This window comes from Sorangium sp. So ce363 (genome assembly GCF_051520435.1).
Lineage (GTDB): Bacteria > Myxococcota_A > Polyangia > Polyangiales > Polyangiaceae > Sorangium > Sorangium cellulosum_B.
The window spans coordinates 10365172-10422842 of record NZ_CP150333.1 but is presented as its reverse complement, the minus strand read 5'-3'; the positions used below and the strand labels follow the sequence as shown (position 1 = coordinate 10422842).

Here is a 57671-nt window from a genome sequence, read left to right as displayed (position 1 = left end):
CAGCGTCATCATGACGAACCGTGTGTGACGGAGCGGGCCGAGGAGGCGGTCTGGGAGAGATCGTGCCTTACGTGATCCGCTTCACATGGAAAGCAACGTTATCTCAGGTCCATCCTCCACGTAGGGAAGCGGCTTCCGTCACACCACAGCCCCCTGCGCCCCCCATGGTCCGCCGCTCGTCGCCCCTCCACGCCCGGCGCCGAGTGCGTGGCCGTGGCGGAGCGGCCTACCGAGGCGGCCTGCGACGCGGCCGAGAGCGCTGCGTTCTGCGATATCTCCTGCAGCGGCGACGCCGACTGCGAGCCGCTCGGCGCGCCGTTCCGCTGTCAGGGCGGCTTCTGCCGGACGCCCGGCGATGGCGAGACGGCGACCGCCTGCCCGGCGACCACGCTTTCGCCCGGCGACAACGACCGCACGGTGACGGTCGGGGACACCACCCGAAGCTACGTCGTTCGCCTCCCCGCGAGCTACGCGGGCGCGAGCCCCATGCCGCTGGTGCTCGATTACCATACGCTGGGCGGGACCCCGGCGGAGGAGGCCGAGGCCTCGGGGTACCGCGAGCTCGCCGAGGCCGAGGGGTTCATCGTCGCGTGGCCGCACGGCATCGACGGCGCGTGGAACATCGGTCCGTGTTGCACGACGTCGCGCGACGTCGATGACGTGGGGTTCGCGCGCGCCCTGGTCCAGGAGGTCCAGGAGGAGGCGTGTGTCGACCTGAAGCGGGTCTATGCCGTCGGCGTCGCGAACGGCGGCGGGATGGCATATCATCTGGCCTGCAACGCCGCGGACGTCTTTGCCGCGGTCGCTCCCAGCGCGTTCGACCTTCTGGCGGAGTCGGAGCAGCCCTGCCAGCCGTCGCGGCCTGTGACCGAGATCTCGTTCCGGGGTACCGCGGACTTGCTTGTACCTTACGAAGGCGGGGCTCAGCAGGCGCCGAACGGCGCGAGCATCACCTTCCTCGGCGCCGTGAGGACCTTCGAGAGGTGGGCCGAGCTGAACCGGTGCACGGGATCACCGAGCGCGGCGGGCAGCGACGGTTGCTCGACGTACTCGAGCTGCGCAAACGGCGCAGAGGTGACGCTGTGCACCACGGAGGGCGGCGGCATGACCTGGGGGAGCCCCGAGATCGGGTGGGCCACGCTGAAGCGGCATTCGCTTCCTTGAGACGGAGGCGGCCACCGACTCCGACGCCGGCCGGCCACCCCGCGTCGGCGCTCACCACCAGCCGATGTCCTGGATGACGGTGCCGGCGTCGCCGTACCGCACGATCGCGCGGTTCTGACGGATCTCATAGGACTTCGGCGAGCTGTCGACGATGTCCTGATCGAAGGTGTGGCACTCGAGCTTGTAGGTGCCCTCGCCCTGCATCAGCGCGCCCTTCAGCTTGATGTACGTCTCGTTGTGGCGGCTCCTGAGCCGCAGGATCGCCTCCTGGGTGGCGTCGATGAGCAGCTCGAGGTGGACCGTCTTCTCCCGCTTCGGGTGCGACGCGTCGAACGCGAGGTTGACGATGACGCCGGCGTCGAGCAGCGCCTCGATATCCGACTTGGAGAACATCTCGAAGACCATGAGCTTTGCCATCGCGCGCTCCTTCCAGGGATGTGCTCGTGGCTATGTACTACGGCGCGCACCCGGGGCCGAGGATCGTCGCGCGGCGTGACGCCGGGGCCCCGCGATCGCCCTCGGGCAACGGGGGCAGACCGCCGCGCCCCGCGGCCGATCGGCAGAAAATCCCTCCAGATCGCGGTCGAAATGCTGCTCCCGCAGGTCGCCTCGTGCGATGAAAATAAAAATCAATTGCATCTGCGCCAGCGCGTATGCTAGGAGGGAGCAAGCACGCTGGAGAGGGAGGAGCAGGGGCGCGGTGTGCCCTGGGGCTGCCTGTCGGATCGCGTTCGTCCGAGGAGGTGGCTTCGCGGGCACCCTGGCGCCTGCGGACGCTCACGTCTGCGCTCTCGATGTGGGGACGTCATGAAAACAGATTTCTTCCAGCTGCGTTGTCGTCGCGCGCGTGGAGGGCGGCGCGATTTCGGCCGTGTGGAGTCGATGAGACCGAATCGACGGAGATCTGTGCCATGAACGATAGAGACACGCAGAAGCAGTTCATCCTCGAGGGGAAGCTGACGCGAGTGATGTGGGAGCTCTCGTGGCCGGCGGTGCTGGCCATGGTGCTCTACGGGCTCAACGCCTTCCTGGACGCCGTGTTCGTGGGCCAGCTGATGAACAAGAGCGCCCTGGCCGGCGTCGGCATCGCCTACCCCTTGTCCCAGATGACGCTCGGCCTCGGCAGCCTGGTCGGGACGGGCGCGGGCACGGCGCTCAGCATCTACCTGGGCGCCGGCGACAAGAGCAAGCTCCACAGCCTGCTGGGCAGCGTGAACGGGCTGTCGCTGCTCCTCAGCTTGCCTTACACCGTGCTCGCCTACGTGTTCGCTGAGCCGCTGGTGCGCATGATGGGCGGCACCGGGGAGATCCTCGCGTACGGCACCGAGTACTTCAAGGTGACGGCGCTCGGCTCGGTGTTCTGGGTTCACGGCCTGGCCGTGAACATGACGGTGCGCGGCGAAGGCAAGATGAAGACGGCGGCGTGGATGATCTCCCTCGGCCTGCTGGTGGACGTCCTCCTGAAGCCGCTGTTCATCCACACGTTCGGCTGGGGCGTGCAAGGCGCGGCGTGGGCCACCAACGCGGCGATGCTCGTGTACTCGGTCGTGGGGCTCCTGTATTTCGCGAGGGGGCGCGCCTCGTTCGACACGGCCTGGCGCACGATCCGCGTCGATCCGGCGATCCGGAAGCAGATCGTCTCCCTGGGCATGCCGGGCATGATCTTGACCATCATGGGCATCGCCCAGAACGTCGTCGTCTACAACGCGGTCTCGGGCCAGGGCACGGAGAACGACGTCGCCTTCTACGCCGCCTGCAACCGCCTCTTCCTGTTCATGCTGACCCCGATGCTCGGGCTGATGCGCGCCTTGCAGCCGGTGGAAGGGATCAACTACGGGGCGCAGCGCTACGTCAGGGTGAAGCGGGCCTTCAGCCTCTTCGGGCTCGCCGGGGTCGCGTTCGTCCTGCCGTTCTGGCTCGCGATGATGCTCGCCCCGAACGCGGTCCTCGGCTTCCTGCTGCCGGGGTCCGAGTTCACCGCGCAGCAGCTGCTCGATTTCCGGATCTACATCGTCGTGCTGCCCCTTCTTCCATATGTCTTCAACGCGCTGGTGCTGTTCCCCTGCCTGGAGAGGGCGAAGCTCGCGAGCGTGGTCGCCCTCCTGAGGCAGGTGGTGCTCTTCATCCCCTTGATGTGGCTCCTTCCGAGGCTCGTCGGGGTGAGCGGGGTCTACTGGGGGACCACGGCGATCGACGTCGCGATGTTCCTCCTCGTGCTCGTCATGGTGAATCGAGAGTTTCGCAGGCTCGACGGGCGCGACGTCGAGGCGAGCGCCGCGCTCAGGGAAGCGCCCGCCGGCTGATCCCGGCCCGGCGGTCGAGATCTCCCGCCGGCCCGCGGCGAACGGCATCCTGGGTACATATGCAAAAGTATTGCAACAGGTTCATGGTTGCTATAGACGTCGCCGCATGACCACCAAGGCTCCCGCGCGTCGAGGCTCAGCGCGCCCGTCCCGGGCGCGAAGGAGCGCCGGCGCCGCCGCTTTTGTCGCGGCCGGAGCTCTTCTCGCGGGCGGGGCCGCGCACGCGCAGGACGCCGGCGCGGTCTCGCCGGCGGAGCCGGCCCGGGACGCCGCGCCGGACGGCGAAGCGCCTCCGGGCGCCGCGGATGAACCCCGACAGGCGCCGGAGAATCACCCGCCGGTCCTCACCTCGTTCGTCGAGGCCGATTACCCGGCGGCCGCTCTCGCGCAAGGCCGGGAGGGGACCGTCGTGCTGAGGCTCAGCATCGAGGCGGACGGGCGGGTGTCGGCGGCGGACGTGGCGCAGGCCGCGGGGCACGGCTTCGACGAGGCGGCGCAGGCCGCAGCGCAGCGCTTCCTGTTTTCGCCTGCGCGACGGGGGGACACCCCGGTCGCCTCCCGGATCCTCTACGCCTACGAGTTTCACCTCCCGAAGGCGCCTGCGAGCGGCGCGCTCCGCGGGCGCGTGCTCTTGCCCGGCGCGAGCTCCCACGGCGTCGCCGGCGCCGAGGTGCTCGTGCGGCATCAGGATGGCTCCACCGAGCGAACGCGCACCGACGGCGAGGGCCGGTTCCGGATCGAGGGCCTCGCGCCCGGGCCCTGCGTCGTGATCGCCGAGGCGAGCGGCGTCGGCCGGGCCGAGGTCGAGACCGAGATCGCCGGAGCGCAGGTCGCCGAGATCGCCTTGCGGCTCGTGCCATCCGGCGAGGAGGCCCCGATCGAGGTGACCGTGCGCGGGCCGTCGGAAGCCGAGCGGCGCCGGCAGTCGGCCGAGGCCGTGACGGTCGTCGAGACGGACCGCGTCAAGCGGGAGTCCTCCGACATGGGCGAGGTGCTCGCGCGCACGCAGGGGGTCGGCGTGCGCCGCGAGGGAGGCCTCGGCTCGGCCACGCGCTTCTCGCTGAACGGGCTGACGGGCGATCAGGTGCGGTTCTTCCTCGACGGCGTGCCGCTCGATCTGGCCGGCTATCCCTTCGGCGTCTCCAATGTGCCGGTAGGCCTCGTCGAGCGCGTCGAGATCTACAGCGGCGTGGTCCCGGTGCGCCTCGGCGCCGACGCCCTCGGCGGGGCAGTCGACCTGATCACCGATCAGGACCTCTGCGCGTCGCGCGCCGGCGCGTCCTACGAGGTGGGCTCGTTCGACACCCACCGAGCGGCGCTCGCCGGCAGCCACCTGCACAGGCCGAGCGGCCTGTTCGCCCGCGCGAGCGGCTTCTTCGATTACGCGAAGAACGACTACCCGGTCGAACTCGAGGTCGAGGACGAGCGCGGGCGCTTCTCGCCGGCGCGCGTCTACCGCTTTCACGACGCGTACCGCAGCGCGGGAGGCCACGTGGAGCTCGGGGTCGTCGATCGGCCGTGGGCGCGGCGCTTGCGCCTGCGCGCCTTCGTGACCGACTACGACAAGGAATACCAGCACAAGCTCGTCATGAGGGTCCCGTACGGCGGCGTGACGTACGGAGAGACCTCGGCAGGCGTGAACCTTCGTTATGAACAGCCGCTGGGGCGCGGCGTGTCGCTCGACGCGGTGGGCGGCTATGCGTACGTCCGAGGGCGCTTCCTCGACGTCGCGACCTGCGACTACGACTGGATGGGACGCTGCGACCCCGAGGGAAGCGAGCCTGGCGAGACGGACGCTGTCCCCCACGACCAGGTCTTCTGGGACCATTCCGCCTTCGCGCGCCTCAACGTGGAATGGCGCATCCGGCCGTCGCACGCCGTCCGCCTGGCCATCGCGCCGACCTACGTGACACGGACGGGGGATGAGCGCCGGCAAAGCGACCTGGATAGCCCCGATCCGCTCGCCGACCGGCGCAGCGTGCTCGCGCTGGTGAACGGCCTCGAGTACGACCTCGACCTGCTCGAGGACCGGCTCGGTAATCTCCTGTTCGTCAAGCAGTACGTGCAGCGCGTCGCGAGCGAGGGCTCGGCCGCCGGTGATCTTGCGCGCGACCGCGACGGGAGCACCCACCGCTTCGGTATCGGCGACGCGCTCCGGTACAAGTTCACGCCGTGGCTCTACGGGAAGGCCTCCTACGAGTGGGCGACGCGGCTGCCCAGCCCTGACGAGGTCTTCGGCGACAACACGTTCATCGCGGCCAACCTCGCGCTCGATCCCGAGATCAGCCACAACGCCAACCTCGGGCTCACCCTCGACGCCCGCGAGACGCCGGCGGGCGCCTTTCGCGCGACGGGCAATGGCTTCCTGCGCGCAGCGGACCGGCTGATCGTGCTCCTCGGCAACGATCGGGACCAGAGCTACGAGAACGTCCACGGCGCGCGGTCGCTCGGCGTCGAAGGCTCCGCCGGATGGACCTCGCCCGGGGAGCACCTCGCGCTCGACGGCAACGTCACCTACCTCGATTTCCGCAACACCTCGAGCGAGGGGGCGTTCGGCGCCTTCGAGGGAGATCGCATCCCGAACCGCCCGTACCTCTTCGCCAACGGCACAGCGCGCCTCCTGTTTCGCCGTGTCTTCGCCGCGGAGGACGAGGTCGCGCTCACGTGGAACAGCCGCTACGTACACGAGTACTTCCGCACCTGGGAGAGCCTCGGCCGGCGTGAGTCCAAGCAGGTGATCCCCTCGCAGCTCGTGCACTCGGCCGGGCTCGGGTACGTCGTCCGGCGCGGCAGCGCGAGCCTGAGCACGACGCTCGAGATGCAGAACCTCACGGATGAGCGTGTGTTCGACTTCTTCGGCACGCCGCGCCCGGGACGGAGCTTCTACGTCAAGACCACGGTGGAGCTCTGAGCTCGAGGGGCAGGTGATGGGATGAACGGCCACGCGACGAATCAACAGACCCTGCGGCACGCCGAGCACACGAACCCGAGGAGATGAGATGCACACCGTCGTAGCCGTCAAGAACCTGCTCGTTCAGTCCGGCGCGTCCTGGGTCCTTTGGCTCCTGTTCGCGCTCTCGGCGGGCAGCATCGCCATCGCGATCGAGCGCTGGCTCTACTTCCGCTCGAAGGACGACGACGTGCGAGCGCTCGCCGCCGAGCTCGACGCCCACCTGTCGAATGGCTCGGTCGCCGCCGCGCTCGACGCGCTCCGGCCGATGCGGTCGGTCGGGGCGATCGTCGCCCGCGCGGGCCTGAGGCTCGCGCAGCGCGGGTCGGCCGCGGCGGACAAGGGGATGCAGAGCGCGATGGCCGCCGAGCGGAAGGCGCTCGAGGCGCGGCTCGCGTACCTCGGGACCCTCGGCAACAACGCGCCTTTCGTCGGCCTCTTTGGCACCGTCATCGGCGTGATCCTGGCGTTCGAGCAGCTCGGTCAGGCCACGGGGGCGGCGGGCGGCGGGGCCGCGAGCCAGGTCGCCTCCGCCGCGGTCATGGCGGCGATCGCGGAGGCGCTCGTGGCGACGGCCGTGGGCATCGGCGTCGCGCTGCCGGCGGTGGCCGCTTACAACTACCTGCAGCGCCGGATCGCCGCGATGCTCGACGACGCCGAGACGCTCTCGAACCTGGTGCTCGCCTACCTGGCGACCGGAGAGGCCGCGTATCCGTCGTCTCGTGTCGAGCCCGCGCGCGCGGCCCATGGCGGAGCTTCGATCGACAAGCCGATGAACGGCGAGGCGTCCCGCCCGGAGGCGGCCTAGTCATGGCGAGCGCCGGGCAGAGCGCGAGATCCCGCCGCGGCGGGATCATCGAAGGGATCAACGTGACGCCGCTCGTCGACATCACGCTGGTCCTCTTGATCATCTTCATCGTCACCGCGAAGATCGTCGTCGCGCCCGCCGTCCCGCTGGATCTGCCGCACGCGTCGCAGAGTGAAGAGGTCCAGGCGGTGCTGAGCGTGGTGCTGCCCGCGGAGGGGCCCGTGCAGGTCGACGGGGCCGCGATCGACGATGCGGCGCTCCGCGAGCGCGCGCGGGCGGCCCTGTCGCGCGATCCGCAGCTCCGGGCCGTGATCCAGGCCGACCGCGCCGCCTCGCACGGCCGCGTGATGACGGTGCTCGACACGCTGAAAGCCGCGGGGATCGCGCGTGTCGCCTTCGGCGCCGTCCGCCCGGAGGCCGAGGCCCATGCGGCGGAGAGGACAGGCCACCCATGATTCGATCGGAATTCCACCCCGAGAGCGTCGCCGGGATCGTCCTCGACGCGGCGCGCGCCCACGTCCAGCCCCGGCGCGCGAGGGGACGGGCCCGCGCATTCGCGGCTGACAGCACTGCCGGGATCGTCCTGGGAGCCGTCAAGGAGCATTCGGCCCGAGCGCTCGTGCTCGCGCTCATGCCGGCGGCCGTCATGCAGGGCACGGTCGGGATCATCGCGCTCCGCCTGGGACCGAACGACACGACGGCGAGCCAGCGCGAGGCGCGCCCGCCGCTGCAGGTCGAGCACGTGGTCGATCTGGCCCCACCGCCGTCGCCACCGAGCCCCTCGCCGCTCGAGGAAGCTCCGGCGCCCAGGGCCGCCGAGCGCTCCCCCGCGCGCGCGGCCGCTCCTGCCGCTCCTCGGGCGCCTGACGCGCCCTCCGCGCCTCCACCGCCCGCGCAGGCAGGGCAGGTTGCCCTGGCGGAAAACGCGGCTGCGCCGCTCGATTTCACCGGGTTCGACATCGCCGTTGGCCGCGGAGAGCGGTATGCCGGCGGTGTCACCTCCTCTGCGGGGACGAGCCCGCAGGCGGTGAACGCCGCGCGTGTGGACCAGAGCGCTCCTCCGGAGCGCCGGCAGGGAGGTCCCTCGCGCGCGAGGCCCGTCGGGCAGCCCGCGCGGGAGTGGAATTGCCCCTGGCCACGCGAAGCGGACGCGCTCTCGGTGGACGAGCAAACGGTGGTCATTCGCACGGTCGTTCGTTCGGATGGCACCGTCGCCTCGGCGGAGCTCCTCTCGGACCCGGGATACGGCTTCGGCCAGATGTCGCTCGCGTGCGCCCGCAGGCAGCGATTCCTGCCCGCCGCCGACGAGGGAGGCCGGCTCATCACGGCGACGTCGCCGCCCATCCGCGTGAGGTTCACGCGACATTCGCGATCCACGGGCGCGCCCTAGCGAAGCCCGACGCGAGAAAGGAAGCGAGAGATGAACTCTTCAGGTACTACCAGGCTCCTCGAGGTCGAGGCCGCCGCACGCTCGAGCGCCCGGCGTGGCGAGCAAGGGCGGCGGCTGCGGCGGCTGCGGCGGCTCACCGAACGATGCGTGAACGTGAAGGGGCGCGCGCGATGGCCAGTCGCGATGGCGTGCCTCTTGTCCCTGCCGCTCATGGCTGGTTGCGGCAGCGACCCCGGGGAGAGCGGCGTCGAGGCGCCGGACGACGGCGGCCCCCGCTATGCCATCATCAGCCGCATCGAGGACAATGACTTCACGAACAGCTCCGTGTTCGTCTGGGTGGTCGACGACCTGAGCGGAGGGGCCGTTCGCCTGGACGAGGCCATCGAGCTCCCCGGGAGAGGCTCTATCTGGGGAGTCCCGCGAACCGAGGTGTTCTACCTCGTGAGCTCCGAAGATCTCACCGTCTCGAAATACAGGGTGGTCGCCGGCAAACCGGAGCTCGACGCCCGGATCGGGCTCGGCGGAGCCGGGATCTCCGTCCTCCTCGCGGAGAAGATGGTGTTCGACGGCCCGGACCGAGGGTTCCTCTTCGACCTCGTCTCGGGGCAGGTGCTCGAGCTCGACCTCGCCGCCATGGAGATCTCCCGGCGCATCGACGTGTCGGACGCGCGGATCGACGCCGCGGACTACACATTCGTCGGGGAGCCCAACTTTCGTGAGCATGGCGGCCGGCTCGTCGCTCCGCTGTACGGCGTGAGCGCGGCGTACGATCGCGTGGCCGGCGAGTCGAAGATCCTCTTCTTCAATCCGACCGACGGCTCGTTCGAGGTGAAGGCCGCCCCTTGCGGAGGCCTCCTCAACACGGTGAAGGCGCCGAGCGGAGACATCTATTTTTCGTCCGATCCCTATGTCGCCTCGGTCTTCATGACCGACCCGGAGAGAGCTCCTGCGCCGTGCATGGCGCGCCTGGCGGCGGGCCAGGACGAGCTCGACGCCGACGTCGTGGCGCTCAACGACGTGACCGGCGGCCCGACGGGCGGCATCGTCCCTGGCTCCGACGGAGTGGCGTACGTGCGCGTGCTGGACACCGGCAGCTTCTCGCCCGGCGCCGACGCCACCCATCTGGAGGCGTACGCGGCGCAGGACTGGCAGACGTGGCGCATCCAGCTCGACGATCCGGGATCGGCCGAGCGCCTCGATCGCCAGCCGCTCGCCGGCGGCATCAAGGTGTTCGAGGTGGACGAACAAGCCTACGAGAACGAGTCAACGACAGGCTTCGAGTCGACCACGCTGGTGCGGACGACCGGAGACGGCGCGCCCGCGCGCGCGCTGACGATGCCTGGCGTCACGTGGAGCGTGTTGCGCGTGCGCTGAACCGGATGCGGAGGGATCCCATGTCCAACTCGAACGGGCTGATCGTGAAGGGGTTGACGAAGACGTACGCCAACGGCGTTCGAGCGCTGAACGGCGTCCACTTGAACGTCGGACCGGGGCTCTACGGGCTCCTCGGTCCAAACGGCGCGGGCAAGAGCACGCTGATGCGCACCCTCGCCACGCTCCAGACGCCGGACGCGGGGACGATCACGTTCAACGGGATCGACGTCATTGCGTCTCCTGACCGCCTCCGCCGCCGCCTCGGGTACCTTCCGCAGCAGATCGGCGCGTACCCGGGGGTGACCGGGCGGTCTCTGCTCGAGCGGTTCGCCTGGCTGAAGGGGCGCACGGACCGGCGCGAGCGCGACGCGGAGATCTCGACGCTGCTCGCGCGCGTCAACCTGAGCGACGTCGGCCACCGCGAGGTCGCGACGTACTCCGGGGGCATGCTGCGGCGGTTCGGCATCGCGCTCGCGCTCGTGGGATCTCCGCAGCTCCTCATCGTGGACGAGCCGACCGCCGGCCTCGATCCGGCCGAGCGCAACCACTTTCATCGCGTGCTCGCGGAGGTCGCCGCGGAGGCCGTCGTGTTGCTCTCGACGCACATCGTGGACGACGTGGAGAACCTCTGCGGGAGGCTGTCGATCGTCAACCGGGGGCGCGTGGTCGCCGAGGGAGCGCCGGCCGAGCTGACCGCGCCGCTCGCGGGCCGCCTGTGGACCCGGACGTACGCGCGGGGCGAGTCGATCCCCGACGACGCGCTGAACGTCTCGCCCACGCCGAGCGGCACCCGCGCCGTCGTGGTGCGCGACGTGTCGCCCGGCGACGGCTTCGTCGCTCACGCACCCAAGCTCGACGACGCCTATCATTACCTGCTGGCCGAATCGCGACAGGCGGAGGCCGCATGAGCTCCGCGCGCACTTACATCGTCGAGGCGTGGCACGAGCTGCGGGCGGGGCTGCGTACCTCGCTCGTCCCGCTCATGTTTATCGGCCTCATCGGCTATCTGTTCATCATGCTCTCGAGCGCGGAGTACCTGCGCGACATGGGCGGGGCAGACGTCGCGCGCAACAGCCCGCATGTGGTCTTCCTGATGACCTCCGGGCAGTCGTTCTGGCTCATCTTCGCGTGGGCGTGGATCTTCGCGCAGGTCGTCACGCGGGATCGGGCGGCGGGGCTCCACGAGCTGGTGCTCTCCGCGCCCGTGTCGCTTCGCGGGCTGATGATCTCGCGCTACATCGGCGCGGTCGGCCTCGCTTGCATCCTGGGCTCGGCGAGCTCGCTCGGTTTTCTGCTCTTCCCCGGGCTCGCCGCGCTCGGGGTGTTCCCGAAAGAGGCGGTCGGGCCCACGCCGATCCTGGCGATCGCGTCGTCGTGGGCGCTCTTCGTGGTGCCGTCGGCCATCGGCCTCGGGGCGCTCTACCTCACCGCGGCGCTCCGGACCCGGAGCACGGCCGGGCCGTTCGCCGTGGCGGCGGTGGTCATCTTGATCTGGATGGTGGCCATGATCGTCCTGCGGGGCGGCAACCTGCACACCGACATCGCGACCGTGGTCGACGTGAGCGGCTTCGGGGAGGCGGAGGCGCAGACGAAGCGCTGGACGCCGCACGAAAAGGCGACGGCGCAGCTGGCCGTGACCGCGCCGCTCCTCGTCAATCGGCTCCTCTGGAGCCTGGTCCCCCTCGCCATCCTGGCGTTCGCGCTCGTGCGGCTCGGGCGCGAGGCGCTCGTGCTCGGGCGGGCCGGCAAGCCGTCGCCGAACGGCGAGGCGACCTTTCGTGCCGCCGCGCCCGCCGCCGCGGCGCTGCCGCCGGTCACGACGCCGTCCTGGCTCCGCGCGACGCTGTCCGAGGCTCGCTGGCACCTCTCGCTGACGACCCGAGGGTGGGCGTTCCGTACCGCGGTCGCGCTCTGGACCCTCATGAACGTGGCAGGGGCGTTCTACCATGTGATCGGGCACGCCGAGGGGCCGCTGGTCCCACGGCCTGCGCTGCTCGCGCCGTTCCTCATCCGCCTTTGTTACGTGTTCTCCGTGTTCGCCGTGGCGGGGTTCGTGGGGGCGCTCGCTCGTCGAGATCAGCAATCCGGGTTCGACGAGATGATCGACGCGACGCTGGCGCCGCTTGGCACACGCGTGGTTGGCCGCGCCGTCGCCGCCCTCCTGTTGACGACGGTCATGGCCCTGGCGCCGACGCTCTCGGCGTGGATCGTGACAGGTCTCACCCTACCTTCGAGCTTCGAGCCGTGGGATGCGCTGCTCGTGAACGCGCTTGTCGCCGCGCCTGCCTTGCTGGAGCTCGGCGCGATCACGTTCCTCGTCCACGCGCTCGTGCGTTCGCCCGGTACGGGGTACGCCGCATCGATGCTGGCAGCGTTCATCGCGCTCGTGAATCACGAGATCGACATCGTCTCTTATCCGCCCGCGCAGGTAGGGATCCCGGTGCATGTTGCCCTCTCCGAGCTCTCGGGGTGGTCGCCGTGGATCGTGCCGGTGCTCGAGATGGGTGTCCTGAAGCTGGGCTGCGTCGGCCTCGCCGTGGCCCTGGCGTGGCTCGCCTACCCACGCGGCACCGCCCTGAGGATGATCGAACGATGGCGCGGGGCAGCGCGGCAGCTGACCCAGGGCGCGGGAGCCCTGGCGGCCCTCAGCCTCTTTGCGATCGCTTGCTCAGCGACGCTCTTGCACGAGCAGATCGTTGTGCAGGGCGGCTTCGCATCGAAGAGCGAGGAGAACGCCGCCGACGCGGCCTGGGAAGCGCGTTTCTGGCCGGAAGCGTCGGTGTTCTCCGTGGAGGGCGGCGAGGTCGAGGCGAAGATCGCGCCGTCCGCGCGCACCGCCCACGTCCGCTGGACGCTGCGGGGAGTACGGGCCAGCGCGGCGAAGCTGCACGGGAGCCTGCGCACCGGGATGGACATCGACAGCGTCCAGGTCGACGGCTCCCCGCGTGAGGTCGTCACGGCGAACGAGCACTTCATGGTCGACCTGGGCAGCTGCGCGCAGAGCGGGTGCGACGTCGAGCTCGAGATCACGATCGCGTCGCCCCGCTGGTTCGCCGAGGGGGAGGCGCCGTGGCTGGACGGCTCCGGCGTGTGGGCGCGCGCGGCCGATCTCGTCCCGCGGCTCGGGCACGACGGAGAGCGAGCGCTGCGATCTCCGTCCACACGTCGCGAGCTGGGGCTCGCGGAGCGCCCCGGCGCGCTCGACAGGAATGCGCTGGTACCCGCCCTCGCCGTGGCGCCGGCGGGCCTTTGGCGCTGGTCGGTGTCGTTCTCCGAGCAAGGCGTGAGCACGCCTGTCGAGGGGAGCACGACACAAGGCCTCGACTTCGCCGTGGCGTGGCTGCCCAGGGGTGCGGAGCCGAGACAGCTGCGGCAGGAGGGCCTCACGGCGTGGCATGGCCCGTCCCGCTCCGGTACGGCGCGTGAGGTCCTGGAGGACGTCCAGACGATGGGCAAGTGTGTTCACGCGCGGCTCGGGGCCGTCCCGGAGGTGACGACGGTCGTGCAGGCGCCGCGCGACCTCGGCGAGATCCGGGCGCACGGCGCGGTCCTGTGGCTGCCGGAAGGGGACGGCTGGGACGTGGCCGCGTCCGGCGCCGGACGCCTGAAACGACGGGCCGCGGTGGCCGAGGCGCTCGCCGCGCGATCGCTCGCGGACCGCGCCGATCTGCGCGCGGAGCCGGGGGCGCGGTGGCTCATCAACGGCGTCGCGGGGTGGATCGGGCTCGAATGCGTGCGGTCGTCCGATGGCGGTGATGCGTGGCTCGCGCTGCTGGATCGCCGCAGCGATGACGTCGCGGATGCGCTCGGCGCCCTCGACGCGCCCGTGTCGGGTCTGGCCGATGACGGCGCGGCCAGCTGGGTCATGGCGTACGCTCCGCTGGAGACCCTCGCATGGGCGCAGGCCATCGGAGACGCCGAGGCGTTGCACGCAGCGACGCGGGTCGCCGACATGGTGCGCTCTGGAGAACCGGTCCGAGGCGCGCTCGCGCGAGCAGCAGGCCCGATCATGGCCGACCGCCTCCTGGGTCCCCCTTCGGCCTCGGATGTGACGGTCGCGATCGCCGACGGCGGCGCGCTGGAGGTTCGTGGCGAGCGCTCGCGGTGGGAGGGGGGCGGCTGGCGGCCCGTCTCCAGCTCGTTCGAGATCGTTCAACGCTTCCACGACGAGGAGACGCCGGCGCGCGTGACCCGCGTGCCGGCAAGATTGGAGAGCGATGCCCAGTTCGTCGTCTTCGACGCGTGGCCCTCATTCGAACGCTCGCCGCGGGACAACGCGTGGAAGGCAGGCCCCCATTGATGGCGCGAGCCCTCGCCGCGCCTGCACATCCTCGGGCGTCACGAGGATGAGGGCTGTGCAACGAACATGTTTCGCTGCGGCATGGAGGACCCGTTGGCTGCGCTGGTGAGCGCTGAGTAGGGCGGCGCCTGACGAGCGCATCATCGACTCATTTCGTTAGACTTTCGATTGTGATCTGAGAGATCGAATTCCTCCAGATCCGCTCAAATTCAGCGCGGAGGCGCCTCCGGGGAGCGATCGTGTCCGCCGCACGAAATCGCCGTCCGCCCGGCTTGACGCTGATGCAATTAGTATGTATATGCATTTAGTAAGCATATTCAAGATGTAGGCGACTCAGCGTCGTGCCTATCGGCGCTCGCGAGGCCACGCTCCACGGGCATGGCGTCGCGAGCCGGGAGGGGTACATTGCGATAGCTGTCCATGACAGGTCGGCGTGAGCTCCGACCCGCAGATCGCGGGGGCGGGCGCTGCCGTATTGTCATGTCGTGACGAGAATCTCGTCTGGATGGGGTGCGACCGCATAGGCCTGCGAACCCTCGCAGGGCCTGCGGGTCGATGCTGGAAGGCGCGCGAAGAGGAACGCTTCGACCATCTGCCGCTCGGTCGACGTGTTTACCGTGACGCCTGTTCCCGATTCGAAGGCTCGCCACCCGAGCACGAAGCGGGGGCGCGGCCGTGGCTCGCGCCTGGAACACTGCCCGTAGCGAGCGGGACGTGGGCTGAAGAGCTCACGTGCTCCTCCTGCGACTGACGTCTCGGTTGCGGCCTCTCGTACCAGAGGTGACCTATGTTGCAAAAGCAACTTTTATGTAAAAACAACAGAAGCGATGCGGAGCGACAGGGTGGATGTGCCATCTTTCGCTCCCCTCGAAGAAATCGAGGCGCAGGCAGCCCGGGACGGCATCACTCACGTGCGGGGCGAGCATGAACATCTCTCATCAACGGCACTACTTCGAGCGCCGCGTCTCGATCGGCGCAGACCCCATCGACCTCGCGGCGGCGCTCGCCAGGTCGGGCTCGCACGCGACGTACTTCGTGTACGAGCGCGACGGCGAATGGAGCGTCGCCCTCGGCGCGGCCTTCGAGCTCACTGCAGACGTACACGGCGTGCACCGCATCGACGCGACAGGAAAGCAGAGCTGTCCCGGCGGGGACTGCCTCGCCGCGGTCGAGGCGGCGCTCGCGTCGATCCCGCTCCGTGGCTGGCGCGCGTACGGCACGGCTTCGTTCGAGTTCGCGTACCTGCTGCACGGCATCGAGGCGAACCTCGGCACAGAGCCCCTGCTTCACCTGACCATCCCAGAGGTCGAGATCCGCCTCCAGCGCGGCACGGCGCTGGTTCGAGCGCTGACCTCGGACGAGCTCGAGAGGATGGTGGACGTCCTCGCCTCCTCGAACCGGCGCCATGCGCGCGGGATGAGCGACGTCGCCGGTCTCCCCCCCGTCCCGTCGGAGGTGCTCCCCGCGAGGCTGCTCGAGACGACCGGCGCAGCGAAGTACAAGGAGCTGGTGGCCGCGGCGACGAACGAGATCGCGGCGCGCAAGCTCCACAAGGTCATCGCGTCGCGCGTCGTCCCGGTCGCCGCGCCCGTCGATCTCATCGCGACGTACGTCGCCGGGCGGCGACAGAACACCCCGGCCCGATCGTTCGTCGTCAACTGCCGCGGCCTGAAGTTCGCCGGGTTCAGCCCGGAGACCGTGCTCGAGGTGACCGCCGGAGGGCAGGTGATGACGCAGCCGCTGGCCGGGACCCGGGCGCTCGTCTCGGACGACAATGAAAACGCGCGCTTGCGGGCCGAGCTGCTCAGCAATTCGAAGGAGCTGGCGGAGCACGCGATGTCCGTGAAGCTGGCGTTCGAGGAGCTCAGCCGCGTCTGCAAGCAGGGGAGCGTGACCGTGAACGAGTTCATGGCGATATCCCGCCGCGGCACCGTTCAGCACCTCGCCTCACGGCTCTCGGGCATGCTCGAGACGGGCAACACGGCCTGGACGGCGTTCCAGGTGCTGTTCCCCGCCATCACCGCGTCGGGGATCCCCAAGAGGGAGGCGGTCGACTGGATCCGGAGGCACGAAGCGGAGAGCCGGGGCCTCTACTCGGGCGCGGTCCTGACGCTGGACCACGACGGCGCGATGGATGCGGCGCTCGTGCTGCGGACGATCTTCCAGCGGGGGAGCAGCGTCTGGCTGCGCGCGGGCGCCGGGATCGTCGCGGAGTCGACGCCCGAGCGAGAGCTGGAGGAGACCTGCGAGAAGCTCCAGAGCGTGGCGCGCCACCTGGTGCGGTCGGAGTTCGCCAGCGAGCCGGTGTGACGCAGGGGACATGGTGTTCCGGACTTGAGCTTGCCTTCTCACGAGTCAGCCAATGCACGAACAGACACAGCGAATGCACGACGAAGTCGCCTCTTCGGATCTGAGGGAGACGGTCGCGAGCGTGCTCGGCGTGGTGGCCGAGACCGTCGGTGAAGACAGCAACCTGATCGAGCTCGGGATGGACTCGATCACGATGATGCGCCTCGCCGGCAGGTGGCGGCGGCAAGGCATCGAGGTCGACTTCGCCGAGCTCGCGGCGAACCCGCGGGTGTCGGCCTGGAAGGCGCTGATAGGAGAGCGAAGCTGTACCAAGGGCGAACGCGACGAGCGTTCGCCCGCCGCGGCCACCATCGACGAGGCGGCGCCCTTCGAGCTCGCGCTGATGCAGCACGCGTACTGGGTCGGCCGCGAGCAAGGCCAGCAGCTGGGCGGCGTCGCCGCGCATTTCTACAACGAGTTCGATGGCGAGCGGGTCGACCCCGCGCGGCTGGAATCTGCCGTACGGGAGCTGCTCGGGCGGCACGGCATGCTGCGCGTGAAGATCCTGAGCGATGGCCGCCAGCAGATCCTGCCCGACAGCCGCGGGCGTGGGCTGAAAGTCCACGATCTGCGTGCCCTGTCGGCCGAGGCGGCGCAAGAGGCGCTCGCCGAGCTGCGCCGGACGCTGTCGCATCGGACGCTGGATCTGGCTGCCGGCGAGGTGTTCGATATCCAAATCTCGCTCCTGCCGGACGCGATCCGCGCGGGCGGCACGCGCCTGCATGTGAACCTGGACATGGTGGCCGCCGACGCGCTCAGCCTGCGGGTGCTGCTGGCCGACCTGGCGCACCTCTATGCCGGCTCGCAGCCGCTGCCTCCGATCAACACGAGCTATCCGCGCTACCTGGCGGAACGCGAGGCCAGCCGCGCGAGCGTCAAGGGCCAGCGGTCGCGGAACGCCGACCGAGCGTACTGGCAAGCTCGCTTGAACGACCTTCCCGCCGCGCCGGAGCTGCCCGCCGCTCCCTACCACGTGAACGTGGGCGCCACGACGGTGGTGCGGCGCCATCGCTGGCTCGCTCCGGAGCAGGTGCGCGCCTTCGCGTCTCTGGCGGCGCGCCACGGCCTCACGCCGGCCATGGCGATGGCAGCGGTCTTCGCCGAGACGCTGACCGCCTGGAGCGCGGAGCCGCGGTTCTTGATGAACCTGCCGATGTTCGACCGAGAGCCCTTGCACCCGGACGTCGGGATGCTGGTGGGCGACTTCACCTCCTCGGTGCTCCTGGCCTGGGACGGCGCGGCCCCCGGCACCTTCGCTGAACGCGCGCAGCGCCTGCAGGCCCAGTTCCATGCGGACGCGGAGCACGTGGGGTATTCGGGCGTCGAGGTGCTGCGCGACCTGTCCCGGCAGCGAGGCGAGCAGGTGCTGGCCCCTGTCGTGTACACGAGCGCGCTCGGCCTGGGCGAGCTGTTTCCGGAGGTGGTGAAGCAGCGCTTCGGGAGGGCGTCCTGGATCATCTCCCAGGGGCCGCAGGTGTGGCTGGACGCGCAGGTCACGGAGCTCGACGGCGGCCTGCTGGTCAACCTGGATGCTCGTGAAGATGCGTTTGCGCCGGGCGTGCTGGACGCGATGTTCGACGCGCACGGCCGCCTGCTGGAGCGCCTGCTGGCGTACGAGGAAGCCTGGCGGCAGCCTGTGCCAGCGCTGCTCCCGGGAGAGCAGCTGAAGGTGCGCGTCGCCGCGAACGCCACCAGGACAGCAGTCTCGGGCAAGCGCCTGCACGACGGCTTCTTCGAGCTCGCGAAGCGACAGCCGGAGGCGCCTGCTCTCCTCTGGGGCGAAGGCGGCAGGATCTCGTACGGGGAGCTCCGGCAGCGCGCGCTGCGCGTGGCGGGCTACCTGCGGGAGCACGGCGTGAGCGCAGGTGACGTGGTGGCGATCCAGCTGCCCAAGGGGCCGAGCCAGATCGTCGCCGTGCTGGGCGTGCTGGCCGCCGGCGCCACGTACCTTCCGATCAGCGTGGATCAACCCGCGCTGCGCCGTCAGCGCATCCTCGACGCTGCCGGCGCCGCCCTCGTGCTCGATGACGTCCCGGAGTGGCAGGCGCCGCTGGTGGAGCCGCTGGCCGGCGCGGACTCGGATCTCGCCTACATCCTGTTCACCTCCGGTTCGACGGGCGAGCCGAAAGGCGTGGAGATCACGCACGCCGCGGCGATGAACACCATCGATGATCTGAACCAGCGCCTTTCGCTGGGCGCGACCGACCGGACGCTCGCGCTGTCCGCGCTCGAGTTCGATCTGTCGGTGTACGACATCTTCGCGCCGCTGTCGGCCGGCGGCGCCGTGGTCTGCGTCGAGGAGTGGGCGCGTCGCGACGCGGGGGTCTGGGTCGAGCTGCTGCGCAGCCATCGCGTGACCGTCCTCAACTGCGTGCCGGCCCTGCTCGATATCACGCTCGCCGCGGCCGGCGACGGTCCCGCTCCGCTGGCGCTCCGCGCGGTGCTCCTGGGCGGCGACTGGGTCACCCTCGATCTGCCGGGCCGCCTTGCGCAGCGCGCTCCGCGCTGCCGCTTCATCGCGCTGGGCGGCACCACGGAGACCGCGATCCACTCCACGATCTGCGAGGTCACCGAGGTGCCTCCGCACTGGAAGTCGGTGCCGTATGGCAAGCCCCTCGGCAACGTGCAGCTGCGCGTCGTCGATCCTCTGGGGCGCGACTGTCCGGACTTCGTCCCGGGCGAGCTGTGGATCGGCGGCGCCGGCGTGGCCCGCGGCTATCGTGGCGACCGAGAGAAAACGGCGAACAAGTTTCTCCAGGCGGACGGGACGCGCTGGTACCGCACCGGCGACCGCGCGCGTTACTGGGCCGACGGCAGCGTGGAGTTCCTCGGGCGCGCCGACTTCCAGGTGAAGCTGCGCGGGCACCGCATCGAGCTCGGCGAGATCGAGGCCGCGGTCGGAGGTTATCCCGGCGTCAGCCAGGCCGTCGCGGTGCTGGGTGAACGTGGGCTCTATGTGGCCATCACCTCGGAGGATCCGAGGATCGATGTGCCTGAGGCAGGCGAGATCATCGATCTGCGGCAACCGCCGCCGGAGCTCGCGGATCTGCGCGAGTTCCTGGTGAACCGCCTCCCCGCCGTGATGGTGCCGGACCACCTGTGGCGCTGCAGGAGCTTGCCGCTCACGCCCAACGGCAAGATCGATCGCAACGCCTTGCAGCGAGCGGTGAACACCATGGCCCTTCAGGCCAAGGCGACCGTGACCGCGCCGGTCGGCGAGGTGGAACGCCGGGTCGCCGGGGTCTGGGCCGAGCTGCTCAAGGTGCCGGAGGTGGGCCGCGAGGACAACTTCTTCTCCGCGGGCGGCGACTCCCTCCTGGCGACACGCCTGGTGCGCCGGCTGCGCGAGGTCGGACTCGACGGCGTCAAGCTGGCCGATCTGTTCGCCCGTCCGACGCTGGCCGAGTTCGCTGCCACGTTGTCGCTCGGCGCGGGCGCTCCGGCGCTGCCGGCCCTGGTCGCCGATCCGGAGAACCGCCACCAGCCCTTCCCGCCGACCGAGGTGCAGCGGGCCTACTGGCTGGGTCGAGACGAGAGCTTCACGCTCGGGGGCGTCGCCTGCCAGTTCTACCGCGAGTACGACGTCGTCGATCTCGACGTGTCGCGCCTGGAGGCGGCCGTCAACGTCCTGGTGCGGCGGCACGAGATGCTGCGCGCCGTCTTCGATGAGCAGGGCCAGCAACGCATCCTCGCGGACGTGCCGCGGTTCACGATAGAGGTCGTCGACGCCGGCGAGGACCCGGCTCAGGCGTACGAGGCGCTGCGGCGCGACTGCTCACACTGGGTCTTCGATCCGACCCGCTGGCCGCTGTTCGGCATGCGGGCGGTGCGGTCGGGCGACAGGACGCGCCTCGGCATCAGCCTCGACAACCTCATCCTCGACGCGCTCAGCATCCTCACCTTCTACTCGGAGCTCACCGCGCTCTACGAGGCTCCCGACGCTGCTTTGCCGCCGGTCGGGCTGTCCTTCCGCGACTACGTGCTGACGTGCACGCCGGGATCGGAGGCGCTCGCCGCCGCGCGGGCGTACTGGGCGAAGAAGCTGCCAGAGCTGCCGCCCGCGCCGCAGCTGCCGCTCGCCAGAGACCCGGCCGAGGTGGGGCGCCCGCGCTTCACGCGCCACGAGGGCAGCGTCGACGCGAGCCGATGGCGCCGCATCGTCGAGCGCGCAGGCGAGCACGGCATCACGCCGTCCACGGTCCTGCTCACGGCGTTCGCCGAGGTGCTCAGCCGCTGGTGCAGCCGCCCCGACCTCACGCTCAACCTGACGCTCTTCGATCGCCGCGAGGTGCATCCCGACATCCACGCGGTCATGGGCGATTTCACGTCGCTCACGTTGGTCGGATACCGGCCTGCCGCCGGCGAGAGCTGGGTGACGCGAGCCCGGCGCGTCCAGCAGGAGCTGGGCGACGCGCTCGACCATCGCGACGTCTCGAGCATCTCGCTCGTTCGCGAGCTGGGAAGGCTGAGCGGCGCGCCCAGCCTGACCATGCCGGTGGTGTTCACGAGCGCCCTCGGCGTCCCCGGAGGCACCGCTGCGCCGGCCAGCGGCCCCTTCAGGAAGCAGGTGTGGGGCCTGACGCAGACCCCGCAGGTCTGGCTCGACCATCAGGTGATAGAGGCCGAGGGCGGCATCGCCCTGAACTGGGACGTGGTCGAGGACCTGTTCCCGGCAGGCCTGATCGCCACGATGTTCGACGCGTACCTGCGCGAGCTGAGCTGGCTGAGCAGCTCCGAATGGCACCTGCCCGCGCCCGATCTCCTGCCCGAGCCGCAGCGGCGCGTGCGCGCGCTCGTCAACGCGACCGCCGGAGAGAGCCCACGGCGGAGCCTGCACCGCGCGTTCTTCGACCTGGCGCGCGAGCAGCCGCAGCGGATCGCATTGCGCTGGGGCGAGGCCGAGGTGATGAGCTACGGCGAGCTCGCGTCGCGCGCGCTGCGCCTCTCGGCCGCGCTGGCCGAGCAAGGCGTGGCGACAGGCGATGTCGTCGCCGTGAACCTGCCCAAGGGGCCCGATCAGATCGCCGCGGTGCTGGGCGTGCTGGCGGCCGGAGCCGCCTACCTGCCGGTCGGGGTGGATCAACCCGATGCGCGCCGCGACAGGATGCTGGGCCAGGCAGGGGTGCGGGTCGTCGTCACCGGCCCGGAGCCGAGGTGCTGGCCGGACGGCGTTCGTCCGTGCGTGTTCGGACAGGCGATGGCGTCCGCGCCCGCGCCGAGCCCGGCGGCGATCGACGCAGAGCAGCTGGCTTACATCATCTTCACCTCCGGATCGACCGGCGAGCCGAAGGGCGTTGAAATCACCCATCGCGCCGCGCTGAACACGGTGCTGGACATCAATCAACGCTTCGGCGTCGGCCCGGAAGACCGCGTCCTGGCCGTGTCTGCGCTGGATTTCGATCTGTCCGTCTACGATATCTTCGGTCTGCTGTCCGCCGGCGGCTCGCTGGTCTTGATCGAGGAGGAATCGCGGCGCGATGCGAGGCGCTGGCACGAGCTGGTGTGTCGGCATGAGGTGACGATCTGGAACAGCGTTCCGACCTTGCTCGACATGCTGCTCATCGTCGGCAGCGAGGCGGAGCCGCCGGGCGCCATCCGCCTGGCGCTCGTCTCGGGCGACTGGATCAGGACGGATCTGCCCGGGCGGCTCGCCGCGCAGCGGCCGGGATGTCGGTTCATCGCGCTCGGCGGCGCCACCGAGGCCTCGATCTGGTCCAACTTCTTCGAGGTGGATGGGGTCCAGCCGTCGTGGCGTTCGATCCCCTATGGCTATCCCTTGCGCAACCAGCTCTTCCGCGTGGTGGACGCGCATGGCCGCGACTGTCCGGACTGGGTGCCGGGCGAGCTGTGGATCGGCGGTCTCGGGGTGGCGCGCGGTTACTGCGCCGCGCCGGATCTGACGGCTCGCAAGTTCGTCGGAGACGGCGCGCGGTGGTATCGCACCGGCGACGTCGGGCGTTACTGGCCCGACGGCGCGCTGGAGTTCCTCGGCCGCACCGACACTCAGGTCAAGATCCGCGGGCATCGCATCGAGCTCGGCGAGGTGGAAGCCGCTCTGCGGTCGCACCCCGGCGTGCGGGATGCGGTGGCCGTGGCGGCCTCCGGGCGCCTCGCCGCCGCCGTGGTCCCCGCTGCCGCGGAGGAAGCGCGAGGCGCGGCGGTCGACGGCCTGAATGGCCACCGCCCGGACGCTGCCGCGGAGCTCAGCGCGGAGCAGCTGCGCGACCATGTCACCATGAGCCTGCCGATTCACATGGTGCCAGAGAGGATCGTGGTGCTGGCCCAGCTGCCGCTCAGCGCGAACGGCAAGGTCAACCATGCCGAGATCGTCAGGCTGATCTCGGCGGAAGCCGAGCCCGACGCCCGGGAGGTCGAGCCCCCGCAGGGCGAATGGGAGCATGCCGTCGCGGCGCTCTGGAGCGAGCTCCTGGCCGTCGCCAGCGTCGGCCGCCATCAGAGCTTCTTCCAGCTGGGCGGCGACAGCCTCCTCGCGACGCGCTTCATCGAGGCCGTGAATCAGCGCCACGCCATCATGTTGCCTTTGAGGCGCCTGTTCAACGGACCGACGCTGCGCGAGGTCGCAGCGGCGCTCGCCGCCGAGCACGAGGCCCGCCAGGAGATCGAGGAGGGCGTGCTCTAGCGGCGTCCGCCGCGGTGGCGTGCCGGAGCCGGCGCGCGGGAGAGCGCTTCGCCGGTGAGTTCATCGTCTGATGTGACGCTTGTCGTCAACAAGCTACAGGAGCTTACGTCCATGCCCGTTGCCGGGATCATCGAAGAGCTGAAGACGCTGGGTGTCGATCTGTGGACGGAATCGGGGCAGCTCCGGTTCCGTGCGCCCAAAGGTTTGCTCACGGAAGACAAGATGACGGTGCTGCGCACGCACAAGGCGCAGATCATCGATTTTCTGGCAGCAAACCAGGGGGTGGTCGTCGCCGCGGACGAGCAGGGGCGTCATGAGCCGTTCCCGCTCACCGACGTGCAGACGGCCTACCTGCTGGGGCGCCAGAGCTCCTTCGGTTACGGCGGTGTCGCCTGCCACGGGTACCTGGAGGTGACGTATCCAGAGCTCGACCCCGCGCGCCTCGCCGACGCCTGGAACCTGCTGATCGAGCGGCATGAGATGCTGCGCGCCGTCATCGAGCAGGACGGCTACCAGCGCGTCCTGCCCACGGTACCTCGGTACCACATCCAGTCGACGGACCTCCGCGGCGCGTCCGCCGCCGAGGTGGAGCGCGCGCTACGCGGCATCCGCGCCGAGATGGACCACCGGATGTACGAGACCACCGCATGGCCGCTGTTCGAGCTGCGGCATACCCGCACCAGCGGCGGTGACGTCGTGCACTTCTCGCTCGACTCGCTGATCGCCGACTGGGCGAGCGCCGGGATCTTCTTCGAGGAGCTCGACCTCATCCTCGCCGGTCGCAGCGACGAGCTGCGCCCGCTGGACCTCCGCTTTCGCGATTACATCCTCGCGGAGCGGCGGCTGCGCGAGACCGGGCGTTACCAGCGTGACCGCCAGTACTGGCTCTCGCGCGTCAACGATCTGCCCCCCGCGCCCGAGCTCCCGACGCTTCCACCGGCCGCGGAAGCCGGGCCCGTGCGCTTCCGCCGCCACCACAGCCGCCTGTCCGCCGAGCGCTGGGAGCGCCTCCGGCAGCGCGCCGGCGAGCGAGGTCTCACGGCCTCGATCGCCGTGCTGGGCGCCTATGCGGCGGTGCTGCAGCGCTGGAGCCGCCGTCAACGGTTCAGCCTCAACCTCACGCTGCTCAACCGCCTGCCGCTGCACCCGCACGTCGACCGGATCGTCGGAGACTTCACGTCGGTCAGCCTCATGGACGTGCAGGCGGCGTCCGGGCGCAGCTTCAAGGAATGGGCTGCGCGGCTCGGCGATCAGATGTTCGCCGATCTCGACCACCGGCTGTTCACGGGGGTCGAGGTGCTGCGCGAGATGACCCGCCGGCGCGGGCGGGAGGCCGCCCTGATGCCGGTCGTCTTCACCAGCGCCATCGGCCTCGGCTCGCGGCGACGACCCAGCAGCGGCCGGCGCTTCGGCCATGGCGTCACGCAGACCCCGCAGGTCTACCTCGATTGTCAGGTCATGGATGACGCCGACGGGCTCGAGGTCAACTGGGACGTGCGTCAGGGCATCTTCCCGGACGGCCTCATCGACGACATGTTCGGCGCGCTGCAGCGGCTGCTGGAGGATCTCGCGGAGCGCTCCGAGGCATGGGAGGCCGTCGAGCCGGTCGCGTTGCCCGGATGGCAGGCGCTGGAGCGCGAGCGGGTCAATCAGACAAGCTGTCCGCTGCCGGACTCCCTCTTGCACCGAGGGTTCCTGGAGCAGGCCGCCCGCGACCCCGGCGCGGTGGCGGTGATCGGCCACGCGGGCAGCTTGACGTACGGCGACCTCGCGATGAGGGCGGCGTCGGTCGCGCAGGCGCTGCGAGACGGCGGCTGTACCGCGGGCGATCGGGTCGCGGTCGTCATGAACAAGGGGATCGAGCAGGTCGTCGCGGTGCTGGGCGTGCTGCTCGCGGGCGCGGCCTATCTGCCGCTGGACGCCACGCAGCCGCGGCTGCGCATCGAGAAGGTGCTGTCGAACGCGGCGGTGCGACAGGTCCTGACCCAGTCGTGGATCTCCGCGGCGGCCAAGCTGCCGGACGGCCTGCGCGTGATCGACGTGGACACGCAGGCGCCTGCGCAGACCTTCCCCGAAGCGCCGATGGGCGACCCCGACGCGCTGGCGTACGTGATCTACACCTCCGGCTCCACGGGTGACCCGAAGGGGGTCATGATCACCCACCGGGCGGCGCTGAACACGATCGACGACATCAACCGTCGCTTCGGGGTGACCGGATCGGACCGGGTGCTGGGCCTCGCGCAGCTCGGCTTCGACCTGTCCGTGTACGACATCTTCGGAACCCTCGCCCTCGGCGGGACGCTCGTCCTTCCGGATCCCGACCGCGGCGCCGACCCCTCCCACTGGGCGGATCTCCTCGTGAAGCACGAGGTGACCCTGTGGAACTCCGTGCCTGCGCAGCTTCAGATGCTGGCGAGCTACCTGCAGACAGAGCCGGTCGCGATTCGCTCGTTGCGCATGGCGCTGCTGTCCGGCGACTGGATCCCCGTCACGCTGCCCGACCAGATCCGCCGGTTCATTCCTGACCTGACGCTCATCGGGCTCGGGGGCGCGACCGAGGCGGCCATCTGGTCGAATTACCATCGCATCGAGCGGGTCGATCCGGCGTGGACGAGCATCCCCTACGGGGTGCCGCTCGCCAACCAGGGCTTCCGCGTCCTCGACGAGTCGCTCCGCGACGCGCCGGTGTGGGTCCCTGGGGAGCTGTACATCACCGGGCACGGCCTTGCGGCGGGGTACCTGGGCGATCCGGAGCTCACGGCAGCGCGCTTCTTCAACCATCCCGTCGATGGACAGCGCCTCTACAGGACCGGAGATCTCGGGCGCTATCTCCCCGGCGGATCCATCGAGTTCCTCGGCCGCGAGGACAGCCAGGTCAAGATTCGCGGGCACCGGATCGAGCTCGGCGAGATCGAGGCCGCGCTGCTCGCGCATCCGGCGGTCGGCGCCGCCGCGGCCGTGGTGGCCGGCAAGGACCCCACGGATCGCACGCTGCTCGGCTTCGTCGAGCTCGCGCGGCGCAGCGCGCCTGCGGACGAGGATCTGGCCACGTCGCAGGCTCGCCTCGTGTCTGCGGCGCGGCAGTTCGCCGACAAGGAGGTCAGCGGCGTGACCGCGGCCCAGGTGAGCGAGGCGACCCGAGCGCTGCGCGACGCCTCGTTCGCGTCCATGATGAACGCGCTGGCCGAGCGCGGGCTCTTCGCCGGTCCGCGCGACACGCACTCGGTCGAGGAGATCCTGCGCGAGGCGCGCGTCCACGACCGCCATCACTGGCTCGTTCGCCGCTGGCTGGGGCTCCTGACCGAGGCGGGATGGCTCACGTACCACGAGGAGAGCCGCCGTTACGCGCAGCGCAGGGCCGCCGACGCGACAACGGTCCACGACGCCTGGCGGCGGTTCGAGGAGCTGGCGTCGTCGTCCGGGCTGTGTACGCCCGAGTTCGTTGAGTACCACAAGGCGCATGTCGAGCGGCTGCACGCCTTGCTCGAGAACCAGCAGAACCCGTTCGAGCTGCTGTTCCCGCAAGGGAAGCACGACGTGGCGCTCGCGGTGTACCGCGACGACGCGATCGCGCGTTACAACAACCACGCGGTCGCGGCGCTCCTGTACCGGATCGCCGCCGCGCATACGGACGGCGCCCCCCTGCGGGTGCTCGAGATCGGCGCCGGCACGGGGGCCACCACCGGCGTGGTCCTCCCGATGCTCGACGGCCATGACGTCGACTACCTGTTCACGGACCTGACAGCCTTCTTCCTGGCCGACGCGCGCGAGCGGTTCCGGGAGCGCCCCTGGGTCCGATTCGGGCAGCTCGATCTGAACGAGGATTACCGCGCCCAGGGCCTGCTGCCGAACTCCGCGGACGTCGTGCTGTGCGCCGGAATGCTGAACAGCACCCGCAACGTCGAAGCTGCGGTGGCGGCGGCGGTGGAGCTGCTCGGGCCATCGGGATGGCTCGTGTTCACCGAGCCTACCGCCGATCACCCGCACGTCCTGCTCACCCAGGGCTTCATGATGGACCCCGCGGGCGCAGACAGGGAACGCGGCACCACCAAGTTCCTGTCCACCGAGCAGTGGCAAGGCCTGATCGCGAAGAGCGGCGGCGAGCTGGTGCTCCGCCTGCCGGACGACGACCATCCGATGGCGGCGTATGGCATGCACATGTTCGCTGCGCGCTTCAAGACCGACCGGGCCCGGGTCGGGACCGACGAGCTCACGAGCTTCCTCGGGCAGCGGCTGCCAGCGCACATGGTGCCTGCTCATCTGCAGGTCGTCGACCGGCTGCCGCTCACGGCGAACGGCAAGGTCAACCGCAAGGCGCTCGCCACCCTGCGGCCCGCGGCGTTCATCGACAGCGCCGGGAAGGAGGCCGATGCCACGCTGGACGAGCTGGAGAGCCGGCTGTGTGCGCTCTGGGCGAGCGCGCTCGGCATCGCGCGGATCGGCAAGGACGAGAATTTCTACGACCGCGGCGCCGACTCGCTGATCCTCGCAAGGGTGGCAGGGCGACTGCGCGAGGAGGTGCCGGAAGCTGCGCCGTTCGCCTACGACACGCTCCTGCGGCAGATGCTCAATGAGCCGACGGTCGACGCGCTCGCGCGCGCGCTGCGCAGGCAAGACGGCGCCGCGCACGCGCCGAGCGGCGCTGGGCCGGGCGCGGAGGCGTCCTCCAGCGGCGGCAAGACCGCGCAGGTCGCGCAGCGCCGGGAGGGCAGCAACTCGTTGATCCTCTCGTTCGGCGGCGGGGAGGGGCCGGCGCGCGTGATGTTCCACGCGGCGCTGGGCACCATGGATTACTTCCAGCACCTGGGGCGGGCGCTCGCCGCCCAGAACCTGGGGCCCGTCCTGGGCTTCGCTGTCGCCGACCCCGAGCTGTACCTCGCGATCCCCCCGAAGGAGCTCGTCGCGCGCGTGTCCGACGATTACGCGCAGCGGCTCATCGATGAAGGCTTCACGCGGTTTCAGCTCATCGGCTACTGCCTCGGCGGGCTGCTCGCCACCGAGGTGGCCCGGCGGCTGCTCGAGCGCGGGATGTCGGTGGACCTGGCGCTCGTCGACAGCATCCCGATGTTCATCGAGACCGACGAAGAGCTCGCGTTCGAGGCGATCTTCGCCCCGAATTTGAACCTGGATCCGGTGAAGGCCGTCTTCGGCGACGACGTCGACAGCGCCGACGTGTACCGGGCCATCGAGAAGCTGATGGTCGACTACGACCGCAAGATTCCGGCCGGCGCAATGGCCAGGCTCGGCGGAGATCCCGGGCTGGAATCGGTCGCCGCCGCGGTGCGCAGGCAGTCCGCGCGCAGTCAGGACGAGCGCCTGGCCAGCTATGCGAAGGCGGCGGCTGCCCAGGCCGGGGTGCCCGTCGGACCCGAGCTCATCCCGGCGCTGTTCCGGACCTGCAGGCATAGCATGCGCGCCGCGCGGTTCGATCCCGAGCCGTACGTCGGCGATATGACGTTCTTGCGGTGCGACGAGGAGCAATCCTTCGGCATCACCGCGGGCGTCGGGCACCTGACGGCGCCGTTCTGGGAAGGCGTCTGCCTCGGCGAGTTCAAGCTGATCGACGTGCCCGGCAACCATTTCAGCGTCATCGAGCCACCGCATGTGAATGTCGTGGCCGAGCACCTCGCGGTATCGTTGCGTCACACATGAGAGAGAATCGAGAGAATCAGCAGAAGGACGCGGCGCTCCGCGAGCTGCGCCGCCCGATAGCAGGGCTGACGCGGCTCGGGATCTTCCTTGGCGGCGTCGGGGCGCTGACGACGCTCGTCCCGTTCATCGGTATCGCCGAGCTCGCGCGGATCCTCGTCGCGTCAGGCCCGATCGACAGCGCGAAGGTGGCCGGGGTCGCGTTGATCATCGTGATCGGCCTCGGCGTCGGGTGGACATGCACCGGAACGGCGCTGTGGGTGACTCACCTGGCCGACCATCGGCTTCAGGCCATCCTGCGGCGCGCGCTGGTGCGCAAGCTGGGCGAGGTGCCGCTGGGGTGGTACTCCGACAAGACGTCAGGGGTGGTCCGCAAAGCGGTCCAGGACGACCTGGAGGACTTGCACCACCTCGTCGCGCACCACGATGTCGAGCTCGTCTCGGCGATCGTCCTTCCGCTCGGCGGCCTCCTGTACCTGTTCTGGCTGGACTTTCGGCTGGCGCTGCTCGCGATCGCCACCCTGCCCATCTACATCGTCGCTTACGCATGGATGATGCGGGGCTTCGCCGAGAAGATGATGCAGCTCGACGCGAGCTTCGCCAGGGTGAGCGCCGCGATCGTCGAGTTCGTACACGGCATCGCGGTCGTGAAGGCGTTCGGCCAGACGGGCCGCGCTCACCAGAGCTACCAGCGCGCGGTCAGCGATTTCAGCGACCGGTACGCCGGCTGGGTGCGGCCGCTGCTCCGGCTCGAGGCGCTGACCTCGATGGCCCTCTCGGTGCCCGTGATCATGCTGGTGAGCCTGACGGTCGGCGCCTGGTTCATCCGAGAGGGCTGGGTGAGCCCCATCGACCTGCTCGCCGAGACCCTGGTCGCCGTGGTCATCCCGCAGACGGTGCTCACGCTGAACCAGGGGCTCACGGCCCAGCGCAAGGCCGTGGCGGCGGCGGAGCGCGTCGCCTCGCTGCTCGACGAGCCGTCGCTGCCCATCACGACGACGCCGCAGGCGCCGCGCGGGGCGGGGGTGCAGTTCGATCACGTCTCGTTCAGCTACGACGGCTCGAGGAGCGTGCTCTCCGACGTGAGCTTCGCTTGCAAGCCTGGCACGGTGACCGCGCTGGTCGGGACCTCGGGCGCGGGGAAGTCCACGCTGGCAAAGCTGGTGCCCAGGTTTTATGACGTGACCGGCGGCGCTGTCCTGCTCGGCGGCGTCGATATACGCAACATCGCGCCGGACGTGCTGTACCGGAACGTCGGCTTCGTTCTGCAGGACGTCCAGCTGGTCCATGGAACGGTCGCCGACAACCTGCGCCTCGGCCGGCCCGAGGCCAGCGACGAAGACGTCGTCGCGGCCGCGCGCGCCGCGCAGATCCACGACCGGCTCGTCGCGCTTCCCAGGGGATATCGGTCCGTGATCGGCGAGGATGCCATCCTGTCCGGCGGCGAAGCGCAGCGGCTGTCCATCGCGCGCACGCTGCTCGCGGACACCGCGGTGCTGATCCTGGACGAGGCGACCGCGCACGCCGATCCGGAGTCGGAAGCGCAGATCCAGGACGCGCTGTCCGCGGTCGCGCGCGGGCGCACCGTGATCGTCATCGCCCACCGGCTGGCGACGATCACCGGCGTCGATCAGATCGTCGTGCTCGACGAGGGCCGCGTGCGCGAGCGCGGCACGCATTCCGCGCTGCTCGCCGCGGACGGGCTCTACGCCAGGATGTGGCGTGCTTACGCCGAGAGCGACATGGCGGCTGCCACTGCAGCGGTGGGTGAAGCCTCATGATCCGGCAACTGACCAAGATCCTGGGACCGCAGCACGCAAGGGCGCTGCACGTCTATTTCGGCTGGCTCATCGTCTACTCCGTCGTTCAGGGGGTGGCGATGGCGTTCCTCGTCCCGGTCCTCAAGGCGCTGCTCGGCGGGGACCTGGGCGAGGCGCTGCGCTGGCTGCTCCTCCTGGCCGCGGTCGTCGCGGTGACGTGCGTCGCCCGTTACCAGCAGACGATGAAGGGCTTCGCGCTCGCGCTGGTCGTCCTGACCACGCTGCACGACCGGCTCGGCAACCACGTCGCCCGCCTGCCGATCGGCTGGTTCTCCTCGGAGAAGGTCGGCCGTCTCTCACGGAGCGCGACGGGCGGCACCATGATGGTCACCAACGTGTTTGCCCACCTCCTGACCCCGGTGGTGAGCGGCATCCTGACGCCCGCGACGATCGCCGTCGCCATGCTGTTCTTCGACTGGCAGCTCGGGTTGACGGCCATCGCCTGCACGCCGCTGATCTACCTGACGCACCGCTGGTCGTCGGCGTGGATCGGCCGCACCGAGGAGCAGGTCGACGCCGCGGGGGCGCTCGCCAGCAACCGGGTCGTCGAGTTCGCGCGCAACCAGCAGGTGCTGCGCGCCTTCGGTCGGGCCACGGGGGGTTATGCGCCGCTGGAGGAGGCGATCGATGGGCAGCGCGCCGCGGGCGGGTCGATGCTGCGTCAGACCTTCCCCAGGTTGCTCGCGGGCGGTCTGTCGGTGCAGCTCGCGTTCGCCGCGCTGATCGCGGTCGGCGTGGTGCGCGCGCTCGATCGGTCGATCGATCCGATCGAGCTCGTCGCGCTGCTGGCGCTGGCCGCCAGGTTCGTGGGGCCGCTGGCCGAGGCCGCGGGGCGTAGCGGGCTCTTGCGGATGGCAGGCAACGATCTGGAGCGGCTGTCCGCCATCTTCGATGAAGCGCCGCTGCCCGAGCCGGAGCGCTCCAGGCCCGTCGCGGCGCCGGGGGAGATCGAGTTCGCCGATGCCCTGTTCGGCTATCAGCCGGGCGCTCCCGTGCTCCGTGATGTGTCTTTCCGGATAGCGCCGAGGACGATGACGGCGATCATCGGGGCATCCGGCTCCGGGAAGACCACGATAACACGGCTGATCGCGCGCTTCTTCGATGTCGACGCGGGCTCGGTGCGGGTGGGCGGCGTGGATGTCCGCGAGCTCTCCACGGAAGACCTGATGGCGCAGCTGTCGCTCGTCATGCAGGACGTCTATCTGTTCGATGACACGCTGGAGGCGAACATCCGGGTGGGCCGGCTGGACGCCACGGACGCCGAGGTGCGCGAGGCCGCCCGCCTGGCCGGCGTGGAAGAGATCATCGAGCGCCTCCCGCAGGGCCTGAAGACCCGGGTCGGCGAGGGCGGAGCGTCGCTGTCCGGCGGGGAGCGCCAGCGGGTGTCGGTCGCCCGAGCCGTGCTCAAGGACGCTCCGATCGTGCTGCTGGACGAGGCGACGGCGGCGCTCGACCCGGAGAACGAACGTTACATCCAGAGCGCGATGCGCACATTGATGAATCGGTCGACCCTGCTGGTCATCGCGCACCGGCTGCCGACCATCGTGTCCGCGGATCAGATCCTCGTGCTCGACGGCGGCCGCATCGTCGAGGCGGGAACGCATCAGGAGCTCCTGGCGCGCAACGGGCGGTACACGGCGTTCTGGAACGAGCGCCGCCGCGCCCACGGATGGCGGCTGGTGGAGGCTGCGGGATGACGATCGGCATCTTGGGAGGTTATGGCGACGTCGGCGCGCAAGCGGCCCGGCGGCTCCTGTCGCTCGGCCTCGGGCCGCTGCGGATCGGCGGGCGAAACCCCGAAGCGGCCCGCCGCTTCGCGAAGGAGCTGTCCGTGGGCGCGGTCGAGCACCAGGCGGTCGATGTTCGGGACGACGCGTTATTGCGTCGCTTCGTCGGTGGGTGTCGGATCGTGCTCAACTGCGCAGGTCCATCTCACGCCATCGCGGACCGCGCGGCGAGGGCAGCCGTGGGAGCCGGCGCCGACTACGTGGACGCCGCCGGCGACGATGCGCTGTACGCGCTCCTGGACGACGAGGAGTACCGCACCCGCGGGCGCGTGGCCGTGCTCTCGGCGGGGCTGCAGCCTGGCCTCACCGCGCTCTTGCCGCGATGGGCGGCGCAGCGGGCTTTCAGCCAGGTTCACGGCATGCGCAGCTATTTCGGCGTGCTGGACCGCTTCACCGAGGTCGCCGCGGACGACTACCTCCAGGCGGCCACGGACGGGGTGAGCGAGCCGCTCGCGGCATGGCGAGAGGGGCGTCGCTCCGGGGTGCTGACCCGCACGCGCAACGTGGAAGTCCCGTTCTTCCACGGCCCGGCGACCTTGCTGCCTTACCTCAACACCGAAGGGGAGCGGCTCGCGGCGTCGCTCCGGCTCGCTCGAGGAGACTGGTATACGGTCCTCACCGGCCAGCACATCCTCACGGCGTTCGATCGCGCGCGCAGCCTCGAACGCCGCGAGGCGGTCGCGGCGTTATGCAGGGCCAGCTTGCTCGACCTCGCTGGACGGGAGCCTCACGTCCTTCTCGTCGCGCAGCTCGACGGCCTGCGAGACGGCGCTCCGGTCACGCGCACGCTGGTCGTGCGCGGAAGGCGCAACGCCGAGCTCACAGGGACCCTGGCCGCGCTCGCCACGCTGGCGGTGGACCAGGGCCAGGTGCCCGCTGGGCGCCACTTCGCAGCTGCAGCGCTCGAACCCCTGTCGACGGTCGGTCGCCTTCGCGAGAGCGGCGCGGTGACCGCGCTCGATCTGCTGGAGACGTCGATCGACGCGCTCGGCGCTACCGAGGAGGGCTCCCTGTGACCGCCGGGATCCCTCTCGTGCTGTGCGGCGCCGGGTTCGGTCCTCTGCACCTGGCCGCGCTCCAGCAGTTGAACGGGCGCTTTCGCCTCATCGGCCAGCTCGCCGACGACAGCGAGGGCGCCCGGAGGTTCGCCGATCAGGCCAGGATACCGCTCTGGACCCGGCCGGATCAGGCGCCCCTCGGCGCCGGCGTGAGCTGCTGGGTATCGGCGACCGGGCACGGGGTGCCGGTGACCGAGCGCGCCGTCGACCTCCTGGGGCGCGGCAGCGCCGTGCTGGCGGAGGCGCCGCTCGAGCACGATGAGCTCGCCGCGTGCCTGCGGCAAGCGCGCCTTTCCCGAGCCGCCTTCCGGGTGGCAGCGGTCGCCTCTGCCACGCCGGCATCCCGGCGGTTCCTCGGCGCAGCGCAGGTGTTGCGCGCGCGCACGCCGGTCAGGTACGTCGCTGCGACGTGCACGAGAGCGTCGATCCAGGCGCTGCTCCGCCTCCTGGGAGACGCGCTCGGCGCCCTGCGCCCCTGGCAGATCCGTGAGCCGGCGCCGCTCGGGAGCGGGCTTGTCGTGCTCGGAGGCAGCCTCGCGGGTGTTCCCATCGTCCTGCGCGTGCGCAACGAGGTGTCGTCAGAGGCGCAGATGGTCGTCGAGCTCGCCCTGGGCAGCGACGCCGGCGAGCTGAGGTTGACCGGGGTTCACGGCGACGTCCTCTGGACCGCCCACGCCACGGGGTCTGGCGTGCTGCTCGGCGGAACGGACGCGCCGGCCGAGCGCGAGACCGTGAGCTGGCTGCGCGCGACCCGCGGCGAGCTGACGGCGTTCGCCAACGCGGCGGAGAGCCCAGGCGCAGCCGTCAGCGAGGCTCAGGTTCAGCTCACGTTGTGCCGCCTCCGGCACGACGTCCTCGCCGCGCTCGGCTCGGCGACGGCGCGCGCCGACGCCGAGGTCGTCCACGCCGCCGATCTGGCCGCCGCGGCCGTGGAGGCCGCCGCCGACGACGCCCATGGTGAGGCGCCCCGCGTGCCGACGGGAGACGAGACACACGAAGCGGGGCTGAGGCTCACTCGGCTGCTGGAACCCGCGCCGGGGAGGGATGCCCTGGCGCACCTGCCGGGGGCGATGCAGCGACTCGAGGCGATCAGCCTGCGGGCCCTGGGGGAGCTGCTCGTCGCGAGCGGCGCCGTGCATCCGGGAGGCGAAGCGCGCACCGCGGAGGAGATCGTCGGCGCGCTGGGCGCGGCGCCGCGACACGCATGGCTCGTCCGGCGGTGGCTCGCCGCGCTGTGCGACCACGGTGTGCTCAGCAACGTGGGGGATAAGTACGTGTGGCGGCGGGCCCTGCGGGACGCCGGCGCGGCCGCCGACCTGCCCGACGCGTATGCCGCGCTCGGCTTCCCGCCCGCGATGGCGGAAGTTCACCAGGCCGCTCTGCTCCGCCTGCACGCGCTCGTGCGCGACGAGCTCTCGATTCAACAGCTCTTGTTTCGCGAGCGGCAGGACCTCTCCACCCTCGCCGCCTACCAGGACAACGTCTTCACCGCTTACCTGAGCGCCGCCGGCGCTCACCTCGTTCGCCGCTGCGCGGAGCTGCGGCACCGGCCGCTGCGCGTGCTCGAGCTCGGCGGAGGCGCCGGGCTCACCACGACAGCCGCGCTGCGGGCCCTCGACGGCGCGCCGGTCGACTACCTGTTCACCGACGTCGCGCGCGCGTTCACGGCCGCGGCGCAGGAGCGGTTCGGCCGCCATCGCGGGATGCGCACTGCCGTGCTCGACATCAACGTCGATTTCACGGCGCAGGGGGTGGAGCCGCACGCGGCGGACGTCGTGCTCGCGGGCAATGTCCTCCACAACGCCGCGCACACGGGTCGGACGCTGCGCCGCATCCGCCGCGCGCTCGCGCCCGGCGGATGGCTCATCTTCACGGACTCCACACGAGAGAACTGCGCGATCCTCACGGCGATGCAGTTCCTGCTGTCTCCTGCGGCCGGCTCGCCGCCGCTCGGCAGCGAGGACCGGCGCGCGGGGACCGATCAGGTGTTCGTCGACGCGCCCGGCTGGAATGAGGAGCTCCTGGCCGCTGCCTTCGTGCCGCGGTTCGTCCTTCCTTCGCTCGAATCCCCCCTGGCGGTGGCAGGCCAGCACCTGTTCTTCGCCACAGCCTGCTGACGACCACCCGAGGAGGTGCCATGACCGTGAGACAGATCATCGATGGGCTCGAGCGCCTCGGGAGCCGAGCGGCGCTGGTGTCGAGCGGGCGCGAGTGGACCGGAGCAGAGGTGCTCGACTCGACGTACCGCGCTGTCACGGCGCTGCGCCAGCGCGGGGCCGTCGCGGGCCGCACGCTGAGCTGGAGCGCCGGAGACAGGCCTCAGGCCCTGTCGGTCCGGCTGGCTGCCATGCTGCTCGGCGCGCGGTTCTCCGCCGAGCCGCCAGCGAGCGGCGGCGGCGATGTCCTGAGGATCACGGACGCTGACCTGTCCGCGCTCGACGGGGCGAGCGCCTGCGAGCCCCGCCTGGTGGACGACGCGCCGTTCTCCGTGGTTCGCGGATCCTTCGTGTGGTCGAGAGCGGTGTTCTGCGAATCGGTGGCTGCCCTGCGAGACGCAATCGGCCCTTCGCCTGCGCGCACGGCGGTGCTCTCGCCGCTGGCCGGGTTCGGCGGGGATGCGGTGTTCGCGAGCTGGAGCGCCGGCGCCGCCGTCCACCATCATGCGGTCGACGCGAGCGCCGCGAGCCCGGCCAAGGCCCTTTCGTTCCTCGAGCGAGCGGCCCCGGACTGCGCGATCGTGTCAGCGACGCTGCTGCGCAGCCTCCTGGCCCACCCGGCGGCCGCGCTCGCCGACCTCGGGGCGCTGCGGCGCATCGTGGTCGACGCCGGCGCAGGCGCCGGTGGAGCGCTGTCCGCCGAGTCGTCCGCGGCCGTGCGGCGCGTCTTCGGCGCAGAGCTCGTGGACAGGATCGCCGGTGAAGCCGGGCTCGTGCCCGTGGAGCGCGAGCTGCGCAGAGCCGAGCAAGAAGCGGCGCGCATCGCGGAGCTCGTGATGAGCCATCCGGGCGTGGCGGCGGCGGCGGTGATCCCCTCCGACGGCGACGGCTGGGCCGTCTTTGCCGTCCCCGCGAAGCGTGCCAGCGACGATGCCGACGGGGACGCGAGCGGACAGCGCCTGATCGCCAAGGCGACCGCCGCGCTGGACGCCGAGCTCGCCGGGACCGACCTGAACCGGGCGATCGCGGCCGTGGAGCGGCTGGGACAGACAGCGCTGCTGTCGATGCTCAACGCGCTGGGCCGCAGCGGCCTTTTCACCGACACGGCCGCCGCCCACACCGTGGACGAGGTGCTCGCGCGGGCGCGGGTCGCCGCCGCGCATCGGCCGCTCATCCGTCGCTGGCTCAGGGTGCTCACGGAGCAGAAGCTGCTGCGCCGGGACGGAGATCTGCTGAGCGCCGTGGGCCCGGTCTGCGACTTCTCGGACGCCGCGCTGGCGCGCGCATGGGACGAGCTGAAGGGAGAATGGCTGGCCACGGTCGGCGCGGCCGGCACGATCGACTACGCGGTCCGCAACGCCGACCGATTGCCCGACCTGATCTCCGGCGCGGTGCGGGCCGTCCACCTGTTGTTCCCGGAAGGGCGCACCGACCTCGCCAGGGCCTTGTATCGCGAGAGCATCGCCGCCCGGTACCAGCACCGCGCCGTCGGTCTCCTCGTGAGCAGGATTGCCAGGGAATGGCCCGGGCAGCGGCCGATCCGGCTGCTCGAGGTCGGCGCCGGCACGGGGGCGACCTCCGAGTCGCTCCTGCCGGAGCTCTCGGGCGCCGAGGTCGACTACCTCTACACCGACGTCTCCAGGTACTTCCTCGATCAGGCGGCCCCGCGGCTCGCCGGGCACCGGTGCGTGCGCTTCGGCCTCTACGACATCAACGTCGCGCCGAGAGAACAGGGCTTCGTCCCGAACTCGTTCGACGTGATCATCGGAGGCGGCGTGCTCAACGCCGCGCGGAACACGGATGCCTCCCTCCGCTGGCTCAAGGAGCTGCTCGGCCCCGGCGGCTGGCTCGTCCTGACCGAGCCCACGGTCGAAGAGTTCTGGGTCATGGCGTCCCAGGCCTTCATGCTGGACGACGCCAGCGACGGCAGGGCCGAGACGGAGTCGACGTTCCTCACGCTGCCTCAGTGGAACGCGGCGCTGGACGGCGCTGGCCTCCAGCGCGTCCTCGGGCTGCCCCGGGACGGCCACCCGCTGGAGCGGCTCGGCCATCGTGTGTTCGCGGCCCGGACCAAGATGGACCGGGCGCTGCTGACCTCGGAGCGCCTCTCCGAGCATCTCGGCGAGCGCCTGGGAGCCTCCGCCAGCATCGAGATCGTGGATGAGCTGCCGCTCGCCGCAGGCGGCGCCCTCGACCGCGAGCGGCTGCGCGACTGGGCCGCGCGCCGCCGGCGCTTCGATTCTCGCCCGCTTTCCACGGCGGCATCACAAGGACGAACGCAATGACCACCGCGACGAATCCCCCCATCCAGTATCCCTTCAATCTCTTCGACGGCATCGCGCTCGCCTCTGCGTACTCGCGCGCTCAGCAAACGCCGGGGCTGCTCAAGGTCAAGCTGCCTTATGGCGAGCCGGCGTGGCTCGCGACCCGCTACGAGGACGTCCGCTTCGTGCTGTCCGACCGGCGGTTCAGCCGCGAGGAGGCCACGAAGCGCGCTGACGCCCCGAGGGCGCTCCCGCGCATCGCCGGCGGGATCGTCATGATGGACCCGCCCGAGCTGACCCGCATCCGCAACCTGGTCACCCAGGCGTTCACCAACCGGCGCGTGGAGCAGCTGCGCCCGCACGTCCGCGACCTCGCCAACGAGCTGATCGACAGGATGGTGGCCAAAGGCCCCCCTGCGGATCTCGTGCGGGACTACGCGCTGCCGATCCCGATGTCCGTGATCTGCGAGCTCCTGGGCGTTCCGGTGGCGGATCAGTCCAGGTTCAAGGAGTGGAACGACTCTCTGCTCTCGACCAACACGCAGACCGCGGAGCAGACGCAGCGGAACCTCGGCGAACTATCCCAGTACATCATGGGGCTGATCCGCCTGCGCCGGGCCGAGCCGGGCGACGACCTGATGAGCGCGCTCATCGAGGCCCACGACGTGGACGACCGCCTGAACGAGCGCGAGATGGTCCAGCTCTGCATCGCCATCCTGATCGCGGGGTACGAGGCCACCTCCTCGCAGATCCCGAACTTCATCTACACGCTCCTGACCCATCAGGAGCAGCTCGCGCGCCTCAAGTCGGATCCTGGCCTCGTGGCGCAGGCGGTCGAGGAGCTGCTCCGTTTCGTGCCGATCGCGTCCGCCGCGATGTTTCCGCACTACGCCACCGAGGACGTCCAGGTGGGCGACACGCTGGTGCGCGCGGGTGAGCCCGTGTTTGCGTCGGTCGGCGCGGCCAACCACGACCCCCGCAAGTTCTCCGATCCACACCGGCTCGACTTCGATCGGGACGCGCGGGCGCATTTCGCGTTCGGCTGTGGGATGCATTATTGCATCGGCGCGTCGCTGGCCCGGGTCGAGCTCCAGGAAGCGCTGAGAGCGCTCGTGACCCGCTTGCCGGATCTGCGCCTCCACGCCGACGTCCAGTGGAAGACCGCGACGTTCTTCCGCGGCCCGCTGACGATGCAGGTGACCTGGTGAGCGCCGGCGGCGGCAAGAAGAAGCGCGTCGTCGTCGCCGGCACCGCCTTCGGGCGCATCTACCTCGATGCGGTCGCGTCGGCGCAGGGCTCGTTCACGCTGGCCGGCGTGCTCGGGCGCGGCAGCGAGTTCTCCAGGAAGTGCGCCGAGCGCTACGGAGCGCCGCTCTACACAAGGGTGGAGGACATCCCCGGCGACATCGACATCGCCTGCGTGGTGGTGCGCTCGGGGGCGACCGGCGGCCCAGGCTCGGATCTGGCCAGAATGCTGCTCGAGCGCGGGATCCACGTGCTGCAGGAGCATCCCGTGCACGCCGCGGAGATCACCGCGTGCCTGAAGGCCGCGAAGCGGGGGGGCGCCGCGTACGCGGTCAACACGCTGTACCCGAACGTGCGCCCGATCCGGCAGTTCCTTGCCGCGGCCGAGTACATCAGGAAGCGCCAGCGCATCCAGTTCATCGACGCCGCTTGCAACAGCCAGGTCGCCTATCCGTTGCTCGACGTGATCGGCCGCGCCGCAGGCGACTTGCGCCCGTGGTCGTTCTCCGAATGCGCGCCGCGAGGCGGCCGGCCGTCGCCGGCCACGGGCCAGCCGTTTCAGAGCCTGAGCGCGACCCTCGGCGGCGTGCCCGTGACGCTCCGCGTGCAGAACCAGGTCCACCCCGAGGATCCCGACAATCACTCCCTGCTCATGCACCGGATCTCGCTCGGATGCGACGCCGGCGTGCTGACCCTGGCCGACACCCACGGACCCGTCCTCTGGAATCCGCGCTTGCACTCGCCGCGCGACTCGACCGGGCGCCTGATCATGAGCGGACCCGGCACCGACCGCCTCGCCGTGGAGAGCACGTCGATCCTGGGCGACCAGCACACCCGCAACTATCACGACGTGTTCGCGCGGACGTGGCCCGACGCGGTCGTTGTCGCCTTGCACGACCTGTGCGGCGACATCGCCGACCCGGCCCGCCGTGTCCGCAGCGGCCAGTGGGCCCTGGGCGTGTCGCTCGCGTGGCGTGATCTGACGGAGCGGATCGGGATGCCCGAGCTCATCCGTCCGGAGACCCCGGAGCCGCTCCCTCTCGACGAGCTGCGTGCGGCGGCGCGCGCCGCCACCTTCGATGCGGCCGGGAGCGGCGCGCGTTGATCGAGCGCCTGGCGCTCGGGAGAAATGAACATGGCGACTTCTTGCAGCCACGTCTTGGTATGGGTGCGCGACATTCATCAAGCCGTGCGCGACTACAGAGAGCTCGGGTTCAAGGTGGACTACGCGACACCCGAGCGAAAGGCCCAGCACGCGCACATCTGGTTCACGGAAGGCCCCATCGTCGAGCTGCTCACGACGCCGCGCAGCGCGCGGTGGTTCAAGTGGCCGATCGAGCTGATGGCAGGGCGCGGCTCGGGCCGGCGGATGATCCGCTGGTCCGAGCACGGTGAGGGCTTCTGCGACGTGGCGGTCGTGGTGGACACGCACGGTCTCGACCGTGAGCTCGCCGCGCTGCGGGAGGCAGGGATCCCCGTCGGCAGAGCCATCGGGTGGCGACGGACGAAGCCCGATGGCCAGGAGATCCGCTTCAAGTTTGCCTATCCGGCGAACGATCGCCTCCCGTTCATCGTGACCCCCTACGATCCGCCTCAACATCCGAGAGAGAACCGCCATCCGAACGGGGCCAAGAGGCTCAGCCGGGTGCGCATGGGGGTCCGCGCCGAGCATCGAGAGGCGGTGCGCCGGATCGTCGGTGACGACCCGACGTTCGCGCTCGAGCCCGCCGAGGTGACGGGGGTCCGCGCCATCGAGATCGCCGGCCTGACCGCCGATCTCGACCCGACCCTCCTGCACGGCGCGGCCGTGCTGCCCGCCCGCCCGAACGCTGACCCGGGCCGCGCGCATCGAAGCGCAGGACAGTGAGCGCCGACGAACGTCGGTGAAAGCGAGGGAGCTCCCATGTTGAGTGGATGTGTCGATTGGCCCGCTGAGTTCGTGGATCGTTATCGCGAAGCGGGGTACTGGCGAGGCGAGCGCCTGGGAGAGATGCTGCGCACGCGGGCCCGAGCGACGCCGGCGCGCGTGGCCGTCGTCGACGGAGCGCGTCGCTGGACGTACCAGGAGCTCGACGAGCGCGCGGATCGCATGGCCGCCGGGCTGCGCCGGCTCGGCATCGCGCAGGAGCAGCGCGTCCTGGTCCAGCTGCCCAACATCGCCGAGTTTCTGCCCCTGTGCTTCGCGCTGTTCCGGATCGGGGCCATCCCGGTGCTGGCGCTGCCGGCGCATCGAGAGACGGAGATCGTGCATCTGGCAGAGCTCTCCCAGTCGGTCGCCTATGTGATCGCCGACATGCATGTCGGCTTCGATTACCGGTCGCTCGCCCGTTCGGTATGCAAGCGGGTGGCGAGCCTCCGGCATGTCCTCGTGGTGGGCGACGCAGAGGAGTTCGTGCCGCTCGCCGAGGTGGACGCGCCGCCGGAGATCATGGCCGGGCCGGACGCGCGCGATGTCGCCCTGCTCTTGCTGTCGGGCGGCACGACCGGCGCTCCCAAGCTGATCCCCCGTACCCACGACGACTATGTTTGCAACGTCCGCCTCAGCGCCGATGTGACGGGTCTGGACGCGAACACCCGGTACCTGGTGAGCCTCCCCATCGCGCACAACTTCGCCCTGGGGTGTCCAGGCGCCCTCGGCACCCTCTACGCCGGTGGCACCGTGGTGTTCTGCAAGGACCCGAGCCCCGAGGCCGCGTTTCGGCTGATCGAGCAGGAGAAGATCACCGTGACCGCCCTCATCCCGCCGCTCGTCCTGCTGTGGCTCGAGGCGGCGGAGTGGGTGCAGGCCGATCTGAGCAGCTTGCGGTGGATCCAGGCGGGAGGCGCTCGCCTCAAGGCCGAGACGGCGGCGCGTGTCCGACCCGTCCTCGGCTGCGGGCTGCAGCAGGTCTATGGCATGGCGGAAGGGCTGCTCAACTTCACGCGGCTCGACGACCCCGAGTCCGCCGTGATCGACACGCAGGGCCGGCCGATGGCCGAGGACGACGAGGTGAGGATCGTCGACGCCTCGGATGTCGAGGTGGCGGACGGCGAGGTCGGTGAGCTGCAGGTCCGCGGTCCCTACACAATCCGCGGATATTATCGCGCGGAGGAGTACAATCGCCGGGCGTTCACCGCCGACGGCTTCTATCGGAGCGGAGATCTGGTGCGGCGGCTCCCCGGCGGGCACCTGGTGGTGGAAGGCCGGAGCAAGGACGTGATCAACCGGGGAGGGGAGAAGGTCCCGGTCGAGGAGCTCGAGAACTACCTCATGGCTCACCCGGCGATCCGTGACGTCGCCATCGTCGGCGTCCCGGACGCCACCATGGGGGAGCGCACCTGTGCCTGCATCATCGCGCGCGGTGCGGCGCCCACGCTCGCCGAGGTGAACGCCTATCTCGGCCGCCTGGGGGTGGCTGCGTTCAAGCTGCCCGATCGTTTGATGGTCCTGGAGAGCTTTCCGCAGACGAGCGTGGGCAAGGTCAACAAGCGGGCCTTGGCGAATCAGGTCTGTGGCGCCTCGCCAGCCATGCCCAGGTAGTCGACGGCTTTGCCTCGGTTCAGATGCCGATCGTTCCTCGAGACATCAACACCGACCCGAGAACCCATGAACAGCTCTACCCGAAGTTTGCGCTGCCTCTTGAGCGCTCCCGCCCCGTCCAGCCCGCGCCTGATCGTCTGTCCCTTCGGTGGTGGGAGCCACAGCGCCTTCCGCAGCTGGAAGGCGATGTCACATGTGGACGTCTCGGTGTCCCTCGTGACCTACCCGGGGCGTGACCATCGTCTACACGAGTCCGGGATGCGGAGCGTTCAGCACACCGCGTCTGAGCTGGCGCACGAGCTGTGCGCGGAGCCGCCCAGCGGCCAGTGGTTGCTGATTGGCCACAGCGTGGGGGCGCAGATCGCGTTCGAAGCGTGCCGCTTGCTCGAGCAGTGGGGCCGGGCGCCAGCCGGCATCGTCCTGTCCGCTTGCCACGCCCCCCATCTGATCCCACGTCGCATGCTCAGCCCGCTCGATGACGAAGGGTTTGTCGAGGAGCTGATCCGCCTGGGAGGGTGTCCAGCGGAATTCCGCACCGACGCGCAGCTCAGAGAGGTATTCCTGCCGATGCTGCGCGGCGATTTCCTCGCCTCGGAGAGCTATCGCCTTGCGCTGGACCGCTGTACCAAGCGTCTCCGGACGCCGACCCTCTTGCTCCACGGATCCGCCGACGATGAGGCCCGTCAGGACGAAGTGGAGGCGTGGAAGTACTGGCTGGAAGGGCGGGTCGAGCTGCGCGAGATGGCTGGCGATCACTTCTACATCACGCAGGATCCACGGGCGTTCGTCTCGGAGGTGCTGCGCGTGTTCCGGCTCCCTTCCAGGTCGACGGCTCCCCTCGGACTGGCGCAGGTTCCTTGGGGCTATTTCCCCTGAAATTCCTCTGTCCAGTGGGGCCGTTTGACCGGGACGGCCTGCGCGTGGGAGAACGCCCGGCCCGGACGCGATGACGTTTCTCCCGCTGCAGCCGCCCGATCTGCCCCCCATCCGCGCGCGCGGGACACCGCGCTGCCGCGGCTGCGGCTTGCCGCAGGCGATGTGCCTCTGCGGCGCGCTGCCCCGGCTCCCCGTGCGCACGCGCGTCGTGCTGCTCACCCACCGGATCGAGCGCACGAGGAGCACGAACACGGGCCGGCTCGTCGCGCGCCTGCTCGAGGGCGCGGAGGTGCGCGTGCGCGGCGAGATCGAGCCGCGGCCGCGCCCGCCGCTGCCGGAGGGCCGCCGGCTCGTGCTCTTCCCGTCGCCCGAGGCGCGCACCCTCACGCCCGACGACGCGGGCGGCGAGCCGGTGGTGCTGCTCGTTCCTGACGGCAACTGGAACCAGGCGCGCCGTGTGGTCCACCGGGACGCCGACGCGCGCGGCGCCGAGCCGGTCACGCTGCCCGAGGGCGCGCCGAGCCGCTATGGCCTGCGCCGCGCGCCGCACGAGGGCGCCCTGTCGACGCTGGAGGCCGTCGCGCGCGCGCTCGGGCTGCTCGAGGGCCCAGCCATCGAGCGGCGCATGATCGAGGCGTTCGACGTGTGGGTGCACCGCGCGACGCGCGTGCGGCTCACCGGCAAGCTCGAGGAGGGCGCCGCGGCCCTGGGAGAAGGTGAATCCGCCGAGGCCCGCGCGAGCGCGGCTTCCGATGGATCAGGCGGCCCGTGAGCGTCTCCGCGCCCGTCACCGGAAGTTCTGCACCGCCCAGACGCTGCCGTCCGGGAAGGTGTGGAACCCGCAAGCCACCTTCGTGTAGCGGGTGCTGCTCATGTTGATGTAGTGGCCGTGCTTCTCGAAGTCCTCGCCCGGCCCCTCGTCCCACATGAGCTGCAAACACGGGACGATCATCGAGTCCGGCGGGCCTCCCCACCCGGGGCACTCGTTCTGGGCGTTCTCGTCGCAAGCGCCGAACGCGCCGTGAAACTCGCCGGTGTTCCCATCGGACTCGGCCTCTCCATCGGAGCACGACTCCGCCTCGACCCAGCGCGCGAGGGGCGGCAAGCCGAGCGTGGCGCGGTGCTCGTTGATCGTATCGACGCACAGCTGCGCCGCGCCCGTGGCGCCGCCCGAGCCGCCGGCGCCGCTCCCGGAGCCCTCGCCGCTCGAGCCTCCGGTGCCGGCTGTCGTCGAGGCCGTGGCCGAGCCCCCAGCGCCCTGCGCAGAGGAGCCGCCGGCGCCCTCGGCCGACGAGCCGCCGGCGCCCGCCGTGGCCGAGCCACCAGCGCCGCCGGCGCCCTGCGCAGCCGAGCTGCTGGCGCCGCCGGCGCCCTCGGCCGACGAGCCGCCTGCGCCTGCCGTGGCCGAGCCGCCGGTTCCCTGGGCCGACGAGCCGCCGGCGCCCCCGGTCGCCGCGCTGGACGAGCCGCCGGTGCCCGCCGCGGTCGAGCCGCCGCTGCTGGTGCTCGGTCCGCTGCCGGAGTCTCCCGGGTGGATCACGACGCCGGCGCCGCTCGACGGCCCGCCGCCTTCGCCGAGCGACCCGTCGCCCACCTCACCGACGCAGCCCGACAGCACAGCACCGATGAACGTCGCGGCGAGCGCGACGGCGCATGAAGGAGTCCGAGGGTTAAGCATCCGTCGAGTCTATGGGGCATTCGACGCATGCTCAACATCGACCGATCCTGCTTCACTTTTGCATGCTTCAGCGGTTCAGGCTCGATTGGCGGGCTTCACGCGTGTCTGTGCGGAGAGAAGCGCGCTTGTCGCACGAATGTGTGTTCGTTTGCTTTGAATTCCACTCGTGCGAGACAGGACAACGCATGCCAGCGAGCTGCGACCGCCCTTCAGATGTCGCCCCCGCGGGCCGGCGGCCCGTGGAAACTTGAACGCTCGCCGGGGCCTGGCCTCGTCTTGCGCCGACCGAGGCGCGCGGCGCCTCCGCTGGAGATAGACGATCGTCGCGCCGGCGAGCGCGTTCGCGACCATGAGCGAGTTCGTCGCCACGAAGACCCAGCTCTCGAGCATCCAGCTGTAGATGACGAACCCGATCGACGCGGCCAGCTGGCCGACGAAGAGCCACCTCGAGATGCCCTGGCTCGTCTTGCTCCTCCACTGCTTGTAGACCTGATTGCCGATGGTCAGCACGAGGATGCCAGAGCTGACCCAGCCGATCGCGTCTTTCATGTCTCACCGCCGGACCGCCGCTCGACCTCTCTCCTCGAGCGGGCCTCGTCAGGCCCGGGCCACGCCGTTCGCGTGGCTCTCGTGGATCGCGTGGCTCGCCTGGTCCGCGGACGTCTTCTTGTAGCCCGCCGGCAGGAGCGTCTCGTAGCCCTCGGCCAGCCGCTGCTCGAACTCCGCCTTCATCGACCTGCCGAGCTCGCTGAGGCGCTTCTCGTCCACGGCCTTCTCGACCGCCGGGAAGAGCTCCTTTTCCTCCTCCTCGACGTGGTGCTGGATGAGCTCCTTCAGCGTCGTCACGCGCGCCTTGAACGAGAGATCCTCCGGGGAGGTCGAGAGCAGCCGCTTCAGCGCGAGCTCGGCGATGGCGTGCTCCTCGTAGCTCTCGAGGATCACGTCCTCCTTGATCTGCTGCACCGCGGGATAGAATGTCTCCTGCTCGATCGCCATGTGCGCGGCGAGCTCGTTGGCGAGCTCGGCGAGCACGAGCGCGGGATCCGACCTGCCGCTCTCGAGCTGCTTGAAGAGGGACTCCACCTTGCGATGCTGCTTCTCGAGCAATGACGTCGCCTTCATCTTCCTGCCTCCATGGTGCGCCGCGCCTCGGCGCGGCCGGGGTTGTTCGGGTTTCATCGCCGGCCGGGGCGATCTCGCGCCCGAGGCGCTCCGGCCAGCCTTGCTCACGGTTCGAGACGCAGCGAGGGGCGAGCGCACGGGCTCGCCCCTCGCCACGCAAACGGCCCGAGATCGCTCGGGGCCGCTAGTCGGTCTTCTCTTCGATCTTGTCACCCGCCTTCTCGGCCGCGTCGCCCGTCGACTCCGCGGCGTCCTTCGCCTCGTCCTTGACGTCGCGCGCGGCGTCGTCCGCGGCCTCGCCCGCCCTCTCGGCCGGCCCCTCCGGCTGAGGCTTGTTGCCTCCGCAACCGATCACACCGACGCAACCGATGACCATGCTGCCCAGGAGCAGCGATCGAATCCCTGTTTTCACGGTATCCTCTCCTCCGCGCTCGACCATGTCAGCAATGCCCGGGCCAAACCGCGCCGAGCGCCCGCGCGTGCTCCTCGTCACCACACCCTCGGATCCGGGGATCGCGCCCCTGAGACACATCGCCTCGACCGTGGCGTCCTGCGACGCGCAATGGCCGCCCGCCCAGGATCCGGGAGGCGGGCGCTCTCGGCGCAGGGGCAGGGGAGGCCCCGCACCGCAACGTGGGCGCCTCCGCTTGGCCTCCGCGGCGATCGGAGCAAGAATCCGCCCGGAACCGCGACATGACCCACGACTTCGCCAGCGCGCTCAGCGCCATCTTCACGGGCGAGCGAGCCCGCCTGCTGCACGTGATCGTGCCGGCACACGTCCACGGCCACACGCTGGCGCTGCTGCGAGCGCTCGGTGAAGCAGGCCCGGCGCCCCGTCCCGTCTGGGTCCTGGCCGATCCGGTCTACGGGCCCAGCCGCGGCTGGGCGGCCCGAGAGCGCTCGCTGTCGCGCGAGCTCGGCGCCCCGGCGGCGCTCGCGGCGCCCGAGGACGGCCCGCTGCGCGAGCCGCTCGACGCCTTCGCCAGCGCCCTCGCGGCGCACGTCGCCGCCAGCGCCCCGGACGGGACCGCGGTCGTCGTGCTGGCGCCGCAGCACATCGACGACCCGCGCGCCTATGCCCGCGACCTCTTCTGGCTCGCGCATTGCCCCGACCTCGCGCTCGTGCGCTGGGTCCTCGTCGACCCTGTCCACTCGAGCGTCGGCGATCTGCTCGCGCGCCTCGGCGAGGGCGCGTCCCGCGTCGTGTGGCCGGAGGCCGACGGCGCGGCCATCGCCGATCTCGAGCGCGTGATCACCGATCTCTCGGCGCGCGGGCGGCGCCTCCCCGCCGATCTGGAGCTGCGCATCGCCGCCGAGTCGCCCCTCCGCGCCCCGGAGCTGCTCCCCGCGCGGCGCCTCCTGCACGAGGCGGACACGTGTTTTCACGCGGGGCGGCACGCCGAGGCCGCGCAGCTCCAGCAACGAGCCGAGGAGATGCTGGCGAGCCGGGGGCTGGGCGAGGAGGCCGTCCACATCGCCATGCAGCGCGCGCGCTCGCTGATCGCGGCGGGCGTTGTCGAGGAGGGGCATCGGGTGTTCGTCGCCGCGCTGAAGGAGGCGGAGCGGCGCGGCCTGTTCGCGATCGTGCCGGAGGCCTACGCCTCGCTCGGCAGCCTGCACAGCAAGCAGCGCCGCTTCCTGGACGCGTCGGAGGCGTACGCGCGCGCGGGAGAGCTCGCGGACCGCCGCGGGAGCCACGAGTTCGCGGCGGACATGCACCGCTGCTCCGGCCACGCGGCGCTCAACGCCGACATGCCGGACGCCGCGGCGATGGCGTGGCGGCGGGCGTTCGAGCTGCTCGGCTCCGTGGCCCCGACCGTCGGCGCGCTGGAGAAGCCCCAGCAGATCGTCGTGCTCGGGCTCTCCCTTGCCGACGTCTTCGAGGAGCACGGCAACCTCCCGGCCGCGCGCGGGCTGCGGGGGCACGCCGAGGCCATCGAGACCCGCCACCCGCGGCGCTCCGCGACGTGGAGCTGAGGCGCGGCGCCCGCCGGGTCAGGCCGGCGGGCGAGCGGGCGGCGGGGCAGCGCCCGGGCCGGGCCGCTCGGCGACGAGGAGCCGGGTGTTCGTGGCCGGGTTGGACGGCGCGAACGGGGCTCCGAGCTGCCGTGCCCAGTCCGCTGCGCCCGTGTCGCGCAGCGCCCGGAACCCGGCCCGCTCGACCTCCGCGAGCATCACCTCGCGCCGGCGCAGGCCGATGAGCGGCTCGCTCCAGAGCCACGTGAGCAGGCGGAGGATGCGCTGCGCCCGGCGCGGTTCGGGGGGTTCCATGTAGTACACGAGGAGGACGCTGCCCGGCGCCGAGGCGTCGGCGAGCGCCCGCAGCGTCGACCGCAGCGCCTCGTCCGACAGGTACATCACCACCCCCTCCCAGACCCACGCAGTCGGCTCGTCGGATCGATGGCCGGCCGCCGAGAGGCACGCGGCGAGCGCGTCGCGCTCGAAGTTGACGGGCACGTAGGTCAGCTGCTCCACGAGCGGCGGCAGCCCCGCCGCCTTGCGCCGCTTGAAGGCCTGCGTCGCCGGGTGATCGATCTCGAAGAACCGGGTCGCCGAGAGCGCCTTCATCCGGAAAGCGCGCGTGTCGAGCCCCGCCCCCAGGCTCGCGACCTGGCGGCACCCGAGCGCCACCGCGCGCTCGAGCTCGATGTCGATGGCCATCACGCGCAGCGGGACCGCGGAGAGCCGGGCGAGGGCGCGCGCGCGCTTCGCGGGGTCCAGGCGCCGGAGCCGGCGCGCGAACAGCGCCAGCGCGGCGCTCCACCGGCGCGACAGCAGCCGGTGGACGACCGGATCCTCGAAGCCCGGGACATCGGTCAGGCCCTGGTCCGCGAGCGCCCGGATGAGGGCGACGATGGATGCCGTCTGGCTGGGGCGACGCTCACGCATGCCTCGTGCATAGCCTCCGGCGGCGGGCTTTCAACGCGCGAGGGCCTGGGCAGCGGCCCCGCGGCGCGGTGACGCGAGGAAATTTCGTCGATTCCGGGTCATCGATCCCGACCCGGCAGCTCCGAGCGGCGCCGTCGCCGTCCAGGCCGGACACGGGGCGGAGCGGCTCGGCGGTTATCACCCCGGCGCTGCCTCAACACCCCACGAGGCGGACCGTCTTTCCCCCGTGCGCCACCTCGCGCACGAACAGCTTCTCTGCCCACGATCGCTCCTTGCGCAGGTCGAACATCACGAGCCACCCCTCGGCGAGCCCCGCGTGCTCCAGGCACCGCGCCACCTGATCGAGCGCCTCGGCCTCGGTCTCGGTGTCGCGGCGGACCTTCACCTCGATGGCGTGGCGCTCCTCGCGCCAGCAGATCATCAGGTCGAGCGCCCCGCGCCCGAGCCCGTACTCGCGCTCCACCCGTCCACCGCCGTTCACGACCCGCTGCAAAAAGGCCATCAGCATCAGGTGCGGCCCGGCCTCGCGGTACCCGAACCCCTCGGCGGCGAGGTGGCCGTCCTTGCGCCAGAACGCTTGCCAGTCGGTGAAGAGCTTGCCCATGTCGAGCGAGCCGTCCGGGTGGACGTAAGCGGCGGGCTCGGCCGGGATCTGCGCCTGGCGAATGAACGTGAGCGCCCGAGGGACGACCTCGCGATAGATCGGATTCGCGATCTCGAAGCGCCCGCCGTGGAAGCGGATCAGGCCCAGGCCGAGGACGTAGGAGAAATCGTCATCGAGCACATCGCTGTCCGTTTGCGTGCCGGCCAGCATGGGATCGAGCACGCGCCGCACCCGGGGCTCGCGCAGCCGGGCGATGAGCGAGTCGATGTGCGAGCGGCGCTCCAGGATGAGCGTCTCCTTGGCCGCCTCGACGTGTGTTGTCGTGATCGGGACGGCGCGGTCCTCCACGTCGCGGCGGACGATCTGGTCGGCCATCGCGTTGGTCAGCCACGGGTGGCCCTGTCCCAGCTCCCAGATCCGCCGCACCGCCTCGGGCTCGAAGCGCTGTCCGGTCGCGGCGGTGTGCTGCGCGAGCAGCTCGGCGACCTCGGCCTCGGTGAAGGGGCCGAGCGTCGTCGCCTCGGCGGTGATGTTGAACGGCGACGTCGTGCCCAGCCATGCGACCGCGCGCCGCTCCTCCAGGGCGAGCGCGTAGTCGCGCACCTGGCGCTGGCCGATGAGGGCCAGGCTGGAGGGGAACGGGATCCGGCTCCGGTCGAGGTAGCCCTGCCGGAGCTGGGTCAAGAACGAGACCATCGCCGCCCCCACGAGCCCGTCCGCCTCGTCGAAGAGCACGACCAGCGGCCTGTCGCTGCGCGCCGCGAGATCGCGCAGGTAGCGCAGGACGAAGGTGCTCGCCGGATCGACGCGGCGGACGTCGTCCGCGGGGCGGCCGAGGTCGGGCAGGTCGCGGTCGATCGCGGTGTCGAGCGCGTAGAGGACGGCCTCGAAGGCCTTCGCCGGATCGGGCTCTTCGCGGGCGATCTGGACGTCGACCCAGACGGCGCCGAGGTCGCCTTTGTGGTTCAGGTGCTCGACGAGCCAGCGGGCGCTGGTGGTCTTGCCCGTCTGGCGGCCGGCGTGGAGCGTGAAGTACCTGCGTTCCTCGATCGCATCGAGCACCGGCCCGAGCCGGCGCTCGGGCGGCAGCATGTAGTGCTCGCCGGGGATGCAGGGGCCAGCGATGTTGAACGAGAGCTTCACGGGCGAAAGCTACCACGCGAGGGGCGGCCCGGCGGTCAGGCCGCTGGGCCGAGCGCGGGTCGGTTGCGCCGATCGCGCCGGCCGCGCCGGACGCGCCGCCGCCCTCGCTCGCGCCGTCCGTGGCGGCCGGGACTCCCGTGCTCGGATCAGCCGCCCGTGGTGTCGATGAACCGCATGTCGCGCCCGCTGCGCTCGGTCTCCTCGGGCGGCTCCCACATGTCGCTCGCCAGCTCGAACATGTCCGGTGGAACCACCATGGAGAACGTCTCGCCCTTCTCGCGGTTGCGCTGCTCGACCCGCTCGCGACGCAGCTCGCGGGGCGCGTCGAGCACGTAGACGGTGAGCTCGTACCCCGCGGTGTCCACCCGCCGGTACAGCCGCTCGCGGTCGCGCCGGCGGATCAGGCCGATCTCCAGCACGACGTTCGTGCCCACGTCGATCGAGCCCCTCGTCAGGCTCCAGATCTGCTCGATGCAGCGCGCGGTGCGCTCGTGATACCATTCGATGATCCCCGTCTCGGGCCGATCGGGGCGGAACAGCCGCGCCATCCATTCATCCAGGTTCAACCGGAGGGCGGCGTGATCCCGGTAGAGCCGCTGTGCGAACGTCGATTTGCCTGCGCCCACGGGGCCGATGATCAGGTGGATTCGCGCCATTCCCCGACGCTATCCTGCGGTGCTGTCGGCGAGCAAGCGGCGCGCACGTTCGCGCGAGACAGGGCCTCTCGTGATGCCAAGAGTGTCAGGAGGGGACGACGCCGCGCCTGGAGCAGCGCCTGGCCAGCCATAAAAGGACCATGACGGCCACCGCGACGGCCCCCATTCCGGCCCACGCCGACGGGGGCGCGTCGCGCAGGGCGTCGAAGACCCGTTGACCGAAATAGGCAGTCGCCAGGAGCGGCAGGGCGTACCCGGCCAGCGAGCCCCAGAAATGCGTCCAGAAGCGCACCCCGGAGACGCCGAAGAAGACGTGGAGCATGGGCGGCATCCAGAGGACAAGGCGGAGCACGAACACCGTCAGGAACGCCCGCCGCTTCAGGGCCTCGTCGTAGGCGCGGAAGCGCGCCGGCACACGCGCGGCGACCCAGTCGCGGGCGACGAAGCGCGCGAACGAGAAGCCCACGACGCTCGCCGCCATGGTGCCCGCCATCGAGAGCGCGAACGCCACCGGCCAGGGCCAGATGAGCGGCGCCGCCAGGATGAACACCGTGCCCGGCACGCCGAACGGCTGGAGCGCGGCGTAGGCCAGGACGAACGCGACATACCCCCACGGCCCGAGCGAGAGGAGCGCCTGCTTGATGCGCGCGGGCTCGCCGAAGATCTCGAACAGCCCCATCCGCTGCGCGACGACGAGGAGCGCGGCGGCCGCGGCGACCACGCCGATCTTCGCCCCCCGGCGGGCGCGGAAGGGAGAGAGCGCGGGATCGGCCGGGGAGGCGGGCTGGCGCACCCGACGTACCTGACAGCCCACCTGCGCACCGTCAAGGTTCCTGTTGACAATTTGGTCTATTATTGTCAATATTGACCATCGTGAACGAGGGCGGCCCGAGCTCCACCGACAGACCCGCCGAGGATCTGCGCCGCCGCAAGCTGATGGACGCGGCGTTCGCGGTGTTCCTGCGCTTCGGCTTCCGGAAGACGTCGATGGACGAGGTCGCGCGCGCGGCGGGCGTCTCGCGGCAGGGCCTCTACCTCCACTTCGCCACGAAGGAGGAGCTCTTCCGCGCGTCCGTGGGGTACTTCCTCGACACCGCGCTCGCCGCGGCCGCGGCCGCGCTCGCCGACGCGGAGCGCCCCCTGGAGGAGCGGCTCGTGGCCGCGTTCGACGCGTGGATCGGCCGGTTCGTCGGCGCGCTCGGGGCCGACGCGGCGGATCTCTCGACCGCCGCGAACGAGCTCGTCGGCCCCCTCGTCGCCGAGCACGAGGGGCGGTTCGTCGAGGCCGTGGCCGAGGCCTTGCGCGCCTCCGGGCTCGCGGCCGCCTACGAGCCCGCGGGGGTCACCGGGCGCCAGCTCGCGGACACCCTGGTTTCCTCGGCGCGCGGCCTGAAGCACGGCGCCGCGACGCGCGAGGCCTTCCTCGAGGGCATGGCCATCGCCGCGCGCGTTGTGTGCTTGCCGGAGCGGCGCGCCCGGGAGGCGAGGGCGGGGCAATCACCGCAGGCGGCGCCATCACGGCAAGGAGAGCCGTCCGCGCCGGGCCCTCGCCGCGAGGGCAAGGGGCGCGGCAGCACGGCGCGCAAGGCGCGCGGCACGACACGATAGCCGGAGGGCCGCCCCAGCGCGGCGCGGCGGCCCCGCGCCTCAGCCGCGGCTGAAGCGCAGCCGCGAGCGCTCGCGCGCCTTGGTCGCCTCGATCTCGCGGTCCCGCGGCGCGGCGGTCGTGGACAGCGACGCCATCAGCACGCGCGCCGCGGCCGCGACGTCCTCCACGGCCTGCGCGAACGCCGCTTCGTTGGCCTGCGACGGCCGGTTGAAGCCGCTCAGCTTCCGCACGAACTGCAGCGACGCCGCCCGGATCTCCTCCTCCGTCGCCGGCGGCTCGAAGTTGAACAGCGTCCTGATGTTCCGGCACATGGCGATCTCCCGAGGCTCGATGTGTACGGGGGACGATCCTAGTCTCGAGCCGCGCCGGCGGTCCAGGCGCTCCGCGCGGCGGCGTCCGCGTCGCGGCCGGCGGCGCGCCTGCTCCTCGGGAGCTCGGCCGTGACATGTCACGGCCCCGGCGTGACATCCGCCGTGACATGTCACGGCCAGAGCGTGACAAGCGCCGCTCCCACCCACGAGGCGCCGCCGGGGCCCCGGCCGGGCGTGTGGCGGAGAACGCGTCGCATCGGCCGGTATTCCTCGCATCCGCGGTGCGCGACGCCGTGGGCGTGGCCGCGCGCCGGGCGGAGATCCGGAGCGCACCGGCCGGCACGGTCATTGCGGAGGCCGGTTCAGGCAGCGGATTTACCGGCGCTCACAGCGGGAGCGCAGACGGACGCTGGCCGGTGTCGTGGAGGCGATATTCGGCGAGATGCCGCCTGCGCCCACCATGGCCGCTCGACCTCTCTCGCCGGGATCTACCGGCGAAGCCGCGATCTCCGGGGTACGGCGCCTGAGCGCCCGGCTGCCGGGAAGGGAACAGTGCAGTCAATGAGAACGAGCTTGAAAAAGATGTCGGTCGCCGGCGCGCTCGCGGCGCTCGGCGTGTGCTTCAGCGGTCCAGCGTACGCCGTCGGAAACGGCATCGTGGACACCGGCAACCAGTATCCTTACGTCGTGAGTCTGAGCAACGTGGGGGCGAACCTCCCCTTCTGCAGCGGGACGCTGATCACGCCGCAGTGGGTGGTGTCAGCGCAGCACTGCTTCATCGACGGGAACGGGAATCCCATCAACCGGAACTTCATCGTCGAATTGGCCGCGGACCCCCAGAGCACGCAGCTCAGCTTCCCGCACACCACGGCGGTGTCGGGCCCGGTCTTCGTCCCGTCTACCGTGCCGATCGACTGGGTCGACGACGACCTGCGGTCTCGTGACATCGCCGTGTTTCGCCTGGACACGCGCGTCCCGCGCACGCTGGCCAGGCCTCTCCACCTCCCGGATGAGGATGCGTGCGGCTCGATCTTCGACGGTACCATCGTGGGGTTCGGGAGCGGGGCGGACGATCTGGTCGTCTGCCCCGATGTCCCTGCCCTGCGCAGGTACAGCCACGATCCGGTGGAGTACGACCGCTCGCACGAGGACTACGGCGACATCTTCTACGACGAGACGATCTGGACGCTGATCAACTGGCCTTTCATTTGTTGGGAGTATGACGGGAGCTACGACGGAGACTCCGGCGGAGCTCTCCTCGACGACGAAGGCCGGCTGTGCGGCGCGGTCAGCGGCAAGACGATGGCTTCGGTGTTGCCGGGCACGTACATCATGGAGAACGTCTTCGCCGCGCTCGACAGCGGCGAAGCGCGGGACTTCCTGCTCGGCGCGACGACCCCTGCCGGCAACAAGATCATCGACGCGAAGGGCAACTTCGACGGCGAGTGCCCGAGGTTCGTCGACCAGTGCGACAACTTCGGCCAGTGCGACGAGACGGACACGGACGTCGACGGGATCATCGACGTGTGCGACAACTGCCCGACGATCGCCAACCCGGAGCAGGCCATCGGCGCCGGCGACGACCCTGACGGCGACGGCCTCGGCGCCGCGTGCGACCTGTGCCCCGGCACGGTGTCCGTCGAGGGGCCGGGGCCGCTCTCCAACTGCAATTTCGAGGCGGAGATCGCCGTCGGCTATCCGGAGGCGTCCGAGCCGCCGATCATCCGCGCGGACTCGCCGACCCTCGCCGCCGATCTGCAGCTCTACAAGGACACGTTCCGCCCCAACGCGTGCGACCCGGTGCCTTGCCCAAGGGCGACCCTGACCGACGGCGGCTCGCTGCCCGCGGCCGAAATCCCCCCCTTGCCGATCACCTCGCCCACGTGCACCGCTGTGGGGGGCTGCCGCTGGGAGATGCGCAACCGGATTACCCTGAAGCCGACGATAGGAAGCGGCGGCAACGTCCTGGGGACGCCCGGAGCGCTCAGGGCGAGGTGGTGCGAGTGCCCGTTCTACGACACGAGCACTCTGGAGGGGCGGCTCGAGTGCGAAACGGACTCGACGACCAGCTGCGGCCGACTGTCGAAGGACTTCACCTCGCTGCCCAACTGGCACCCGCTCTCTACCCGCGCGGACGGGCCGAGCTCCGCCGACGGCGGGTGGGCGAACGGCAAGACGCTCGACAAGCTGCACAGCGTGCAGTTCACCGGGGCGCCGGATAAATTGTACAGGACCGTCGACTGGGACTTCCTCGATCTCGGCGCCAGCTTCGTGCATACGAGCCCCACGAGCCGCTGGGTCCAGGGGGTACTGTTCGTTCACGTGACCAGCTACCTCCCGCAGGTGGCCGGATACGACACGGCCCAGGCCATCAAGTATGGCAACTATTACCTGTCGGGCGACGCGTCCATCGTCGCGGTGGACAGTCCGCCGGTCCAGCCAGGTGCGATCACCCTGGATACGAAGAGGTTCTGCCCCGAGTGCCCGCTGAGCTTCGCCGACACATTCCACATCGATGATCCGCATGATCCTACGCGCCGGGTCTACCAGGCCACGCCGAATGGCTTGAAGCTCGTACCCGGGATCACCACCGACACCGAAAAATTCTATCGCCATGTCGCCAACGGGACCTTCAAATACGTCGCCACCGCCGAGCCGCTCCGGCGGTTGCTTCGGGACCGTCTCCCTGGCGAGACGATCCTGAGAGGCGTCGCGCTCGACGCCGCGGGGGACAGCCTGCTCGCGGCGCATGTGTTCGGCGCCGAGCACGACGGGGCGCCGTTCGTCGTTCCTTTCGCCGGCGTTCAGGGCAGCACGTGGCCGTTGAACGGACCTGAGCTGCAGGGGAATGAGGGGCTCGTGCTCTCGGCGACCAATCGCCGGCTCTTCGTCATCGGCGGGACCACAGATGGTCAGGCAGGGTCGCAGCCCAACCCTTCGGCCTGGATGCTCGACGTGGACTCGGCGCTCTGGTCGGAGATCGAGATTCCAGGGAACGTCCGGCCAGGCGCCGTGCTCGGCGCGACCTTCCGCCTGGAAGACCGCTTCGTCTACCTGATCGACAACGACGGCAAGGCCATCACGCTGCGGCGGTGGAAGCCGAACCACGAGATCGAGACGCTGGCGGAGCTCCCCGACTGGTGGAACCATTTCGAGCGGTACTGGCTGGTCCCGGGTGAGGCCGGCGACCTGGTCCTCGCCGCGACCGCGCCCGCGAGCTCGACGAGCACGGACCCGGAAGCGGCGTTCGCCAGGTTCACCATCAGCGCGACGGGCGCCCTCTCGTTCGCTGGGCACAAGGAGGTGGCGCACCATCTCGTCGGCGCTCCGATGCTGGGGGTACACACCATCGCCCTGACCCGCGCGGCCTCGGTCGACGTCGCTTCGACGGCCCAGGTGTTGCTCGCCAGCTTCGGGACGCCCGCTACCAACAAGATTCCCACGATCTTCTGAGCCATGCGACACGACCTCCTTGCCAGTCTCGCGGCGCACGCGGCGCCGCTCTTCTTCGCCCTGCCGGCCCTGGCGGCGAGCTGCTCTCCCGGCGCGCCAGAGCCTCCGTTCGCCAACGGCGCCGGCGGGCACCCGACGACCGATGGCGCGGCTCAGGGCGGCACGCGCGGGTCGGGGACGGCAAGCGAGGCGGCGACCGGCGCCGGCGTCCTGGGAGACGCCGGCCCGGACGCCACGTCCGACGCGCCCGAGCATCCAGCCGACAGCGCCTGGAGAGCGGTGAGCTGGCTCGATGGGTGCCAGATCGACGTCGCCGACGAGCCGGAGAAGGCGCTGCCCCCGTTGCGCTGGGAGCCGTGCTCGGGGGGCGCTCCGGGGTGCACATCCCTCGCCATCGACTGGGATCACGACGACTATCCGCGAACCGCGTCGCCGAGCGTGGTGCGCTGGAACGACGGCTACCGCGTCGGGTTGTACATCAGGCGCCTGGGCGAGCGACGAACGGGCGTTTACGAAACCGACGGGAAACCGCTCGCCGCCTGGCGGCACAAGA

The 57671-nt window shown here is 70.7% G+C and carries 37 protein-coding genes (1 of these 37 running past the window's edge); 27 read left to right on the top strand and 10 right to left on the bottom strand.

Annotated features, from left to right (window positions below; genetic code table 11):
* Positions 1-213: 213 nt before the first annotated feature.
* On the top strand, positions 214-1164 hold the full coding sequence (locus WMF12_RS39120) for an alpha/beta hydrolase family esterase (protein WP_437853406.1): 951 nt from the start codon (positions 214-216) through the stop codon (positions 1162-1164).
* A 51-nt stretch (positions 1165-1215) separates the two neighbouring features.
* Here WMF12_RS39120 and WMF12_RS39115 read toward each other — a convergent pair whose 3' ends face one another.
* Positions 1216-1581 (bottom strand): hypothetical protein, encoded by a 366-nt coding sequence (locus WMF12_RS39115; RefSeq protein WP_437741826.1) that lies wholly within the window; start codon positions 1579-1581, stop codon positions 1216-1218.
* Between the two features lie 494 nt (positions 1582-2075).
* On the opposite strand from WMF12_RS39115, the gene WMF12_RS39110 reads away from it, so the two are divergent.
* From WMF12_RS39110 to WMF12_RS39005, 22 genes are all read left to right on the top strand, one after another.
* The gene (locus WMF12_RS39110) at positions 2076-3467 is read left to right on the top strand and encodes an MATE family efflux transporter (protein ID WP_437853404.1); all 1392 of its coding nucleotides are present in this window, start codon (positions 2076-2078) and stop codon (positions 3465-3467) included.
* Between the two features lie 106 nt (positions 3468-3573).
* The gene (mxcH, locus tag WMF12_RS39105; RefSeq protein ID WP_437853402.1) at positions 3574-6378 is read left to right on the top strand and encodes a TonB-dependent siderophore myxochelin receptor MxcH; all 2805 of its coding nucleotides are present in this window, start codon (positions 3574-3576) and stop codon (positions 6376-6378) included.
* An 88-nt stretch (positions 6379-6466) separates the two neighbouring features.
* Entirely contained in the window at positions 6467-7225 is a 759-nt protein-coding gene (locus WMF12_RS39100) for a MotA/TolQ/ExbB proton channel family protein (protein ID WP_437545549.1), read from the top strand.
* 2 nt (positions 7226-7227) lie between these two features.
* Positions 7228-7680 (top strand): ExbD/TolR family protein, encoded by a 453-nt coding sequence (locus WMF12_RS39095; RefSeq protein ID WP_437526347.1) that lies wholly within the window; start codon positions 7228-7230, stop codon positions 7678-7680.
* Positions 7677-8615 carry a ferric siderophore ABC transporter substrate-binding protein gene (locus WMF12_RS39090; protein ID WP_437853400.1) on the top strand — a complete coding sequence of 313 codons (939 nt, stop codon included), beginning with the start codon at positions 7677-7679 and terminating at the stop codon, positions 8613-8615. Before WMF12_RS39095 ends, WMF12_RS39090 begins: the two co-directional genes overlap by 4 nt.
* A gap of 30 nt (positions 8616-8645) precedes the next feature.
* Positions 8646-9989, top strand: a complete 1344-nt coding sequence (locus WMF12_RS39085) for a hypothetical protein (protein ID WP_437853398.1) — start codon at positions 8646-8648, stop codon at positions 9987-9989.
* A gap of 20 nt (positions 9990-10009) precedes the next feature.
* Positions 10010-10897, top strand: coding sequence for an ABC transporter ATP-binding protein (locus WMF12_RS39080; RefSeq protein WP_437853396.1), 888 nt, complete (start codon positions 10010-10012; stop codon positions 10895-10897).
* Positions 10894-14289 carry an ABC transporter permease gene (locus tag WMF12_RS39075; protein ID WP_437853395.1) on the top strand — a complete coding sequence of 1132 codons (3396 nt, stop codon included), beginning with the start codon at positions 10894-10896 and terminating at the stop codon, positions 14287-14289. Before WMF12_RS39080 ends, WMF12_RS39075 begins: the two co-directional genes overlap by 4 nt.
* A gap of 924 nt (positions 14290-15213) precedes the next feature.
* A complete protein-coding gene (locus WMF12_RS39070) occupies positions 15214-16599 on the top strand; it encodes a salicylate synthase (protein ID WP_437853393.1) in 1386 nt (461 codons plus the stop codon).
* A 73-nt stretch (positions 16600-16672) separates the two neighbouring features.
* On the top strand, positions 16673-23278 hold the full coding sequence (locus tag WMF12_RS39065) for an amino acid adenylation domain-containing protein (protein WP_437853391.1): 6606 nt from the start codon (positions 16673-16675) through the stop codon (positions 23276-23278).
* A 111-nt stretch (positions 23279-23389) separates the two neighbouring features.
* Complete coding sequence (locus WMF12_RS39060) at positions 23390-28930, top strand: amino acid adenylation domain-containing protein (RefSeq protein WP_437853389.1); 5541 nt, start codon at positions 23390-23392, stop codon at positions 28928-28930.
* Entirely contained in the window at positions 28927-30708 is a 1782-nt protein-coding gene (locus tag WMF12_RS39055) for an ABC transporter ATP-binding protein (RefSeq protein WP_437853387.1), read from the top strand. The genes WMF12_RS39060 and WMF12_RS39055 overlap by 4 nt, the downstream gene beginning before the upstream one ends.
* Positions 30705-32444 carry an ABC transporter ATP-binding protein gene (locus WMF12_RS39050; RefSeq protein WP_437853385.1) on the top strand — a complete coding sequence of 580 codons (1740 nt, stop codon included), beginning with the start codon at positions 30705-30707 and terminating at the stop codon, positions 32442-32444. The genes WMF12_RS39055 and WMF12_RS39050 overlap by 4 nt, the downstream gene beginning before the upstream one ends.
* Complete coding sequence (locus tag WMF12_RS39045; protein WP_437853383.1) at positions 32441-33550, top strand: saccharopine dehydrogenase NADP-binding domain-containing protein; 1110 nt, start codon at positions 32441-32443, stop codon at positions 33548-33550. The genes WMF12_RS39050 and WMF12_RS39045 overlap by 4 nt, the downstream gene beginning before the upstream one ends.
* Positions 33547-35709, top strand: coding sequence for a methyltransferase (locus WMF12_RS39040; RefSeq protein WP_437853381.1), 2163 nt, complete (start codon positions 33547-33549; stop codon positions 35707-35709). The genes WMF12_RS39045 and WMF12_RS39040 overlap by 4 nt, the downstream gene beginning before the upstream one ends.
* Positions 35710-35729: 20 nt before the next feature.
* Entirely contained in the window at positions 35730-38033 is a 2304-nt protein-coding gene (locus WMF12_RS39035; RefSeq protein ID WP_437853379.1) for a methyltransferase, read from the top strand.
* Positions 38030-39220 carry a cytochrome P450 gene (locus WMF12_RS39030; protein WP_437853377.1) on the top strand — a complete coding sequence of 397 codons (1191 nt, stop codon included), beginning with the start codon at positions 38030-38032 and terminating at the stop codon, positions 39218-39220. Before WMF12_RS39035 ends, WMF12_RS39030 begins: the two co-directional genes overlap by 4 nt.
* Positions 39217-40362 carry a Gfo/Idh/MocA family oxidoreductase gene (locus WMF12_RS39025; RefSeq protein ID WP_437853375.1) on the top strand — a complete coding sequence of 382 codons (1146 nt, stop codon included), beginning with the start codon at positions 39217-39219 and terminating at the stop codon, positions 40360-40362. Before WMF12_RS39030 ends, WMF12_RS39025 begins: the two co-directional genes overlap by 4 nt.
* A 30-nt stretch (positions 40363-40392) precedes the next feature.
* Positions 40393-41124: a VOC family protein gene (locus WMF12_RS39020; protein WP_437853373.1), complete on the top strand. Its 732-nt coding sequence runs from the start codon at positions 40393-40395 to the stop codon at positions 41122-41124.
* Positions 41125-41160: 36 nt separating this feature from the next.
* Entirely contained in the window at positions 41161-42777 is a 1617-nt protein-coding gene (locus tag WMF12_RS39015; protein WP_437853371.1) for a (2,3-dihydroxybenzoyl)adenylate synthase, read from the top strand.
* Between the two features lie 66 nt (positions 42778-42843).
* Complete coding sequence (locus WMF12_RS39010) at positions 42844-43653, top strand: thioesterase II family protein (RefSeq protein ID WP_437853369.1); 810 nt, start codon at positions 42844-42846, stop codon at positions 43651-43653.
* Positions 43654-43723: 70 nt separating this feature from the next.
* Positions 43724-44425: a tRNA-uridine aminocarboxypropyltransferase gene (locus WMF12_RS39005; RefSeq protein ID WP_437741806.1), complete on the top strand. Its 702-nt coding sequence runs from the start codon at positions 43724-43726 to the stop codon at positions 44423-44425.
* 15 nt (positions 44426-44440) lie between these two features.
* On the opposite strand, the gene WMF12_RS39000 is transcribed toward WMF12_RS39005, so the two are convergent.
* From WMF12_RS39000 to WMF12_RS38985, 4 genes are all read right to left on the bottom strand, one after another.
* The gene (locus tag WMF12_RS39000) at positions 44441-45331 is read right to left on the bottom strand and encodes a CAP domain-containing protein (protein WP_437853367.1); all 891 of its coding nucleotides are present in this window, start codon (positions 45329-45331) and stop codon (positions 44441-44443) included.
* 75 nt (positions 45332-45406) lie between these two features.
* On the bottom strand, positions 45407-45880 hold the full coding sequence (locus WMF12_RS38995; RefSeq protein ID WP_437853365.1) for a hypothetical protein: 474 nt from the start codon (positions 45878-45880) through the stop codon (positions 45407-45409).
* A gap of 48 nt (positions 45881-45928) precedes the next feature.
* On the bottom strand, positions 45929-46453 hold the full coding sequence (locus WMF12_RS38990; RefSeq protein WP_437741803.1) for a hemerythrin domain-containing protein: 525 nt from the start codon (positions 46451-46453) through the stop codon (positions 45929-45931).
* Positions 46454-46637: 184 nt separating this feature from the next.
* A complete protein-coding gene (locus WMF12_RS38985) occupies positions 46638-46865 on the bottom strand; it encodes a hypothetical protein (protein WP_437741802.1) in 228 nt (75 codons plus the stop codon).
* A 281-nt stretch (positions 46866-47146) separates the two neighbouring features.
* Between WMF12_RS38985 and WMF12_RS38980 the strand changes: the two genes are divergently transcribed.
* Positions 47147-48430: a hypothetical protein gene (locus WMF12_RS38980; protein ID WP_437853363.1), complete on the top strand. Its 1284-nt coding sequence runs from the start codon at positions 47147-47149 to the stop codon at positions 48428-48430.
* Positions 48431-48448: 18 nt separating this feature from the next.
* On the opposite strand, the gene WMF12_RS38975 is transcribed toward WMF12_RS38980, so the two are convergent.
* The 4 genes from WMF12_RS38975 to WMF12_RS38960 all read right to left on the bottom strand — a co-directional run bounded on the left by WMF12_RS38975 (position 48449) and on the right by WMF12_RS38960 (position 52538).
* Positions 48449-49342: a class I SAM-dependent methyltransferase gene (locus WMF12_RS38975; RefSeq protein WP_437853361.1), complete on the bottom strand. Its 894-nt coding sequence runs from the start codon at positions 49340-49342 to the stop codon at positions 48449-48451.
* 193 nt (positions 49343-49535) lie between these two features.
* Entirely contained in the window at positions 49536-51089 is a 1554-nt protein-coding gene (locus WMF12_RS38970; RefSeq protein ID WP_437853359.1) for an AAA family ATPase, read from the bottom strand.
* A 146-nt stretch (positions 51090-51235) separates the two neighbouring features.
* Positions 51236-51745 carry an AAA family ATPase gene (locus WMF12_RS38965; protein ID WP_437853358.1) on the bottom strand — a complete coding sequence of 170 codons (510 nt, stop codon included), beginning with the start codon at positions 51743-51745 and terminating at the stop codon, positions 51236-51238.
* 85 nt (positions 51746-51830) lie between these two features.
* Complete coding sequence (locus tag WMF12_RS38960) at positions 51831-52538, bottom strand: TVP38/TMEM64 family protein (protein WP_437853356.1); 708 nt, start codon at positions 52536-52538, stop codon at positions 51831-51833.
* Between the two features lie 80 nt (positions 52539-52618).
* On the opposite strand from WMF12_RS38960, the gene WMF12_RS38955 reads away from it, so the two are divergent.
* The gene (locus WMF12_RS38955; RefSeq protein WP_437873942.1) at positions 52619-53353 is read left to right on the top strand and encodes a TetR/AcrR family transcriptional regulator; all 735 of its coding nucleotides are present in this window, start codon (positions 52619-52621) and stop codon (positions 53351-53353) included.
* A 39-nt stretch (positions 53354-53392) separates the two neighbouring features.
* Here WMF12_RS38955 and WMF12_RS38950 read toward each other — a convergent pair whose 3' ends face one another.
* A complete protein-coding gene (locus WMF12_RS38950) occupies positions 53393-53665 on the bottom strand; it encodes a DUF2277 domain-containing protein (protein ID WP_012240078.1) in 273 nt (90 codons plus the stop codon).
* 582 nt (positions 53666-54247) lie between these two features.
* Between WMF12_RS38950 and WMF12_RS38945 the strand changes: the two genes are divergently transcribed.
* Positions 54248-57118, top strand: a complete 2871-nt coding sequence (locus WMF12_RS38945) for a trypsin-like serine protease (protein WP_437873941.1) — start codon at positions 54248-54250, stop codon at positions 57116-57118.
* Positions 57119-57121: 3 nt separating this feature from the next.
* Positions 57122-57671: the start of a hypothetical protein gene (locus WMF12_RS38940; protein ID WP_437853354.1), read on the top strand. The gene runs 812 nt beyond the window's last position; the window shows 550 of its 1362 coding nt (coding positions 1-550); the start codon lies at positions 57122-57124; the stop codon falls past the right edge of the window.

What these genes read in the sequence shown, in the direction of transcription:
- WMF12_RS39115 (WP_437741826.1), bottom strand. Translation starts at nt 1,581, where the DNA reads ATGGCAAAGCTCATGGTCTTCGAGATGTTCTCCAAGTCGGATATCGAG.
- WMF12_RS39110 (WP_437853404.1), top strand. Translation starts at nt 2,076, where the DNA reads ATGAACGATAGAGACACGCAGAAGCAGTTCATCCTCGAGGGGAAGCTG.
- mxcH (WP_437853402.1), top strand. Translation starts at nt 3,574, where the DNA reads ATGACCACCAAGGCTCCCGCGCGTCGAGGCTCAGCGCGCCCGTCCCGG.
- WMF12_RS39100 (WP_437545549.1), top strand. Translation starts at nt 6,467, where the DNA reads ATGCACACCGTCGTAGCCGTCAAGAACCTGCTCGTTCAGTCCGGCGCG.
- WMF12_RS39095 (WP_437526347.1), top strand. Translation starts at nt 7,228, where the DNA reads ATGGCGAGCGCCGGGCAGAGCGCGAGATCCCGCCGCGGCGGGATCATC.
- WMF12_RS39090 (WP_437853400.1), top strand. Translation starts at nt 7,677, where the DNA reads ATGATTCGATCGGAATTCCACCCCGAGAGCGTCGCCGGGATCGTCCTC.
- WMF12_RS39085 (WP_437853398.1), top strand. Translation starts at nt 8,646, where the DNA reads ATGAACTCTTCAGGTACTACCAGGCTCCTCGAGGTCGAGGCCGCCGCA.
- WMF12_RS39080 (WP_437853396.1), top strand. Translation starts at nt 10,010, where the DNA reads ATGTCCAACTCGAACGGGCTGATCGTGAAGGGGTTGACGAAGACGTAC.
- WMF12_RS39075 (WP_437853395.1), top strand. Translation starts at nt 10,894, where the DNA reads ATGAGCTCCGCGCGCACTTACATCGTCGAGGCGTGGCACGAGCTGCGG.
- WMF12_RS39070 (WP_437853393.1), top strand. Translation starts at nt 15,214, where the DNA reads ATGAACATCTCTCATCAACGGCACTACTTCGAGCGCCGCGTCTCGATC.
- WMF12_RS39065 (WP_437853391.1), top strand. Translation starts at nt 16,673, where the DNA reads ATGCACGACGAAGTCGCCTCTTCGGATCTGAGGGAGACGGTCGCGAGC.
- WMF12_RS39060 (WP_437853389.1), top strand. Translation starts at nt 23,390, where the DNA reads ATGCCCGTTGCCGGGATCATCGAAGAGCTGAAGACGCTGGGTGTCGAT.
- WMF12_RS39055 (WP_437853387.1), top strand. Translation starts at nt 28,927, where the DNA reads ATGAGAGAGAATCGAGAGAATCAGCAGAAGGACGCGGCGCTCCGCGAG.
- WMF12_RS39050 (WP_437853385.1), top strand. Translation starts at nt 30,705, where the DNA reads ATGATCCGGCAACTGACCAAGATCCTGGGACCGCAGCACGCAAGGGCG.
- WMF12_RS39045 (WP_437853383.1), top strand. Translation starts at nt 32,441, where the DNA reads ATGACGATCGGCATCTTGGGAGGTTATGGCGACGTCGGCGCGCAAGCG.
- WMF12_RS39035 (WP_437853379.1), top strand. Translation starts at nt 35,730, where the DNA reads ATGACCGTGAGACAGATCATCGATGGGCTCGAGCGCCTCGGGAGCCGA.
- WMF12_RS39030 (WP_437853377.1), top strand. Translation starts at nt 38,030, where the DNA reads ATGACCACCGCGACGAATCCCCCCATCCAGTATCCCTTCAATCTCTTC.
- WMF12_RS39020 (WP_437853373.1), top strand. Translation starts at nt 40,393, where the DNA reads ATGGCGACTTCTTGCAGCCACGTCTTGGTATGGGTGCGCGACATTCAT.
- WMF12_RS39015 (WP_437853371.1), top strand. Translation starts at nt 41,161, where the DNA reads ATGTTGAGTGGATGTGTCGATTGGCCCGCTGAGTTCGTGGATCGTTAT.
- WMF12_RS39010 (WP_437853369.1), top strand. Translation starts at nt 42,844, where the DNA reads ATGAACAGCTCTACCCGAAGTTTGCGCTGCCTCTTGAGCGCTCCCGCC.
- WMF12_RS39005 (WP_437741806.1), top strand. Translation starts at nt 43,724, where the DNA reads ATGACGTTTCTCCCGCTGCAGCCGCCCGATCTGCCCCCCATCCGCGCG.
- WMF12_RS39000 (WP_437853367.1), bottom strand. Translation starts at nt 45,331, where the DNA reads ATGCTTAACCCTCGGACTCCTTCATGCGCCGTCGCGCTCGCCGCGACG.
- WMF12_RS38995 (WP_437853365.1), bottom strand. Translation starts at nt 45,880, where the DNA reads ATGAAAGACGCGATCGGCTGGGTCAGCTCTGGCATCCTCGTGCTGACC.
- WMF12_RS38990 (WP_437741803.1), bottom strand. Translation starts at nt 46,453, where the DNA reads ATGAAGGCGACGTCATTGCTCGAGAAGCAGCATCGCAAGGTGGAGTCC.
- WMF12_RS38980 (WP_437853363.1), top strand. Translation starts at nt 47,147, where the DNA reads ATGACCCACGACTTCGCCAGCGCGCTCAGCGCCATCTTCACGGGCGAG.
- WMF12_RS38975 (WP_437853361.1), bottom strand. Translation starts at nt 49,342, where the DNA reads ATGCGTGAGCGTCGCCCCAGCCAGACGGCATCCATCGTCGCCCTCATC.
- WMF12_RS38965 (WP_437853358.1), bottom strand. Translation starts at nt 51,745, where the DNA reads ATGGCGCGAATCCACCTGATCATCGGCCCCGTGGGCGCAGGCAAATCG.
- WMF12_RS38950 (WP_012240078.1), bottom strand. Translation starts at nt 53,665, where the DNA reads ATGTGCCGGAACATCAGGACGCTGTTCAACTTCGAGCCGCCGGCGACG.
- WMF12_RS38945 (WP_437873941.1), top strand. Translation starts at nt 54,248, where the DNA reads ATGTCGGTCGCCGGCGCGCTCGCGGCGCTCGGCGTGTGCTTCAGCGGT.